Annotated in this window: 49 protein-coding genes and 1 pseudogene (1 of these 50 running past the window's edge); 31 read left to right on the forward strand and 19 right to left on the reverse strand. The window is 68.9% G+C overall.

All coding sequences use genetic code 11. The features are described 5' to 3' along the window. The 7 genes and pseudogenes from KV106_RS25650 to KV106_RS25680 all read left to right on the forward strand — a co-directional run. Window positions 1–643, forward strand: a pseudogene (locus KV106_RS25650) (hypothetical protein); the annotation flags it as partial. A gap of 93 nt (window positions 644–736) precedes the next feature. Then, on the forward strand, window positions 737–1243 hold the full coding sequence (gene pal / locus KV106_RS25655; protein WP_057594320.1) for a peptidoglycan-associated lipoprotein Pal: 507 nt from the start codon (window positions 737–739) through the stop codon (window positions 1241–1243). 102 nt (window positions 1244–1345) lie between these two features. Further along, window positions 1346–4459 carry a glutamate ligase domain-containing protein gene (locus KV106_RS25660; RefSeq protein WP_409976560.1) on the forward strand — a complete coding sequence of 1038 codons (3114 nt, stop codon included), beginning with the start codon at window positions 1346–1348 and terminating at the stop codon, window positions 4457–4459. Next, window positions 4456–4749, forward strand: a complete 294-nt coding sequence (locus tag KV106_RS25665) for a hypothetical protein (protein WP_057594322.1) — start codon at window positions 4456–4458, stop codon at window positions 4747–4749. The genes KV106_RS25660 and KV106_RS25665 overlap by 4 nt, the downstream gene beginning before the upstream one ends. A gap of 83 nt (window positions 4750–4832) precedes the next feature. Then, entirely contained in the window at window positions 4833–6647 is a 1815-nt protein-coding gene (locus KV106_RS25670) for a peptidase domain-containing ABC transporter (protein ID WP_057594323.1), read from the forward strand. An 80-nt stretch (window positions 6648–6727) separates the two neighbouring features. Then, window positions 6728–8044, forward strand: a complete 1317-nt coding sequence (locus KV106_RS25675; RefSeq protein WP_057594324.1) for an HlyD family type I secretion periplasmic adaptor subunit — start codon at window positions 6728–6730, stop codon at window positions 8042–8044. Beyond that, complete coding sequence (locus KV106_RS25680; RefSeq protein WP_261213331.1) at window positions 8041–9600, forward strand: TolC family protein; 1560 nt, start codon at window positions 8041–8043, stop codon at window positions 9598–9600. The genes KV106_RS25675 and KV106_RS25680 overlap by 4 nt, the downstream gene beginning before the upstream one ends. Window positions 9601–9645: 45 nt before the next feature. Here KV106_RS25680 and KV106_RS25685 read toward each other — a convergent pair whose 3' ends face one another. From KV106_RS25685 to KV106_RS25765, 17 genes are all read right to left on the reverse strand, one after another. Beyond that, window positions 9646–11082, reverse strand: coding sequence for a sigma 54-interacting transcriptional regulator (locus KV106_RS25685; RefSeq protein WP_261213334.1), 1437 nt, complete (start codon window positions 11080–11082; stop codon window positions 9646–9648). A gap of 35 nt (window positions 11083–11117) precedes the next feature. Beyond that, window positions 11118–13226: a TadG family pilus assembly protein gene (locus tag KV106_RS25690; protein ID WP_261213336.1), complete on the reverse strand. Its 2109-nt coding sequence runs from the start codon at window positions 13224–13226 to the stop codon at window positions 11118–11120. An 11-nt stretch (window positions 13227–13237) separates the two neighbouring features. Then, window positions 13238–13741 carry a TadE/TadG family type IV pilus assembly protein gene (locus KV106_RS25695; protein WP_261213338.1) on the reverse strand — a complete coding sequence of 168 codons (504 nt, stop codon included), beginning with the start codon at window positions 13739–13741 and terminating at the stop codon, window positions 13238–13240. Beyond that, window positions 13738–14220, reverse strand: a complete 483-nt coding sequence (locus KV106_RS25700) for a TadE/TadG family type IV pilus assembly protein (RefSeq protein ID WP_261213340.1) — start codon at window positions 14218–14220, stop codon at window positions 13738–13740. Before KV106_RS25700 ends, KV106_RS25695 begins: the two co-directional genes overlap by 4 nt. 31 nt (window positions 14221–14251) lie before the next feature. Further along, window positions 14252–14740: a DUF3613 domain-containing protein gene (locus KV106_RS25705; RefSeq protein WP_261213343.1), complete on the reverse strand. Its 489-nt coding sequence runs from the start codon at window positions 14738–14740 to the stop codon at window positions 14252–14254. Further along, window positions 14737–15639: a tetratricopeptide repeat protein gene (locus tag KV106_RS25710; RefSeq protein ID WP_261213345.1), complete on the reverse strand. Its 903-nt coding sequence runs from the start codon at window positions 15637–15639 to the stop codon at window positions 14737–14739. The genes KV106_RS25705 and KV106_RS25710 overlap by 4 nt, the downstream gene beginning before the upstream one ends. Next, window positions 15636–16592 (reverse strand): type II secretion system F family protein, encoded by a 957-nt coding sequence (locus KV106_RS25715; RefSeq protein WP_261213347.1) that lies wholly within the window; start codon window positions 16590–16592, stop codon window positions 15636–15638. The genes KV106_RS25710 and KV106_RS25715 overlap by 4 nt, the downstream gene beginning before the upstream one ends. Then, window positions 16589–17587: a type II secretion system F family protein gene (locus tag KV106_RS25720; protein WP_261213350.1), complete on the reverse strand. Its 999-nt coding sequence runs from the start codon at window positions 17585–17587 to the stop codon at window positions 16589–16591. Before KV106_RS25720 ends, KV106_RS25715 begins: the two co-directional genes overlap by 4 nt. Then, window positions 17580–18896, reverse strand: coding sequence for a CpaF family protein (locus tag KV106_RS25725; RefSeq protein WP_261213352.1), 1317 nt, complete (start codon window positions 18894–18896; stop codon window positions 17580–17582). Before KV106_RS25725 ends, KV106_RS25720 begins: the two co-directional genes overlap by 8 nt. Before the next feature lie 7 nt (window positions 18897–18903). After that, entirely contained in the window at window positions 18904–20205 is a 1302-nt protein-coding gene (locus tag KV106_RS25730) for a histidine kinase (protein ID WP_261213354.1), read from the reverse strand. Between the two features lie 17 nt (window positions 20206–20222). After that, window positions 20223–21593, reverse strand: a complete 1371-nt coding sequence (locus KV106_RS25735) for a type II and III secretion system protein family protein (RefSeq protein ID WP_261213356.1) — start codon at window positions 21591–21593, stop codon at window positions 20223–20225. Window positions 21594–21632: 39 nt separating this feature from the next. Beyond that, window positions 21633–22658 (reverse strand): Flp pilus assembly protein CpaB, encoded by a 1026-nt coding sequence (gene cpaB / locus KV106_RS25740; protein WP_261213359.1) that lies wholly within the window; start codon window positions 22656–22658, stop codon window positions 21633–21635. Between the two features lie 77 nt (window positions 22659–22735). Then, window positions 22736–23230, reverse strand: a complete 495-nt coding sequence (locus KV106_RS25745) for an A24 family peptidase (protein ID WP_261213362.1) — start codon at window positions 23228–23230, stop codon at window positions 22736–22738. A gap of 15 nt (window positions 23231–23245) precedes the next feature. Then, entirely contained in the window at window positions 23246–23431 is a 186-nt protein-coding gene (locus tag KV106_RS25750) for a Flp family type IVb pilin (protein ID WP_261213364.1), read from the reverse strand. 412 nt (window positions 23432–23843) lie between these two features. Continuing rightward, entirely contained in the window at window positions 23844–25382 is a 1539-nt protein-coding gene (locus KV106_RS25755; protein WP_261213365.1) for a L,D-transpeptidase family protein, read from the reverse strand. Further along, window positions 25382–26533 (reverse strand): tetratricopeptide repeat protein, encoded by a 1152-nt coding sequence (locus tag KV106_RS25760; protein WP_261213367.1) that lies wholly within the window; start codon window positions 26531–26533, stop codon window positions 25382–25384. Before KV106_RS25760 ends, KV106_RS25755 begins: the two co-directional genes overlap by 1 nt. Window positions 26534–26693: 160 nt before the next feature. Then, window positions 26694–28241 (reverse strand): amino acid permease, encoded by a 1548-nt coding sequence (locus KV106_RS25765; protein WP_261213369.1) that lies wholly within the window; start codon window positions 28239–28241, stop codon window positions 26694–26696. A 95-nt stretch (window positions 28242–28336) separates the two neighbouring features. On the opposite strand from KV106_RS25765, the gene KV106_RS25770 reads away from it, so the two are divergent. The 16 genes from KV106_RS25770 to KV106_RS25845 all read left to right on the forward strand — a co-directional run bounded on the left by KV106_RS25770 (window position 28337) and on the right by KV106_RS25845 (window position 45098). Beyond that, window positions 28337–29281 (forward strand): LysR family transcriptional regulator, encoded by a 945-nt coding sequence (locus tag KV106_RS25770; RefSeq protein ID WP_057594343.1) that lies wholly within the window; start codon window positions 28337–28339, stop codon window positions 29279–29281. Window positions 29282–29411: 130 nt separating this feature from the next. Then, a complete protein-coding gene (locus KV106_RS25775) occupies window positions 29412–29942 on the forward strand; it encodes a cupin domain-containing protein (RefSeq protein WP_057594344.1) in 531 nt (176 codons plus the stop codon). A gap of 26 nt (window positions 29943–29968) precedes the next feature. Then, entirely contained in the window at window positions 29969–30976 is a 1008-nt protein-coding gene (locus KV106_RS25780; RefSeq protein WP_261213371.1) for a hydroxyquinol 1,2-dioxygenase, read from the forward strand. A gap of 133 nt (window positions 30977–31109) precedes the next feature. Beyond that, entirely contained in the window at window positions 31110–32573 is a 1464-nt protein-coding gene (locus KV106_RS25785; RefSeq protein WP_261213540.1) for an aldehyde dehydrogenase family protein, read from the forward strand. A 45-nt stretch (window positions 32574–32618) separates the two neighbouring features. Beyond that, window positions 32619–33872: an ABC transporter substrate-binding protein gene (locus KV106_RS25790; protein WP_261213373.1), complete on the forward strand. Its 1254-nt coding sequence runs from the start codon at window positions 32619–32621 to the stop codon at window positions 33870–33872. Between the two features lie 5 nt (window positions 33873–33877). Further along, window positions 33878–34597, forward strand: coding sequence for an ABC transporter ATP-binding protein (locus tag KV106_RS25795; protein WP_261213374.1), 720 nt, complete (start codon window positions 33878–33880; stop codon window positions 34595–34597). After that, window positions 34594–35313 (forward strand): ABC transporter ATP-binding protein, encoded by a 720-nt coding sequence (locus KV106_RS25800; protein WP_261213376.1) that lies wholly within the window; start codon window positions 34594–34596, stop codon window positions 35311–35313. The genes KV106_RS25795 and KV106_RS25800 overlap by 4 nt, the downstream gene beginning before the upstream one ends. Next, complete coding sequence (locus KV106_RS25805) at window positions 35306–36166, forward strand: branched-chain amino acid ABC transporter permease (protein ID WP_057594349.1); 861 nt, start codon at window positions 35306–35308, stop codon at window positions 36164–36166. Before KV106_RS25800 ends, KV106_RS25805 begins: the two co-directional genes overlap by 8 nt. A 7-nt stretch (window positions 36167–36173) precedes the next feature. Continuing rightward, window positions 36174–37766 (forward strand): sulfatase-like hydrolase/transferase, encoded by a 1593-nt coding sequence (locus tag KV106_RS25810; protein WP_057594350.1) that lies wholly within the window; start codon window positions 36174–36176, stop codon window positions 37764–37766. Between the two features lie 42 nt (window positions 37767–37808). Then, window positions 37809–38807 carry a Bug family tripartite tricarboxylate transporter substrate binding protein gene (locus tag KV106_RS25815; protein WP_261213380.1) on the forward strand — a complete coding sequence of 333 codons (999 nt, stop codon included), beginning with the start codon at window positions 37809–37811 and terminating at the stop codon, window positions 38805–38807. 12 nt (window positions 38808–38819) lie between these two features. After that, window positions 38820–39836, forward strand: a complete 1017-nt coding sequence (locus KV106_RS25820) for a branched-chain amino acid ABC transporter permease (protein ID WP_261213383.1) — start codon at window positions 38820–38822, stop codon at window positions 39834–39836. Between the two features lie 47 nt (window positions 39837–39883). Next, complete coding sequence (locus tag KV106_RS25825) at window positions 39884–40345, forward strand: hypothetical protein (RefSeq protein ID WP_261213385.1); 462 nt, start codon at window positions 39884–39886, stop codon at window positions 40343–40345. Between the two features lie 2 nt (window positions 40346–40347). Beyond that, on the forward strand, window positions 40348–42054 hold the full coding sequence (locus KV106_RS25830; protein WP_261213387.1) for a M48 family metalloprotease: 1707 nt from the start codon (window positions 40348–40350) through the stop codon (window positions 42052–42054). 131 nt (window positions 42055–42185) lie between these two features. Then, window positions 42186–43193, forward strand: coding sequence for a Bug family tripartite tricarboxylate transporter substrate binding protein (locus tag KV106_RS25835; RefSeq protein ID WP_261213389.1), 1008 nt, complete (start codon window positions 42186–42188; stop codon window positions 43191–43193). Window positions 43194–43240: 47 nt separating this feature from the next. Then, window positions 43241–44128, forward strand: coding sequence for a helix-turn-helix domain-containing protein (locus KV106_RS25840; protein ID WP_261213391.1), 888 nt, complete (start codon window positions 43241–43243; stop codon window positions 44126–44128). Between the two features lie 46 nt (window positions 44129–44174). Next, a complete protein-coding gene (locus tag KV106_RS25845; protein ID WP_261213394.1) occupies window positions 44175–45098 on the forward strand; it encodes an SDR family oxidoreductase in 924 nt (307 codons plus the stop codon). Window positions 45099–45112: 14 nt separating this feature from the next. Here the strand turns inward: KV106_RS25845 and KV106_RS25850 are convergent, their stop codons facing one another. Continuing rightward, window positions 45113–45901: an IclR family transcriptional regulator domain-containing protein gene (locus tag KV106_RS25850; RefSeq protein WP_261213396.1), complete on the reverse strand. Its 789-nt coding sequence runs from the start codon at window positions 45899–45901 to the stop codon at window positions 45113–45115. A gap of 129 nt (window positions 45902–46030) precedes the next feature. Between KV106_RS25850 and KV106_RS25855 the strand changes: the two genes are divergently transcribed. The 8 genes from KV106_RS25855 to KV106_RS25890 all read left to right on the forward strand — a co-directional run bounded on the left by KV106_RS25855 (window position 46031) and on the right by KV106_RS25890 (window position 55878). Then, window positions 46031–46732 (forward strand): 3-oxoacid CoA-transferase subunit A, encoded by a 702-nt coding sequence (locus tag KV106_RS25855; RefSeq protein ID WP_261213398.1) that lies wholly within the window; start codon window positions 46031–46033, stop codon window positions 46730–46732. Continuing rightward, on the forward strand, window positions 46729–47376 hold the full coding sequence (locus KV106_RS25860; protein WP_314733653.1) for a 3-oxoacid CoA-transferase subunit B: 648 nt from the start codon (window positions 46729–46731) through the stop codon (window positions 47374–47376). The genes KV106_RS25855 and KV106_RS25860 overlap by 4 nt, the downstream gene beginning before the upstream one ends. Window positions 47377–47533: 157 nt before the next feature. Continuing rightward, the gene (gene pcaF / locus KV106_RS25865; protein WP_261213402.1) at window positions 47534–48739 is read left to right on the forward strand and encodes a 3-oxoadipyl-CoA thiolase; all 1206 of its coding nucleotides are present in this window, start codon (window positions 47534–47536) and stop codon (window positions 48737–48739) included. A gap of 527 nt (window positions 48740–49266) precedes the next feature. Further along, window positions 49267–51585 carry a poly-beta-1,6 N-acetyl-D-glucosamine export porin PgaA gene (gene pgaA, locus KV106_RS25870; protein ID WP_261213404.1) on the forward strand — a complete coding sequence of 773 codons (2319 nt, stop codon included), beginning with the start codon at window positions 49267–49269 and terminating at the stop codon, window positions 51583–51585. Beyond that, window positions 51582–53705, forward strand: a complete 2124-nt coding sequence (pgaB, locus tag KV106_RS25875) for a poly-beta-1,6-N-acetyl-D-glucosamine N-deacetylase PgaB (RefSeq protein WP_261213406.1) — start codon at window positions 51582–51584, stop codon at window positions 53703–53705. The genes pgaA and pgaB overlap by 4 nt, the downstream gene beginning before the upstream one ends. After that, window positions 53702–55009: a poly-beta-1,6-N-acetyl-D-glucosamine synthase gene (gene pgaC / locus KV106_RS25880; protein ID WP_057596897.1), complete on the forward strand. Its 1308-nt coding sequence runs from the start codon at window positions 53702–53704 to the stop codon at window positions 55007–55009. The genes pgaB and pgaC overlap by 4 nt, the downstream gene beginning before the upstream one ends. After that, window positions 54966–55580, forward strand: a complete 615-nt coding sequence (gene pgaD / locus KV106_RS25885) for a poly-beta-1,6-N-acetyl-D-glucosamine biosynthesis protein PgaD (protein ID WP_261213410.1) — start codon at window positions 54966–54968, stop codon at window positions 55578–55580. Before pgaC ends, pgaD begins: the two co-directional genes overlap by 44 nt. Window positions 55581–55650: 70 nt before the next feature. Beyond that, window positions 55651–55878 carry a hypothetical protein gene (locus KV106_RS25890; protein ID WP_261213411.1) on the forward strand — a complete coding sequence of 76 codons (228 nt, stop codon included), beginning with the start codon at window positions 55651–55653 and terminating at the stop codon, window positions 55876–55878. On the opposite strand, the gene KV106_RS25895 is transcribed toward KV106_RS25890, so the two are convergent. Then, window positions 55875–56804: the 3' portion of an AraC family transcriptional regulator gene (locus tag KV106_RS25895; RefSeq protein WP_261213413.1), read on the reverse strand. It continues 102 nt past the right edge of the window; only the last 930 of its 1032 coding nucleotides appear in the window; its start codon lies beyond the right edge, outside the window; it ends in the stop codon at window positions 55875–55877. The two genes, KV106_RS25890 and KV106_RS25895, sit on opposite strands and share 4 nt — an antisense overlap.

Below are 56804 nucleotides of genomic sequence, written 5' to 3' on the forward strand. Positions count from 1 at the left end.
TCTGCTCGGCGGTGTCCTCGGCGGCAGCGACGGTGGCCTGCTGGGTGGCGTCCTTGGCAACGACGGCCTGCTCGGCGGCGTTCTCGGTGGCGACGGCGGTCTGCTCGGCGGTGTCCTCGGCGGCAGCGACGGTGGCCTGCTGGGTGGCGTGCTGGGCAACGACGGCCTGCTGGGCGGCGTGCTCGGTGGCGACGGTGGCCTGCTCGGCGGTGTCCTTGGCGGCAGCGATGGTGGCCTGCTGGGTGGCGTGCTGGGCAACGACGGTCTCGTCGGCGGCCTCCTGGGCAACGACGGCCTGGTCGGCAGCCTGCTCGGCTCGCTCGGCGGCGACGGCCCCGTGGCCAACATCCTGCAGCCGGTGACCGATGTCGCCAGCGGCCTGAGCACCACGCTCGCCCCGGTGGTCGACACGCTGACCGGCGCAGGCTCCGGTGCCCTGGCTCCGGTGACCGACATCCTGGCGGGCGCCTCGGGTGCCGCGGCCCCGGTGGTCGAGCCGGTGGCCAACGTGCTGGACAGCGTGGACCATGCCCTGGGTACCAACCTGGCCCAGACCGTGACCCCGATCACCAGCCAGGTCGAGCACACGGTGGGCAACGTGGTGACCCCGGTCACCAACATCCTGCACGGCCTGCTGGGCTGATCCGGTCACGCGAACAGTGGACGGAAAAAAGAGAAGAACGAGCAGCAGAAGAAAGGACGGACCGGCGACGGTCCGTCCTCTGAAAGGAACGGTATGAAGACGAGTTTCCGGATACTGGCCATCGCAGCGCTCGGCGCCAGCCTGGTGGCCTGTGGCACCGCGCCCAAGCCGGGTCGCGACGACGCGACCTACTACTACTCCAACAAGGGCGCGAGCGCGGTCGCCAAGGTCGAGCCGCCGCCCCCGCCGCCGGTGCAGAACGGCCCGGCTGGCGTGTCGAAGATCGTCTACTTCGACTTCGACAAATACGACATCAAGCCCGAATATCGCGGCATCGTCGAGGCGCACGCCAGCTTCCTGCGCAACCGCCCGACGAGCCGTGTCGTGCTCGAAGGCCACACCGACTCGCGCGGTGGCCGCGAATACAACCTCGCGCTGGGCCAGCGCCGTGCCGAAGCCGTCCAGCGCGCCCTGACGCAGCTGGGCGTGCCCGCCGAACGGCTCGAAGCCATCAGCTGGGGCATGGAAAAACCCGCGTCGCTTGCCAACACCGAGGAGGGCTACCAGCTCAATCGCCGCGCCGAATTCAGCTACCGCTGAACCAGGGAACTGCGATGCCTTCGATGGCAGCTCCCGGTCTTCCGAGTCATCGCGGCAACGCATGACAAAGACGACCGGTTGCCCGTTTTCGACCGGGGCCGAATGATGTCCTTTTCCGATCAGCTCCACGCCTGCCACGAGCGACTCGTCTCGGTGTGCGCGGCGCTGCCGGCGCCCTACCCGGCCTTCACGCTGTTCTTCTCGGTGAGCGACGGCACGCAGCGGGCGCACGTGGTGCACACCCGCGCGGCCGTGCTCGAGACCGCCTGGCGCGAAGGCGCCGAACAGGTCGAACGCTGGGTGCGCGAGCACGGCATCGCCACGCCCTGGTTGCGCATCGACTGGGTCGAGGGCGCGAGCCCGATCGACTGGACCCAGTTCAAGGGACAGCTCGCGTCGGTCAAGCGCAACTACTTCCGCCTCGGCCTGGCCTTCGACAAGGACTTCGAGCTCGCCTTCACCGAGCAGGAGCTCAACGCGAACGCGATGCTCAGCGGCGACTCGACCATCGCGCACGCGGTGGTGAACCCGCGCAACTTCGAGCTCTATGCCGACGAGCGCTTCGGCCGCCGGCTCTCGCTCGACCTGCCGGGCGACCAGCCGGTGTTCCTGCTGGCGACCGTGGGCCTGTTCTGCCAGCCCGACGGCGTGGTGCACAAGCTCGTGGGCACGGGGCTCGATGCCGGGCGGCGCCAGCTGCCCGCGCTCAATCCGCAGTCCACGCTCGACCTGGTGCGCAGCGGCGCCTCGTACCTGGCGCGCCAGGTGCAGGCCGACGGCCTGTTCGTCTACGGCTACTTCCCCTGCTTCGACCGGCGCATCCCGACCTACGACGCGATGCGCCATGCGAGCGCGCTCTACGCCATGATCGAGGCGTGGGAGATCACGCGCGACGAGACGCTGCGCGCGGCCATCGAGCGCGCGCTCGATCGCCTGGTGCACCACCTGATCCGCGGCTACAAGCTCGCCGACGGCCGCGACATCTCGTTCCTGGTCGACACCGGCGGCGAGATCCGCCTCGGCGGCAACGCGGCCTGCGTGCTGGCGCTCGTGAAGTACTGCGAGGCCATGGACACGCGGCGCTGGCTGCCGCTGCTCGACAAGCTCGCGCTGGGCATCTCCTCGCTGCAGGACCCGGCGACCGGCCGCTTCAACCACGTCATCCATGCGAACGACCTGACGCTCAAGCAGGCCTCGCGGATCATCTACTACGACGGCCAGGCCTCGTACGGCCTGCTGCGCCTCTATGGCCTCACGCGCGATCCCCAGTGGCTCGCGGTGGTGGAGAAGGCCTTCGACCATTTCATCGCCAGCCAGCACTGGCAGGCGCACGACCACTGGTTGAGCTGCTGCGTCAACGAGCTCGCGCGCTGGAGCCCGCAGGAGCGCTACTTCCGCTTCGGGCTGCAGAACGTCGCGGGCTACCTCGACTTCGTGCTCGACCGCAAGACCACCTTCCCGACGCTGCTCGAGCTGATGCTCGCCGCGCAGCAGATGCTGCAGCGGCTCGAGGGCATGCCCGCGATGCGGCACCTGCTCGACGAGCTCGACGTCGAGAAGTTCTACCGCGCGCTCGACTACCGCGCGCACTACCTGCTCAACGGCTACTTCTGGCCCGAGATGGCGATGTACTTCCGCCGTCCCTCGACCATCGTCGGCTCGTTCTTCATCCGCCACCACGCCTTCCGCGTGCGCATCGACGATGTCGAGCAGTACGTCTCGGGCTTCGTGGCCTTCCACCGCTACCTGGTGGAGCGCCGCACGCTGCACGGCACCGGTGCCGGCGCGGTGGCCGGCGGCGGCATCTCGGTCGGCCAGGGCGGACCGCGCGACGATGGCGGCACCTGGACCGCGAGCGAGATGGCGCGCGTGACCGGCGGCGAGTGGGTGGTGAAGCCCGAGGACGGCTGGCGCGCCAGCGGCGTCGCGCAGCGCTCCTTCCTGCGCAAGGGCCGCGTGGTGTTCGAGAACCAGACCCGCAATGCCAAGGCCCCGCTCGCGGCCGTCGCGCTCAAGGGCGTGCTGCAGCCCGCGGCCGCCGTGCTGTGCGTCGATCCCAAGCCGCACCTCGACAAGCGCGTGCCCGTGCTCAAGGTGGCCGACCTGCCGCAGGCCGTGCTGCAGCTCGGCACCCATGCGCGCGCCGAGTTCGACGGCGGCGTCTGCGCGGTGGTGGGGCAGGGCGTCACGGGCTCGACCGTGGCGGCCATGATGGCCAGTGCGCTCACCGTGTGGGGCGAGGTCGGCCAGCCCGAGGGCAGCATCAGCCTGCCGTCCGGCATCGCCTGGAACCTTACCTGCCTGCCGCGCCACGCCGCCTACTGGGTGCTCGACATGAGCCAGTCGCAGCTGCCCGCGTCGACGCAGCTGGTGCGCCCGACGCTCGCGGTGATCGCCGGTCCCTCGGCCGCGGCGCAGAAGCACCGCGGCCCGGCCGAGGCCGCCGCGCGGCAGGACGCGCGCATCTTCCTCGGCATGACCGCCGGCGACAGCGTGGTGCTGAACCGCGACATGCTCGAGTACCCGGTCTTCGCCGAGGTCGCGGCCGAACGCCAGCTGCAGGTGGTGAGCTACGGCGAGCATCGCGCGGCCGACGTGCGGCTGGTCTCCTTCGACCATGGCGAGGTGAAGGCGGTGGTGGCCGGCGAGCCGCTGCAGCTGCGGCTGAACGCGCCGGGCCGCCACATGGGCATGAGCGCCGTCGCCGGCCTGGCCGCGCTGACCGCGCTGCGCCTGCCGCTGGCCGCGGCGGTCGAACCCTTCGCGCAGTTCGAGCCGCCGGGCGGCCGCGGCGCGCTGCACACCATCCACATCGGCGGCGGCAGCTTCAAGCTGATCGACGAGACCTACGACGCCAATCCGAGCTCGATGCGCGCCGCGCTCGAGCTGCTGGCGCAGGCCCCGTGCGAGCCCGCGCGCCGCGTGGCGATCCTCGGCGACATGCAGGAGCTGGGCCCCGCGGCCCAGCGCCATCACCTCGACCTCGAACCCGAGCTGCTGGCCACGCAGGCCGACCGCGTGCTGCTGTGCGGACCGCTGATGCGGGCCCTGCATGCGCGCATCAGCTCGAAGGTGCGTTCGCACTGGTTCGTCGACGTCTCCGATTTGTCGACCGCGCTGGGCAGCCTGCTGCAGCCGGGCGACTGGGTGCTCGCGAAAAGCTCCGCGGGCGTGGGTCTGTCCCGGCTGGCCCGGGTTCTGAAAGCACTGCCATGACCAGACTGGATGCACTCCTTCATCTGCCCGCGCAGCAGGAAGCCGCCCCGGCACGCCGGTGGTGGACGGGCTGGGCCCAGCTGCTGTGCGCGTGGGTCGTCTGCATGCTGCTGTGCGTCAACGTCGCGATCCTGCTGGATCGGGGTTTCTTCGGAGACGACGAACCCGCGCAGGCACGCAGGACGGTGGCTTGCGCCGGCATCGTGCTGCCTACCGAAACCGTCTCGCACCGAGCGGCGACAGGGACTGACCGACCCCTGACCAAAGCCTCGAATTGCACTGCTTTCTAGAGTGAAATATTGCCTTGTAACAGTCGGGTAACAGTTGATAATGAAGCCGTTGCGTCATCGCCTGACGGGATCGGCTTTCGCCCATGATCAAGTTTCTCCTGCCCACTCAACTGGTCGCCGAACGGCCCGTGGAGCCCGGTGCCAGTCCCTACGCGGGCGCCCTCCACGCCGCGTTCCGTGATGCCTACCCGCTGATCAAGAGCGCGGCCTGGCGCTCCATTCCGATCAGCCTGTTCGGGCTGCTGCCCTCGATCTTCCTGCTGCAGGTCTACGACCGCGTGCTCTCGCGCAGCGGCGTCTCGACGCTGGCGGCGCTGGTCAGCGGCATCCTGTTCTTCCTGTGCATCGAGTTCTGGCTGCGCACGCGCCGCTCGCGCCTGCTGCGCAACGCGGGCGCGATCATCGACCACGGCGTCTCGGGCGCCTTGATGGGCTCCATGCTCGGTCGTCCGCTGCGCGCGCTCGAGGCGCGGCCGGCCTCGGTGTGGCACCTGTACTTCCGCGACGTCGGCTCGGTGCGCGGCACCGTCACCGGCGGCCTCGCGCAATCGATCTTCGACCTGCCGATGGCGGTGTTCGGGCTGGTGGTGATCGGCATCGTCGCGCTGCCGGTGCTGCCGGTGGTGGTGGCCTTCCTCGCCATCCTCTCGTTCCTCGCCTGGTGGTGGGCCGACGAAGTACGCGCCGGCCGCGTCGAGGAAGTGCAGCGCGGCCGCGGCCTCGACCGCATGACGGCCGAGATCTGCCATGCGCGCGAGACGCTCAAGTCGCAGGCCAACGACGGTCCCATCATCGAGATGTGGCAGAAGACCTACAACGACTGGCTCACCGAGAGCTTCACCAAGAACGGCCAGATCGAGACCGCGCGCGACGGCACCACGGTGCTGCTGACGGTGTTCTCGGTGATCGTGGTCACGGTGGGCGCGATCTCGGTGATGGAGCAGTGGATGACGGTCGGCGGCCTCGTGGCCTCCAACATGCTCGCGCTGCGCGCGCTGCAGCCGATCGCCGGCCTGGTGTCGAACTGGCGTTCGCTGGCCACCGCCAAGGAAGCCGCCAAGCGCCTGGAGACCGTGCTCGGCGAGCCGGTGGAGAAGCCGCCGGTGGGCATGGCGCTGCCGCAGCCGCTGGGCCGCATCACGCTCAAGGACGTGAGCTTCAGCTTCACCGAGAACGCGCAGAAGGCGGTCATCGAGAACCTCGATCTCGACATCGGCCCCGGCGGCCTGCACGTCATCGTCGGGCGCAACGGCGCCGGCAAGTCCACGCTGGTCAAGCTGCTGTCGGGCCTGTACACGCCCACGCACGGCGTCGTCAGCATCGGCGAGTACGACCTCTCGCAGTTCGGCCGCGAGGAGCTGTCGCGCTGGATCAGCTACCTCTCGCAGGAGGTCTACTGGTTCGGCGGTTCGCTGATCGACGTCATGCGCCGCACCGCGCCGGGCCAGAGCGACGAGCAGATCGTCGCGGCCTGCAAGCTCTCGGGCGCGCACGAGTTCATCTCGCGGCTGCCCGACGGCTACCGCTCGATGGTGGGCGAGGGCGGCACCGGCCTGTCGGTGGGCGAGCGCCGCAAGCTCGCGCTGGCCATGAGCTTCCTGCGCAAGCCCTCGGTGCTGGTGCTCGACGAGCCCAGCAACGACCTCGACTTCCAGAGCGAGCGCGCGCTGCTGGCCACGCTGCTGGCGGTGGCCAAGGTGCGCACCGTGGTGGTGGTCACGCATTCGCTGCGCATCGTCTCGGCCGCCAGCCATGTCTACCACGTGACCGGCGAGGGCACGGTGGAGCAGGGCACGGCCGCGGCGATGGTGCCCAAGCTGTTCGGCGTGAAGAAGGCGCTGGTGGCGCTGCCCGAAGGCGGCGAGGACGGCGAGTCCTCCGCGCGCTCGATCGCCTGAGCTTCGACTTTGTTTATGGATTGGACCGATCGACCGATGACCGAGTGCGACGACCGAGTGACCGCAAGGGAGGCGAGATCTTGAAAGCCGATCTGCCGCAGGTCCTGCAGACCGAAGAACAGAGGCGCGCCGCCCAGGTCACGCCCCAGGGCCGCCGGCGCCAATGGCTGCTCGGCGGCCTGATCGGCGTCTTCGCGTTGGTCGGCCTGGGCTTCCCGATGGAGACCGTCGTGGTCGCGCCCGGGCGCGTGATCCCCTCCGACCGCGTGAAGTCGATCCAGCATCTGGAAGGCGGCATCGTCAGCGCCGTGCTCGTGAAGGAAGGCGACCACGTCAAGCAGGGCCAGTCGCTGGTCGAGATCGACCTCGGCGGCAGCGGCCTCAACCTCGAGGAACTGACCGCGCGCTATGCCGCCACCCAGGCCACGCGCGTGCGCCTGCTGGCCGAGAGCCGCGGCCAGCCGCTCAAGCGCGACAGCTTCGCCAAGGACATCGACGAGGGCGTGTACGCCGGCGAGACCGGCGCCTACGACGCGCGCGCGCTCGAGCAGCGCGGCGTGATGGCCGGGGCCATCTCCGGCCTCGAGGCCGCGCGCAGCCGGCAGCTCGAGCAGCAGGCCAAGGTCAAGGGCCTGAGCGACCGGCTCGACCTGATGCAGAAGGAACTCGAGGTGTCCGAGCAGCTGCTGAAGGAAAAGCTGGTCGGCCAGGTCGAGGTGCTCGAGAAGCGCCGCCAGGCCGAGGCCGCGCGCAGCGAACTCGCGGTGGCGCGTCAGGGCGTGATCTCGGCCAACGCCGCCATCACCGAGGCGCAGGCCAAGATGGCCGAAGCCGAAGGGCGCTTCCGGCGCCGCGCGTCCGACGAACTCGCCACCGTCGAGCGCCAGTTCGCGAGCCTGAGCGAGGACCTCGCGCGCGCACGCACGCAGCGCTCGCGCACCGAGGTCAAGGCGCCCTCGGACGGCATCGTCAAGGGCCTGCGCAGCGGCAGTCCCGGCTGGGTCGTGAAGCCCGGCGAGGCCATCCTCGAGGTGGTGCCCGACAAGGACGAGATCATGGTCGAGGCGCGGCTCAACCCGAACGACCGCGGCTTCGTCGAGATCGGCCAGGCGGCCACCGTCAAGATCACCGCCTACGACTACCTGCGCTATGGCGCCGTCGAGGGCAAGGTCACGCTGGTGGCGGCCGACGCGGACCGCGACCCCGCGATCTCGAACGGCGCGCCGTACTACCGGCTCCTGATCAGCACCGACAAGTCCTTCGTCGGCCACAAGGAAAACCGCATCACCGTCGGCATGGAGTCCGAGGTCGACCTCAAGGTCGGCACCGACCCCTTCATCTGGTACATCCTGCGTCCCGTGCTCAAGCTTCGGCGCGAAGCCTTCCGCGAACCATGAAGCGCCGCATGACCAACGGCCGGCGCCCCGCGGGCACCGGCGTGCTGTGCGCGGCGCTCGCCGCCAGCTTCGCGCTGCCGCCCGCCGCGATGGCGCAGGAGCAGCAGGATCCGCCGCCCTCGCTGGTGCTCGCGCGGCGCCTGTCGCAGCCCTCGATCGGCACCGCCGGCTACGTGCAGCGCGTGAAGCAGGCGCTGGTCGCGCTGTCGCAGGAATACCCCGAGGTGCAGACCGCGCAGGCCGCCGCCAACACCAGCGGCTTCCAGATCGACCAGGCGAAGAAGGCGCGCTATCCGCGCTTCAAGGTCGGCACCTCATCGGGCAACTACAACAGCGGCGCCGCCAACGCGCAGACCCAGAGCTACAACGTGATCACCGCCGAGGCGCGCATGAGCCTGCTCGACGGCGGCGCGATCAGCGCCTCGATCCGCGCCGCCGAGGCCGGCAACGAGGCCGACGGCCAGGCTGTCACCACCACCTCGCAGAAGGTGGTGCTCGATGCCCTGACCGCCTACCTGCAGGTGCAGCGCTTCGACCTCAAGAAGGAGATCGCGCACCGCTCCACCGAGATCGTGGCCGAGCTCTCGAAGGCCGAGGCGCGCCGCGTCGCGCTCGGCGCCACCGGCGAGAACGACCTCAACATGGCCAGCGCGCGCCGCGCCAGCGTGGCCGCGCGCGAGGCCGACTTCGAGGCCCAGCGCGACGAGGCCATCGCCAAGTTCCGCAGCTACTTCAAGTTCACGCCCATCACGCGCAACCTGCCGGTGCTGGCCGCGCCGCCGCAGTGGCGCATCGACACGCAGGCCGAGGCGCTGCGCCGCGCCGAGGAGCGCAGCACCGAGATCGCCGAGGCGCAGGGCCGCATCAACAAGGCCAAGGCGCTGGTCGAGCAGCAGGAGGCCAGCATCTGGCCCACCGTCGAGGCCGTGATCGTGAAGAGCAAGGACCCGCGCGGCGTGTCGCCGCAGGATCCCACGCGCACCGCGCTCGAGCTGAGCTGGAACTTCGGCAGCGGCTTCGACCGCCAGCTGCGCGTGCGCACCGCCATGGCCGAGGTCGAGAACCAGGAGGCCAAGCTCGAGGGCGTGAAGCTCAACCTGTTCGAGCTCACCAGCGCCTCGTGGTCGCGCACCGTGTCGGGCCGCGAGCGCGAGCGCCAGCTGATGGAGGCCGTGAGCACCTCGGGCCAGGCCTTCCGTGGCCGCCGCCGCCTGCTGGAGTTCGGCCGCGACACCCTGCCGCAGGTGCTCGATGCCCAGCTCGAGTACTACAACCTGCTGTTCGATTACGTCGATGCCGTGTTCGACCTGCGCGTCAACGAGCTGCGCCTGGCGCGCACCACCGGCGAACTGCGCATCGACCCCGAGGGCGGCAACGAATGGGTCGACCGCGTCTTCGGCGCGCCGAGCCGTACCGTGCTGACCGAGGACGGCCTGTTGAGCGGCCCGTGCCTCGCGAGCAATTCGACCTGCGCGAGCGAGGCGCGCGTGGATCGCTCGGAGAACGCGCAGACCGTGACCCTGCGGCGCGCCGAGCGCCTGCCGGCCGGCAACTGACGAACAGAGAAGAAGGGGTGCGCGGCGCGCCGGGCGCGCCGCGGCTCAGGCGTCTTCCGGAATGCCCGGTTCGCCGTCGAGGATCTGGTACTTGCGCATCTTCTCCCACAGCACCTTGCGGCTGATGCCCAGGTGCTGCGCCGTGTCCTGGCGTTTCCAGTCGTTGATCTCGAGCGCCGCGATGATGCGGTTGCGCTCGCTGCCGTTCCAGCCCTTGCGCTGATCGCCGCCGGCGGCATCGAAGGCGCTGCTCGTGCCCACCGCGTTCGCGCCCAGGCCCATGCCGCCGCCCGCGCCGGTGGAGGGCGTGCCGCGGGTCAGTGCGATCGCGCGCTGGATCAGGTGCTGGTCCCAGCTGTGCAGCTGCCGCGCGATCACGCCCACGCGTTCCGCGAGGTTGCGCAGCTGGCGCACGTTGCCGGGGAAGTAGGTCTCGGCCACCGCGTCGCTGAGCCAGTGCGGCGTTTCGCCGAGCGCCTCGAGCTGGTCGCCCAGCACGTTGGCCAGCAGTGCCTTGAAGATCGCGATCTTGTCGATCTCGCCGCGCTCCTCGAGGCTGGGCACATACAGCTCGATCACCGCGAGGCGGTAGAACAGGTCGGCGCGGAATTCGCCGCTGGCCACCATCTCGCGCAGGTTGCGGTTGGTCGCCGCCACCAGCCGGAAGTCGACCCGGATCGGCGAGGTCGCGCCGAGCCGCGTGACCGCGCCGTCCTCGAGCACGCGCAGCAGCTTCACCTGCTGGTACTTCGGCAGGTCGCCGATCTCGTCGAGGAACAGCGTGCCGCCCGTGGCCTGCTCGAAGTAGCCGCGGTGCGCATGCACCGCGCCCGTGAACGAGCCCTTGGCGTGGCCGAAGAACAGCGACTCGAACAGCCCGTCGGGAATCGCGCCGCAGTTCACCGCCACGAACGCGCCCTTGCTGTAGTTCTGGTGCCCCAGGTGCAGCTGCTGCGCGATGCGTTCCTTGCCCACGCCGGTCTCACCGCGCACCAGCACGCTGTGGTCGCAATCGGCGAAGGCATTGACCTCGGCCAGCAGCGACTTCATCGCTTCGGAGTGCGCCACCAGCTCGTCGAGCGGCTGCGGCGCCACGTCGCGCGCGCGCAGTTGCCGCACCAGCTTCGCGACCATCGTGCGCAGTTCGGCGCAGGTGAAGTCGTAGGGCAGCACGTGCAGGTACTCGGGCGGATAGGTGCGCGAGTCGCGCTCGCGCGAAGCGGCCGCGACCCAGATCACCGGCATGCCCTGCAGCAGTTCGGTGGCCTGCGGCAACCCGCCGCCATCGATGACCGTGACGCTGATGATCGCCACCGACGGCCGCATCGCCGCCGTGCGGTCCTGCGAGGGCGGCGGCATGCCGTCGGCCCGGATCACCTCGACATCGAAGCTCGCCATGCAGCGGGCGATGCGGTCGAGGATGTCGGCCTTTCCTTCCCAGACAAAGAGGTCGAGTTCGTCGAAATTGGGGGAGGCGCTCATCTGTGGTTTGAAAGGCTCTTACGCATCTGCAGACGTCAGTAGACCAGCCGGGAGTTCTGGCAGCTCACGGACTGGAGATGCACATCGGTGCGGCCCAGTTCCAGCCCTAGGGTGTCGCCCAACAAGTTGGAAAGGAGTCCGCCGATGGAGTTCAGCAGCGGCTGGAGCAACTGGATGAGGGGGCCAAGAACGGCCGAAAGAAGAGGGGTACCGCCGCTGTTGGGGTTGAGGCCGAGCAGGCCAGAAACGAGATCGACCAAGCCCTTCAGAAGACCCGTGATCAAGCCGTCCTGGTTGCGTGTCTGAAGTGACTGAATCAATGCATTGCGAGCACAGGTGCTGCTGAGGCTTCCGCCACATCCTCCCAAGAGCGAGGGCGTGTTGACTTTGTCTTCCCACTCCTGAGGCATGTTTGTCGATAGCAGGCCTAGCAAAGCAGGACGACTCCAGGTCATATTGTCTTGCTCCATCAACGAACGGAGTCTGGAAACACTCCCACCCGCCTTGCCGAGGTAGTAGTCCGCCAACTTGGCCGCGATATCGGGCGTCGCAGCGCGCGCGGCGGGGTCGACGTTGTCGGTTCCACTTCCGAAGAGCAGCTTCAGCAACTTGTCGACGAGATCCTGCACCGTATCACCGAGGGGAAGCTGATTTCTATCCGTTGTCTTGGTGCTTCCCACGGGGAGAGTGACGGAGTCGACCGAATTCAATGCCGGTACGGAAACGCTTCCCTTCAAGAGATCGATGCCTAGTAGCTTCACGAAGGTCATCGATCCCAGGTTCGATGTCGAGCAGACGTCGGCCTTCGACCAAAGTATCGAGGATGGAATTTGGCCCATGCACGCGCGAAGAACTGGCGCCTCCACCTTGATGGTCGCTTCGTAGGGCGTAACGTCGCAGTTGATGGCCGTCAGCGTGCCGAAGGCATTCACGACATCGATCGAGATAGGAAGGTTGATCTGCGTTCCCAAGGCGCCAAGCAGTGCGCCAAGGAGTTCGCCGGGCTTTGTCTGGATCTGGATGAAGGCGCGAACCTGCGAGTTATAAGCGACGGTTTCCACACCGCCGATGCCGATGGATGGCGGTTCGATCACGCGTGCCTCGACCGAAACGGCAAGACCCAGGATGTTGAGGCCGGTTCCGAGTTGCGCAGCGTGGTCCTTGGTGCCGACGCCGAGCGAAGTCTTGATCAGGTCGAACGCGTCGAGCTGAACGTTGAGCGCCGAACTGCCGGTGGGGGCGTTGATGGCAGCGAACAGGCCTCCCGCCGTGGCATTGCTGCCCAATTGAACCTGCAGGCTGTCGAGGTTGAGGCCTGCGTTCACCAACGAGCCGATGAGTTGCGCATTCACGCCGAGCAAACTGTCCTGACCGGCCAGTTGCACGACCGCGTTGAGCAGGTCGCCCAGCTTGACCTTGCTGGCGGCAAGCAACGTGTTGAGGTCCGCGACACTGATGTCCGCCGCCACGGGAATGCCGAGCTTTTCCAGCAGCCCGCCGGGGGTAATCTTCACGCCCGCTAGGCCGGTATAGCAAGCGACGCAAGTACCGCTGGGATCGACGCCCACGAACTTCAGTATCGAGATGAGCGGTGCAGCGGGATTGATGTCCACGAGCTTGGAGCCGACGCTGAAGACGGCCAGCGGCGTGTCCTTGACGGCGTAGGCTTCGACCTTGAGCGTCCGGACGCTGTTGCCGCCGATGTTGGGGAACAGGAGTGCCGTGCTGCCGGTGATTTCCACGTGGAGCGCGTTGATCGCGCCGGCACTGGCCGCGCTGCTGAAGTACTGGGGTCCCGGCAGCGTGGCCGGATTCCAGGTGCCGCAGGTCGCCTTGAACTGGAATTGGCTGGGGGTCAGAAACGAGAGGTTTTTCGTCGCATTGGCGGATGCGACGTCGCTCGCCGTTGCGCAGTTGGTGGGCTTGAGGATCTGCGTGCCGGCCAATGCCGAGAGGTCTGCGGCTTTCTGCAGCTCGCGCTTCATGTAGAAGAGGTAGCCGAGCTCGGTGCCGATCAGGACCACGAGCACGAGCAGCATGGCGACCACCGCATTGACGATCACGCTACCGCGGACGCACTGGCGTGCCGGTACGGAGCCTCCGCGGCGTGGGCGGCGAGGCATCGTGATGGGGTGCGCGTTCAAGTGAAGCTCCTTCACGAAGGAATGGCTGCGGTCGCGCGACTGCTGAGGTTGTCGGGCATCCAGCGGCTCGTGTCGAGCACGGGAAGGGAAGGCAGCAAGCGGTTGGCGGAGTACGGATAAGTTACCGAAACGACCGCGCTGGGACCCGATGCGCCAGCCGCCGCGGTGATCGTCACGTTCACGGTGGCATTCGCCGCGATCCAGGTTCGGCGGCTTTGCGGCGTGGCGCTCGATCCGGCCGGAGCGACGAGCGCGGCGGCGAGCGAGTCGTAGACGGTGTCGCGCACTCGGGTGTCATTGGCTGTGAGCGGTGGGGACAGCAGCATCGGAACGGCGCGGGCGCCGTCTTCCGCGGCGCGCGAGATCACCTGCTGGATGTAGAGCACGGCCCCGAAAGTCGCGATGCCGTAGATGATGAAGAACAGCATCATGAAGACGAACGCGAACTCGATGGCGGCGACCCCGCGCTGGCGCTTGCGCATGCCGCGTCCGGTAGGGCGGGCGGCCCGGTTCATGGCGTTCTCCCGTCCAGCAGCATGCTGGCCTGGCCGACGATGGCGTCCGGCACCGCGAACGGCGGCAGCGGCGGAAGCAGCGAGCGAAGCTGCGTGGCCGTGATGGTCACGACCACCTGGCAACGGGCTTCCCAGGCGGTGCCGCAGGTGGGCGTGTCGCAGTTGCTCTGTCCGCTGGCCTGGACCTGGCAGCGCTTGGCCACCACACCGTCGGTGGCGATCGTGAGCCAGGAGGGCACGCGCGCGCGGGTGAGGGTTTCCGCCGCGCTCTTGCGGTTCGGCCATGTCGTCTGATAGGCGAGCGCCGCCCGCGCGCCATCCTCCGCCGCGTTCTGGAGGCTGAAGCGCACGGTGAAGAAGATGGCATAGCACACGATGGCATAGAGCATCGTGAAGAGGATGACGAAGACGATCGCGAACTCGATCGCGTAGTTGCCGGCCTGCGATCTGGCCGGGGGACGATGGTCGTGCTTCCTCATGGCGGACTCCTGGGGCGGACGAGCCGGCGGCTTATCTCGCCTGGCCCGAGGACGCTGCGCCGTTCGAGCTGTTCAAGGACGAACCCATGTATTCGGGGATCGGGTGCTCGAAGCTCTTCAGGTAGCGCTCGTAGTTGCGGCGAGCGATGTCGCCGGGGATCCGCCGCGGCGTCTGCGAGGCGATGGCGCCGGAACTCTGCCAGGCGAGAAGATTCATCGTCGCGTCGCCGACCTGCAGCGGTGGGGCGTCGAATGCGTCGTCGTAGGACTCGGTGGGCGTGGTCTCCGCGGTCTCGGTCGCCGGCGGCGGCGGTTCCATGGCCGGCTTGACGGCTGCAGCCGGCACGGAGGATGCCGCTTCGGCGACAGGCTTGACCTGGGCAGAGGGTTCGGGGGCCGATGCGCTCGCTGCGGTGGCCTTCGGCTCGGTGACTTGTGCAGAGGCCGGGAGCACAGTCATGGCGGCGCCGACCAGGCCGAGCGCGAGCCATGACGGGTAACGGAGAAGAAAGGTGTTCATGGTGTTCCTCTGGGGGTCGATCGTGTCGATGACAGCGATGTGGAGCGGGAGGCCTTCAGCGAAAGGGGTTCGGCTGCGTCGGCGGTCGATATCTCGGCGGCGGCCGGGGTGCCGTTTCCAGGCGGGGGCTCCTGGGCCTGCGCACGGCTGGTCGGCGCGGTCGCCATCAATTGCCGCGCGGTGTCCTGAACCGCGCTGCGCGTCGCGGGCGAGAGCTTGCTGGCATCCATGAAGGCCCGGGCCTGATCGGGCTGCTGGGTCACTTCGAAGTAGAGGGCCAGGTTCGCCTGCGCCTGCGCGTTGTCCGGTCGCAGCTGAAGGGCCTGCATCAGGGGCAGCCGCGCATCGGAAAACTGGCCGGCACGCAGATTCGCGTAGCCGAGATCGCTGAGCAGCAGGGCGTCGGTGGGCGTGCGCCGCTGCGCCTCCTTCAGCAAGCGCACCGCATCGGGGAAGTCGCCGCGTTCGCCCGCAAGCAGCCCCAGGCCGCGATAGCCCGCCGCCTCGAGCCGCGTGCCCATGAGGCGCTTGTAGGCGGTTTCGCTGGCTTGCGGCTGGCCCGAATGGCGCAGGGCCTCGGCGCGCGTGCGTGTGGTTTCCGGCGTCACGCCCCAGCGTTGCTCGAGCGCGTCGATGTGCGCCAGCGATGCGAACCACAGGCCTTCCTGCTGCATCTGGTCGACCAGACCGAGGTAGGTGGCTTGCGTGTCGATGTTGGCGCTCTCCTTGGAGAGGGCGGCCGCCTCGGCCGCCTGGCGCTGCTGCCCCTCGGCAATGCCGGCGTAGCTGTCCTTGGTCGACGCGCAACCGACGGTTGCAAGCGCAAGGATCAGCACTGCGGCACCGACGGCGATACGTGGCCGGCGGCGGGGTAGGGAGATAGGGGCATCGGTTGTCATTTCGCAAGTGCTCCGAGCGAACGAAAGACGGCCAGGAAGCCCGGTCCTGCCGTGATGATCACCAGTGCGGGCAGCAGGGTCACGACCATCACGCCGGTCATCTTGACGGTGATCTTGCCGATGCGCTCCTTGAGTTCCGACCGTCGATGCTCGCGCAGCCGATCGCTGTATTGGCGCAAGGGCTCCTGAACGGCGCCTCCGTGTTTGTCCACCTGCACGAGCAACGCGACCAGGCCGGTCAGGTTCTCGCTGTCGTGCAAAGTGGCGAGCCGCAGCAGCGAGTGCTCGCGCGTTCGTCCCTGTGCATACTGCCGGTTCGCGATCGCGAGCTCGTAGCTGAGCACCCGCAGCACGTGGGAAAAATCGGTGGCCATGATCTGCAGACTCTGGTCGAGGCTCAGGCCCACGCCCTGCAGCAGACGCAGCAGGTCCACGAAGAGCGGGAGTTCCTGCGAGACGCGCTCGCGGCGTGAGGCAGCCATCCGTGACAGAACCCATTTGGGAGCCATGAACCCGAACACGAACGCCGCCATGCCGATGGCCAGGTCTTCTCCGACGGTGAAGTTCTTACTCCAGCCGATGAAGAACAACAGCGGCAGCAGGGCGGCCAAGGTCGTGCGGATCACCAGGAAGATCAGTTGAGCCCGCAGCGAGGAGAAGCCGCATTGGTCGATTAGCTTGCGGTCTTCGTCGGCCACCAAGGCGCGACCGAGTCGGCTGTCGAGCCAATGAAAGGGCAGTTCCGTTTCGTTGCGTGTCGCGCCGAATGGATCCCCATCCGTCGTGGCGACGGCCGGTGCCGCGATGTCTTCGGTGCCGTGCCGGATCGCGCGTCCTAGCACCTCGCCGCGTCGCGCGCGCTGCACTTCGCGTCCAATCAGCAAGCCCGCGATCAGCAGCATGCCGAGGGCGAGCAGTCCCAGACTCAGGGTGGCGATCTGCGTCGAAGTCATGCGAGCCTCGCGAGCCGATAGAGCAGGAGTGCTCCCAACACCTGCAGCGTCACTGCGCCGACGACGAGGTACTGGCCGGTGGTGTCGTCCCACATGCGCAGAAAGTAGGTCGGATTCAGCGTGATGATGGCCGCGCCCACGCATACCGGCAGCAGACCGAGAATCCAGGCGGAGAGTCGTGTTTCCGCGGAAAGCGCCACGAGTTCGTGCTGGGCTTGCTCGCGGTCGCGCATGAAATTCGCGACCCGTTCGAGCAGCAGGTCGGCGCGACCGCCATAGCGCACTCCTAGGCCCAAGATCGAAGCGAGCAGGTACATCTCCTCGATGCGCACACGCGCAGCCGCCTGGTGAAGCGCGTGATCCAGATCGACGCCGGCGCGCACCAGCGTCGCCGCGCGGTCGAGGTGTCGGCGCAGCGGTGCGCGGGTCGATGCGATCGCGAGCTGGAAGGCCGCCTGGGTCGAATTGCCGATGGTGATGAGACGGACCATGCCGTCGATGAAGGCCGGCAGCTGGCTCACGATCTGCCGCCGGTGCTTTTGCAGGCGGAACCACAGTCCGAATGTCGCGAGAACGAGCAGGAACACGAGCGCGCCCAATGCCGCCGGCCAGCCGCCGAGCGTGCCGGACAGGATCACGAGCGCAGCGATGACGAAGGCGATGAGCGCAAGCTTCGAACCACTCACCACGCCCTCCAGCCAGCCAGGAACGAGCCGTTCGAAGTGCTTCTTGGGCGTCGTATCCTGTGCTTCGGCCGTGGCGGCGTCCATCCAGGGATCGGACAACGGTGTGCCGGCCAGGTTCGATGCGTGGCTGTCGCGCAGCGGTCCGAGCAACGGGTTCGCAGGCGCGGCTAGGCTCGAGGCGATCTGTTGTTTGAGATGCTCGCCCGTCACCTTGCGGACCTGCCGGTTCGCAGCCCACATCCAGAGCAGCAGGCCGGCCGCGGCCAGCAGCAGCGCGATGACGAAGACGACGAGCAAGCCTTCACGCACGGCGTTCTCCCTGTGCGGCACGAGCAAGCCCTTGACGGAAGCGGGTGATCTTCGGCGAATGCGGCGCGATGCCCAGCGACACCCAGCGGTCCTTCTCCTCGCCGTCGGGCGTGACGATGGGTTCGTAGCGGTACAGCTCCTGCATCGCGACCACGTTGTCGTTGACGCCCGTCACCTCGCTCAGCGAAACGATGCGGCGTTGCCCATTCGACATCCGCCCGATCTGCACGATGAAGTCGATCGCGCTCGCGATCTGCCGACGCAGGCTCACCTCGCTGCCCTGGTAGCCCGCGAAGCCCGCGAGCATCTCGAGCCGGTAGAGGCATTCGCGCGGCGAGCTCGCGTGGATCGTGCCCATCGAGCCTTCGTGGCCGGTGTTCATCGCCTGCAGCATCTCGATCACTTCGGCGCCGCGCACTTCGCCCACGATGATGCGGTCGGGCCGCATGCGCAGGCTGTTGCGCAGCAGGTCGCGGATCGACACCACGCCCTGGCCGTCGAAGCCACCGGGGCGGCTCTCGAGCCGCACCACGTGACTCGTGCTCAGCGAGAGTTCGGCCGTGTCCTCGATGGTGATCACGCGCTCGCGCGCCGGAATGAAGCTGGCCAGCGCATTGAGCAGCGAGGTCTTGCCCGAGCTGGTGCCGCCGCTCACGAGCACGTTGCAGCGTGCGCGCACCGCGATTTCGAGCAGTTGCGCCATGCCGGCGTCGAAGGTGCCGAGCTTCACGAGGTCGGCCGGCGTGAGCGGCTCCTTGCGGAACTTGCGGATCGAGACCGACAGGCCGTCGATCGCGAGCGGCTCGATGATCACGTTGATGCGTCCGCCATCGGGCAGGCGCGCGTCGACCATCGGATTGGCTTCGTCGAGCCGGCGGCCCAGCGGCGCGAGGATGCGGCGCACGATGCGCATCACGTGCTCGGAGTCGGCGAAGCGCAGGGTCTCGCGTTCCAGCATGCCGTGACGCGAGACGTAGACGTTCTGGTAGCCGTTGATCAGGATGTCTTCGACCGCCGGGTCGTTGAGCAGGTCTTCCAGCGGACCGAAGCCCGCGAGTTCCTTCGTGAGCGCGTCCGAGATGAGCTGCATCTCGCGGTCGTTGATCGGCACGCGGCGCAGGCGCACGAAGCTGTCGACTTCCAGCTCGACGAACTGTTGAATCGACGCGCGCGACCAGCGGCCGAACTCCGCGCCCAGCTCCTCGATGCGGCTGAGCAGGTGATCGTGCGTCCAGCTCTTGATGTCCTGGAACTGCTGGGATGTGATGAACGCCTGGTCGTCGTCGGCGAATTCGATATCGGTGGACATGGGCTGTTCAACCTTGGGTGGGGCTCTTGCGGAAGCCGGTGACTTTCGACATCAGCGCCGTCCAGCGTGGGTCCTTGGTCGGCTGGGGGCTGGAGCCAGAGGTGTATTCCTGGTGGAGGCCGCGCGCGAGGCCCGCGATGGCTTGCGAGTAGGGATCGTTGCGCGCGGTGCGCACCAGCATCTCGCCACGGCTCGAGGCGGCCAGCAGCTGCGTGCCGCGCGCGGGCAGCACGTGGCGCAGCGGCAGTTCGAGCCGCTCCGCGATGTCCTTGGCCGCGAGGCCCACGTGGCTGTCGAACTTGTTGACCACCAGCGACATCTGGTCGGTCTCGAGGCCGCGCGTGCGCAATTCCTTGAGCATGTTCGCGGTGGAGACGATGGCGCCGATGCTCTGGTCGCAGACGACCCAGGTGTTGTTCGCTTCCTTGACCGTTTGCGCGACGAAGTCGATGGTGGAGAAACCGCCGAGATCGGCGATCTGGAAATCGAAGAAGTCGCCGAGCCGCTTGATCAGCGCGACCGAGTCGGCGTGGGAGATCTCGCGCATCTGCGCGAGGCTCACGGGCAGCGGCAACACGGCGGTGCCGCTGCCATGGTGCGCGAGCGCGGTGTGCAGCAGCGTCTGGTCGAGCCGGCGCAGGTTGCGTACGGCATCCACGAAGCTGAAGCCGCTCTGGGTGCCGAGATAGAGGAGGCCATCGCGCGCTGGCAGACCGAGGTCGAGGAGCGCGACGCCATGGCGCGCGCTTCGCGGCCCGGGCTGGGCGGCGGGTTGGGTCAGTTGCTCGTTGAGCAAGAGCGACAGGTTGGTCGCGAGCGTGGTCACGCCGACACCGGGACGCGCACCGAGCAGGGCGAGCGTGCAGCCGCGCGTGCCGTTGTTCTGCCGGGTGCTGCGACGATCGAGCAGCTTGCGCAGAGTGTTGATCGCTTCGGCGGGAGGTGCCGCCATGTCGATGAAGTCGTCGACACCGGCGCGCAATGCCGCGAGCATCGAAGCCGGCTCGGCCGAGACACCCGTCGCCAGCACCGGAAGCGCGGGCCAGTCGCGGCGCAGATGCTGGTGCAGCTCTGTCGCCGCCGCCGTGTTGTCGCCGGAGAAGTCGAGGAAGACGGCGACCGGTCCGAGCAGGGTGATGCGTTCGTCGATCGATTTGACGTCGGGCGATAGCATCACCACGGTACCCTGCCTCCCGAGCGCGTCCGTCAGCCAGGTGATATGGCTGTTGCTCGGAGAAGCGAAGAGGTAGGTCTCTGCGCCGATCTCGGGGAGGCTATCGCGGGGAGCATTCATGGCGTCTGGCGGCACGCTCGTGGTCGTCCTTGTCAGCGCGAGAAACCGGGGACGACATTGCCTCCGGCGGGACCCAGTAGGTAGGAGCGCCACACGGCGCCATCGCGCTGTTCCGCGGTACCCGGCAGGTAAGGTGTGAGGTCGGTGTCGCGCGCGATCGGCTTCACGAGCTGTGGCGTCACGACGATGACGAGTTCCTTCTCGTTCATCTGGTACTTGGTCTGCTTGAAGAAGCTGCCGAGCACCGGCAGGTCGCCGAGCAGCGGAACCTTGTCCGCGTTCGACGTGGTCGAACGGCTGACGAGGCCGCCGATGATGAAGCTCTCGCCATCGCCGAGTTCGACCGTGGTGTCGGCGCGCCGCGTGGTGATCGCGGGAACCGCGACGCCGTTGATGCTCGAGGCGTTCGTGTAGTCCAGGTCGCTGGCTTCGGGGGCGACCTTGAGTGCGATGCGATCGTTCGACAGCACGGTGGGCGTCAGCTTGAGGCCGATGCCGAAAGGCTTGTACTCGATGGCCGTGGAGCCCAGACCCTGGGGAACCGGGACCGGCAGCTCGCCGCCCGAGAGGAAGCTCGCGCTCTGGCCCGACATGGCGACCAGCGTGGGCTCGGCCAGGACGCGGGCCATGCCGTTGCCTTCGAGGAAGCCCACGTTGAGGCCGATCCCCGCCTTGCCGAAGTTCAGCAGCAGGCCGAAAGCCTGCGCGAGGGGCAGGTTGTATTCGCTGGTGATCGAACCGTCGCCGCCGAAAGTGGCCTTGGTCAAGGAGCTGGGCGTGAACACGCCGAAGCTGAAGCCGTGCGAATTCGTGCGCGTGCTGAAGAGGTTCAGGCCCGCTTGCTTGAGCACGCTGCGATTGAACTCCACCACCTTCACGGCCACCTGAACCGTGTGGCTGCGCACGTTGACGCTCGAACGGTCGATGACGGTGGGCTTTTCCTCCTGCGTGGACAGCAGCGCGGTTTCCCGCGCGCGCTGGTAGTCCGACAGGCTTTCCATCGAGCCGGCCAGCGCGGTGCTTCGGCGCTGCACGTCCACGGTGTAGGTGGTCGCCGCGGCTTGGCCTTTTTCCCAGACCATCAAGGTGGTGCGGCCCGCTGTCTTGCCGGTCACGAGCAGGCGCGCGGCGGGAGATCCGGACGACTTGCGCGTGATGATGACGCCGGCGACCGCCTCGTCGGCGATGGCCAGCCGGTCGATGCCGCGTTCGATCAGGAGCTCTCGCTGCGTGCCTGCTGCGACCACGAAAGGCGTCGTGGGCGCGGCCGTCGTTTCCGGTGCCGACGAGGCCAGCGGCCAGGCTGCGGGTGCCGCCAGGCACAAAGCCAGCACCGAGGGCCGCAGCAAGGGTGGAAGGCGGCGGGCGCTGGAGATGGTCGTGGAGCGATGGGTGTCCGGCATGGATCTGCTTTCAGGGCAAGGTCGTTGGATGCAGTTCGATCAGTAGCGAACGGTCTCGCTGCGGTCGCCGCGGATCATTTCCACCTCGAGGCCCGCTCTCGTGCCCGCGCCGGTCGAGCGTGGAGCGGTCCTGGTGACGGCGCGGGTTTCGGTGGCCGCGGCACGGCGCGCGCCGGCGCTGCCTCCCGACACGAGGTCGGACGTGATCAGGCCAGCCTGTGCCAGGTTCAGGCCTTCGAGTGGCGGGCGCGGCGGTTCGCCGCGCTTCGGTGCCTGCGGCTGGAGCGCTGTCGGCAGCTCCGCGAAAAGAGCCGGATCGGGCATGGCGGTGTCGAGCGGATTGCGAAGCGCCAGCAGCAGCTTCCCGGTGGATTCCGCCGCGGTGAGGCGGTTGATGTCCTGCACGGGTACGGCGAGCACGGCGGTGCGCGGCGGCTCGTTGTTGCGCTGCTGCACGGCGGGGTTGCCGCCGCCGCGGTTGTCCGCCGGCGCTTTCGAAGGCAGTCCGTCCACCGAGGCGTTGCCGAAGGCCAGCACGCGCTTGCGCGCCATCAGCAGCCGGGCCTGGCTGCGATCCACGTCCTTGCCGTCGGACTTGAGCATCACGAAGACGTCCACGAAGTCGCCGGGCTGAACTTTGTTTCCTACACCCATCACTTCGTCGGCCCGAACCGCCACGGCGCGCTCGCCTTCCTCGACGCGCAGCGCCAGGCCCGAGACGAGCTGTCCTTCGAGAAGGGGGGAGCCTTCGCCGAGGTCGATCACCGGCACCCGGCCCGCCAGCGCGCTTGTCTCCTTGAAAGCGCCGGCGGGATTGATCGTGAGTTGTTCGACGCGCAGCGCGTCGGCGGGGATTTCCTGCCCGGCCGCGAGTGGTTTGGCGGCAACGACGACGGCGAAGGTCGGTGCCTGCGGCTTGTCCGACTGCTTGGCGGCCGCTGGCGCGGGCGAAGCGCCTGCCGGTGCCTGCGGTGCGGGCTGGCGGCTCAGCATCCAGGCATAGCCCCCGAGAAGGATCGCCAAGAGCACCAGAAGGGCGGCAATGATTTTGGTGAAGTTGATCATGAGGCGGCGTCGGATTGGAAAGTGGCCAGGCGATCGGTGTTGGGGAGAAAGCCTGTGGCAGCGAGCAGGCGGAACGCCTAGCTCTGTCGTCCCCAGGCCATCCAGATCGCTGCGGTCATGGCGAGGTAAGCGGCGTAAGGAATGGGGCGAATCCGCTTGCCGGCTCCCTGGTTCTCGGCTCGTGGGGCACCTGAGAGGATCAGGGCCAGGCGGGGAAATACGGGCCAGCGATGCAGTACCCACCAGAGCAGGGCATGCAAACCGGCGATGAGGCTTGCGCCGACCCAGATCGGCAGCAGTGCGAAAGTGCCCACCCACAGTCCGAGCGCACCCGCAAACTTCACATCGCCAGCTCCCATGAGGCTGGCGACGTAGAAGAGCAGGAGAAAGCCGAATCCGGTGGCTGCGCCTGTCAGGGCGTCGGGCCATCCGATGCCGAAGGGTTGCAAATTCATCGCGATCGCCCCCGCGGCAACGCCCGCACCGGCCAGGACCAGCCAGTTTGGAACGCGCCGCTGACGAATGTCATAGACCACGACAAATAGCAACCACAGCAGCCACAGATGGTGCATGCGTAAATTGCGAAATTAGGCGGGCGTGACGTTGGTTTTGATCTTGTCGAAGATTCCCTTCAAGATCGCCCCGACACCGCTGGTAGTGCCATTGCCAAAAACGGCGAGAAGAATCGTGGCCATCAGGCCCGCAATGATTCCGTATTCGATGGCGGTAGCGCCTTCTTCATCACGAATAAAACGAGCAATAGCGTTGAGCATGATTAACCTTTCAGAAAAAGTCGTTAACAAGGGCTGGCGGTGCGAATGTTATCCGGCGTAACTCTGTGTATCAACAAGGCAAACCCGATGGAAGGGAGTTCCGCTGTGCTAGTCCAGAACTACTAGCACGATGGCTGCCAACTCCCACGGACATCGGTTGACCGGCTGGTCAGAGACGCTGAGTAACAGTTCGGAAACGATTTTTCCCTCTGTAGGCGTGCACCGACATCCCATGAAGACGGGAGGGAGTGTTACGGAACAGGGGTGCGCGCGAGGGGCGCGTTACGGGTACAGACGTGTTACGTGTTACGTGACACGACCCGGAACGGCAAAGATGTAACAGTCCAGAAAGGGTTGGACCGTGCGCAAAAAATCACAAGTTCAGGGGTCTGACCCTGCTCGCGAAGGGGGATCAGCCCAGGATTTCCTCGTGGAAGAGCTTCCACTCGCCGCCCTGGCGCAGCCAGTACTGACGGCGCATGCGACCGCTGCGTTCCCCCTCGAACACCTCGCCGAAGGTGGCGACCATGGTGTCCTCGCTGTCGCGCCAATGGAGGTAGGAAACATCCTTTAACTGAATACGCCTGCCCTGGGCGTATTCGACTTCATCGCGAACAATTGAAATTCCGTCGGCCGATTTTTTCGCCTGGCGCTGAAAATCGGGCAAATAGAATTTTTTCAATTGCGCTTCATTTCCCTGGGTCCGGGCGTCTTTCCAGGCATTGATCGCGCTGGTGAAGGATTGGGCGTCCTTTTCGGCCTGGGGCTGGGAAATCCATTGCAGGCTGCGCGCGGTGACGACCGGCGTGGCGCCGATCTGCACCTTGCGCAGCAGCTGGCGCAGGTCGGGGTTGGCCATGACCACGCAGCCGTCGCTGGCCAGCGGCGCGCGTGCGTACTGCTGCGAGGGCGTGCCGTGCAGCCAGATGCCGCTGCCGGTCTTGCCGCGGCGCTGGTCGTAGGCGTTGGGATAGTTGATCGGCAGCGCGCCGGCGCCGTAGAAGTCCTTGAGCGACTTCGGGTCGAGGCTGCTGGTGATGAAGTACACGCCCAGCGGCGTACGCGCATCGCCTTCGGACGCCTTGTCGATGCCCGACTTGCCGACCGAGATGTAGTAGTCGGCCACGAGCTTCAGGCCCTTGTCGCCGTTCTCGAGCAGGTACAGGCGCGAGCGCGAGGCGTCGATGGCGATCGCGTAGCGGCTGCGCGTGGACAGCTCGAGGAACTGGGAGGGCACGGTGTTCGGCGGCGGCCGTTCGCGCAGCGCCTGCAGGCGGCGGCGCGATTCTTCCTGCAGCTCGGCCATGGCCGGATTGCCCTTCAGGCGCGCCACGCTGGCGGCGTCCGACAGGCTGTGGGCAGCGGGCACCTGCGAGGCGAGCAGGTCGCCGTACACGAGCTGCGCGAGCTGGAAATTCGGGTAGTCGCGCACCAGCTCGCGCGCCTTGGCCAATGCGGGCCGCGCCTGGCTGCGGCCGAAGAGTTCGTAGATCGCGATCAGCCGCGCCTCGGCATTGCCGGCTTCCTGGATCGCGCCCGCGCTCGGCGCCTTGCGCGCGCCGCGGGCTTCGGAAGAAGCGGCGGCGGTGCCGGCCGCCGCGGCGGCCGCGGTCGCCACGGCCCCCTTCTTCAGGCGGACCTGGGCCTTGCCGCCCCTGGCGTCACGGGCTTCGCGTGCCTCCCGGGCTTCGCGCGCGCTGCGCGATTCGCGGGTGCCGCGCGCTTCCTTGGCGCCGGCTTTTTCCTTCTGCGCCGAACGGCTGCCAGCGGCGGCAGCCTTGCCGGACTTGGCGCCGGCCGTCTTGGCATGCGAGGTCTTGCTCGTGCTGCCGGCGGCGCCGGCGGGCATGGCGAGCACGAGGGCCGAGGCGGCCATCAGCGCGGCCAGCAGGCTCCCGCCGCGCCGCAGTTCTGGGATCTGGGGCCGGCCCCGCCGGACGATGTCTGCCACTAGCCGCCGACGCTTTCCTTGCGAATGTGCCACTGGCCGCCGGAGCGCTGCAGTTCCAGCGTCTTGCGGCTGGAGATGTTGAGGTTGTCGGCGCGGTAGACCTGGCGGAACTTGGCGGTGGCCGACTGTCCGTTGACCTGGATCACGAGGTTCTCGAGGTTCACGCTGATGCTGGACTTGCCGACGATGCGCGCGCGGCGCTCCTCTTCCCAGTTCTTGCGGCTCTGGCCGCCGCCGGGCGTGAAGTCGCTGCCGTAGGCGGCGAGGTAGCGGTCCATGTCCTGGCCGGCCCAGGCGGCGGCCCAGCCACGCACGGCCGATTCGACTTCCGCGTTGGCGCTGGACGAGGCGGCGGGCGCGGCCGGTGCGGCGGCCGGCGGCGAAGCCTCGGGTGCCTTGGCGACCACGGCCGGGGCCGGTGCCGGGGCGGGCGCGGGGGCCTTGGCCACCGGAGCGGGCGCGGGCGCCGGCAAGGGGGCAGCGGCGGGTGCCGGTGCGGGAGCGGGCGCCTTCGCGACCGGTGCGGGTGCCGGAGCTGGAGCCGCCGGTGCCGGGCGCGGTGCCTCGGGCGCCGCCGCCGCCAGCATGGTCGGCTTGGCGCCGGGCACGGCCGGCACGAACAGCGTGCGGATCACCGCCAGCTTGGGCGCGACCGCGGTGTTGTTCTGGTCGAGCTGCAGCGCCTTGCTGTAGGCCTGGCTCGCGAGCCGCGCATAGAGGTCGCCGAGGTTTTCCTGGGCGGTGGCATAGCTCGGATTGGTGCGGATCGCGCTCTCGAGGGCGTTGCGCGCCTTGTCGAACTGGTTCTGGCTCGCGTAGATGACCGCGAGATTGTTGTAGGGCTCGGGCAGCTCGGGGGCGTCCTGCGTGAGCTGGGTGAAGGCGGCGATCGCCTCGGCGCGCTTGCCGGTGTCGAGCTGGATCACGCCCTTGAGGAAGCGCATCTGCGGGTCGCGCGGCTTGTCCTTGAGGAAGGCGTCGGCCTTGGCCGAGGCTTCGTCGAGCTTGCCGGCCTGCATCAGGCGGTCGACTTCCTCGTGCTCGGGGGCCGCCAGCGCGGGCAGGGCCGTGGCGCCGACCGCGGCGGCCAGGAACAGGGCGCGCACGACGGGCGTCAGGCTGAGGGGAGTGCGCAGGGGGCTCTTGGGCATGGCGACGAGGCCTCGTGAGAGAGGAGAGGAAAGGGGATGCGCCCGGGATTGTAAGTGGGGCGGTTAACCTCCAGACACACTGCGGCGTGGCTGCAACGCCGTTCCATTCCTCGAGGCAACTGGCTGGCGCTCTCCCCACCGAAATCGGTGGGCGAGCCGTTCAGGCGGCGCTGCGGTCGCTTTTGCCGGCCGCATCCGCCAGCCCGTGCCCCGGCGCCGGCCGCAGCATGGCCGGGAAGTGCATGTCGCGGTAGGCCACGAAGCGGCTGCCGCGCGCCAGCCGGTAGCCCCACCAGACCGCCACGAACAGCACCAGCCCGATGTAGGTCGAGAACACGCCGATCCAGTCGATGCGCCCGCCCGTGAAGGCGGCGTAGTTCTGGCCCAGCGTGACCACCAGGCACAGGCCGAAGGCGAACAGCGGGCCGTAGGGGAAGAAGGGCGAGCGGTAGGGCAGCAGCGAGAGATCCAGCCCCTGCGCCATCATTCCCTTGCGGAAGCGGTAGTGGCTCACCGCGATGCCGAGCCAGGCCACGAAGCCGGTCATGCCCGAGAGGTTCAGCAGCCACAGGTACACGCCCTGGCTCTCCGACAGCGAGGTCAAAAAGCACAGCGCGCCGACCGCGGTGGTCGCGAGCAGCGCGTTGAGCGGCACGCCCGCGCGCGTGAGCCGCGCGAAGCAGCGCGGCGCGCGGCCGTCCTTCGCGAGGTTGAACAGCATCCGGGTCGAGGCGTACATGCCCGAGTTGCCGGCCGACAGCACGGCCGTGAGGATCACCGCGTTCATCACGCTGGCCGCGAAGGCCAGCCCGGCGTGGCGGAACACCAGAGTGAACGGGCTTACGCCGATGGCGTGGAGGTCGGTCTTGATCAGGTTCGGGTCGGTGTAGGGAATCAGCACGCCGATCACGCCGATCGCCAGCACATAGAACAGCAGGATGCGCCAGAACACCTGGCGCACCGCGCGCGGGATGTTCTTCGCGGGGTCGGCCGATTCGCCGGCCGCCACGCCGATGAGTTCGGTGCCCTGGAACGAGAAGCCCGCGATCATCGCCACGCCGATCATCGCGGGCAGGCCGCCCACGAAGGGCGCGTCGCCGACCGTGAGGTTGCCGAAGCCCGCGGGCCGGTCGCCGCGCAGGATGCCGAAGATCATCAAGAGGCCGATGGCGACGAAGGCGATCACCGTCACCACCTTGACCAGCGCGAACCAGAACTCGGCCTCGCCGAAGCCGCGCACCGAGATCGCGTTGAGCAGGAACATCAGCCCGAGGAACAGCGCGCTCCACAGCACGGCCGGCGTGCCCGGGAACCAGTACTGCATCACCAGCTGCGCGGCCGCGAGCTCGACCGCGATGGTCACGGCCCAGTTGTACCAATAGTTCCAGCCGAGCGCGAAGCCGAAGCCCTCGTCGACGTAGAGCGCGCCATAGGTCGCGAACGAGCCCGACACCGGCATGCAGGCCGCGAGCTCGCCGAGGCTGGTCATGAGGAAATAGACCATCGCGCCGATCAGCAGGTAGGCCGCGAGCGCGCCGCCCGGACCGGCCTGCGACACCGTGGCGCCCGAGGCCACGAACAGGCCGGTGCCGATCGAGCCACCGATGGCGATCATCGTCAGGTGGCGCGTGCCGAGCGCGCGGCGCAGCGTGGGTTCCTCGGCGGCGGTGCGCGAGGCGAGGGTGGGCGCGGTGGAGTCCGTTGCCATGTCGTTGTGTTCTCCCGTCTGAGGGCGGCGATCATAAGTGCGCCCCCGCGTCGCCCCGGGGTCCGGCCGCGGCGCCCGCACAGTACAGTCCCGCCATGGACCGCCTTCAGAGCATCGAAGCCTTCGTGCGCGTCGCGCAGACGCAGAGTTTCGCGGAGGCGGCGCGCCAGCTGCGGGTGGCGAACTCGGTGGTCACCACGCGCGTCAAGCAGCTCGAGGAGTTCCTCGGCGCGCCGCTGTTCCACCGCAGCACGCGCGTGGTGCGGCTCAGCGACGTGGGCCAGGCCTTCCTGCGCGACTGCGTGGAACTCGTGGGCCGCGCCAACGACATCGTCGACCAGATGCGCGATGCGCGCGGCACCCCCTCGGGCGTGCTGCGCGTGCATGCGCTCACGGGCATGGTGCTCGGGCGCTTCGCCTCGCTGCTGCACGAGTTCCACACCATCTACCCCGACATCCACCTCGAGCTGATTGTGAGCGACGCGGTGGTCGATCCGGTCAAGGCCGGCGTCGACTGCGCGCTGCAGATCTTCCCGGCCGCCTCCGAGGAACTGGTGTCGCGCCCGCTGTTCCCGGTGCGCCGGCTGCTGTGCGCCACGCCCGAGTACCTCGAGCGCCACGGCACGCCCGCGAGCCCGCGCGAGCTGCACCGCCACAAGCTGGGCCTGTACTCGGGCTATCCCACGCGCGACCGCTGGACCTTCCACCACCAGGGCGAGCAGACCACCATCTACCTCGCGGCCGCGCTGCTGACCAACAGCGTGCACCTGCTGCGCGAGTACGCGCTCGAGCACGCGGGCATCGTCTGCCTGCCCACGCTGGTGGCCGGCGACGCGATCGCGCGCGGCGAGCTGCGCGTGGTGCTGCCCGAGCACCAGCTCTCGTCGTTCTCGTTGAGCGCGGTCTATGCGGGCACCTCGCGCAACGCGCTCAAGTTGCGGCTGTTCATCGAGCACATCGCGACCCGCTTCACGCGCGTGCCGCCCTGGGACGCCACGCTGATCGAGCGCGGGATGATCCCGGCCGAACTGATCGAGTGAGGACGCGCGTTCCCGGGTAAACCCCAGCGATTATTCGGAGTCTGCGAATAATCCTCTTCCAATCTGGTCCCTACCGGCGGTCCCGGTTGTTTCCTAGAGTTCGGTCCAAGCCAGAACCAAGGAGACCGCCATGACCCAGACCGCCCAGACCCAGGACGCGCCCGCCTACCGCACCCGCTTCGGTTCGCTCGCCCACTACGAGAAAGGCCACGTCGAGCCGATCGCCGACGACGTGCGCCACTACGCCTTCTCCAATTGCTTCGAGATCGCGAACAACAGCCGGCCCTACGAGAAGGTGGTGTTCGGCCAGAACCAGATCTACGTGCTCGAGACCCTGCGCGCCGAGGGCCACTCGCCCTGGTTCACCTGCGCGCACGACGAGTTCGCGCTGGTGATGGATGGCGAGGTCGAGGTGCACCTGGTGCGGCTCGACGCGGCCCAGGCCGTGGCCGACCCCGAGAAGAACGGCGCCGTGCGGGTCGAGGGCGAGCCGCGCGGCAAGAAGATGGGCTGGATGAAGCTCTCGCGCGGCCACCAGGGCCTGCTGCCGAAGAACACCGCCTACCAGTTCCGCAGCGCGCGCCCCGGCGTGATCGTGCTGCAGACCTGCAAGGGCGATCTGTCGGTCGAGAAGTGGGCCGAGATCTGCCAATCGCACTGAACAGCACTGAACCAGGAGCACATGCCATGAACGCACCCGCCGAACTCGCCCGAGTCATCGCCTCGCAACCCGACGCCACGCTCGGCTACAAGGACTTCTCGCTCGGCAGCTTCCGCTTCCGCCGCGACGAGTATTTCGTCCACATCGGCTGGCAGACCCGCGACGGCCGGCCGATGAGCCACACCATGGATGCCGGCAACTACCTGCGCGCGCTGATGCGCGACGTGGCCTGGGGCTTCTTCTACGGCTGGGTCAACTTCGACAGCGTGTTCGGCACCGTCAACCACTACGACTCGGTCGACCTCTATGCCGGCAGCTTCAACGGCACCATGAAGGACGCGGGCATCGACCTGCTCGAGAACTTCCCGACCGCGCAGATCCGCGCCACCTTCGAGGCCATGCTCGACGACTGGACCAATGCGAGCTTCGATCCCTTCGCCGCGCCGCAGGAAACCGGCTCGCCCTACGGTCGCAAGAACGGCAACAACACGGCCAAGATCACGCGGGCGCGCGAGCTCGCCAAGCGCTGCGTGGGCCTGAAGGACGACCTCGACCTGCGCAGCGACGAGCGCGGCGCGCCGGTCAACCGCGCCTTCGCCGACGTGCCGCAGGACCAGCCCGAGCTGCATTCCGAGCCCGGCTTCGAGAACGAGGTGCATGCCTTCAACCTCTTCGGCTTCCTGAGCCGCTCGCAGGTGACCTGGAACCCGAGCTTCACCTCGGTGGTCAAGCACAGCTACATGTGCCCGACGACCGAGGAGCACATCCTGCCGATCATCCACGGCAACGACCGCGTCGAGTGGTTCTTCCAGATGACCGACGAGATCCACTGGGACTGCGGCGACAAGAACACCGGCAAGCCCATGGCGCGCGTGATCATGAAGGCCGGCGACATGGCCGCCATGCCCGCCTACTGCCGCCACCAGGGCTTCAGCCCCAAGCGCTCGATGCTGCTGGTGTGGGAGAACGGCTCGCCGAGCCTGGTGTACGAGATCCAGAAGGGCGAGTCGCCCGAGATTCCCGTGCAGTTCTGACCTGCCTGTCTCCCTCCCCCGCTGGGGGAGGGCCGGGGTGGGGGCTCCGCGAGCCCGCGCCTCTTCGAAGAAGCCCCCACCCCAACCCTCCCCCAAAGGGGGAGGGAGAGGAATGCTCATGCCCATTGCTTCCATCCGCCACCAGCTCTTCATCGACGGCCGCTTCGTCGACGCCGAATCGGGCGAGACCCTCGCCACCCTGAACCCGCACGACAACACGCCCATCGTGGATGTCGCGCTCGCGGGCAAGGCCGACGTCGACAAGGCCGTCGCCGCCGCCAAGCGCGCGTTCCCGGCGTGGAGCCGCATGGCCGCCGCCGACCGCGGCCGCATCCTGCTCAGGCTCGCCGACCTGATCGAGGCCAACACCGAGGAGCTCGCGCGCCTCGAATCGCTGGACACCGGCCATCCGATCCGCGATTCGCGCCGGCTCGACGTGCCGCGCACGGCCGCGTGCTTCCGCTACTTCGGCGGCATGGCCGACAAGTTCCAGGGCGAGACCATTCCCGTCGAGGAGGGCTTCCTCAACTACACGCTGCGCGAGCCCGTGGGCATCGTCGGCCAGGTGGTGCCGTGGAACTTCCCGCTGATGTTCACGAGCTGGAAGATGGCGCCCGCGCTCGCGGCCGGCAACTGCATCGTGATGAAGCCGGCCGAGATCACGCCGCTGAGTTCGCTGCGCATCGCCGAGCTGATGGCCGAGGCGGGCCTGCCGCCCGGCGTGGTCAACATGCTGCCGGGGCTGGGCAGCGTGGCGGGCCAGTACATCGCCGAGCATCCGGAGATCGCGAAGATCGCCTTCACCGGCAGCACCGCCACCGGCCGGCGCATCGTGCAGGCCAGCGCGGGCAACCTCAAGAAGGTGCAGCTCGAGCTCGGCGGCAAGGGGCCCAACATCGTGTTCGAGGACGCGAACCTGCAGGCCGCCGTCAACGGCAGTGCCTGGGCCATCTTCCACAACCAGGGCCAGGCCTGCATCGCGGGCTCGCGGCTGATGCTGCACGAGCGGATCGCCGACGAGTTCCTCGCGCAGTTCGTTCCGCTCGCCAAGTCGATCCGCCTCGGCAACCCGCTCGACGAGACCACCGAGATGGGCCCGCTGACCAGCGCCCAGCACCGCGAGCGCGTGCTGAGTTACGTGGAAGTGGCACGAGGCGAGGGCGGCGAGCTGCTCGCGGGCGGCCGGTCGCCGGGCGGCGATCTCGCCAGGGGCTGCTATGTCGAGCCCACCGTGATGCGCGCGAAGTCGTACCGCGACCGCGTCGCGCAGGAAGAGGTCTTCGGCCCCTTCGTCACCGTGCTGACCTTCAAGGACGACGAGGAGGCGATGCGCATCGCCAACGGCACCGACTACGGCCTGGGCTCGGGCCTGTGGACGAAGGACCTGCAGCGCGCCCACAAGGTGGCGCGCGAGCTGCACGCCGGCATGGTCTGGATCAACAGCTACAAGCGCGTGAACCCCGGCTCGCCCTTCGGCGGCGTGGGCCAGAGCGGCTACGGCCGCGAGATGGGCTTCGACGCGATGCGCGAGTACACGCAGGTCAAGAGCGTGTGGGTCAACGTCGACGCGCGGATACCGCCGCATTTCGCGCGCTGAGTTTCGGCAGAGCGGCATCCGCAGACACAAGAACAGGAGACAGCCATGACATTCAATCGCAGGCAATTCACCCAGGCCGGCGCGGCCCTCGTCGCCGCGGGCGCGACACCGCTGGCGTTCGCGGCCGATACGCTCAAGATCGGCTACGTGTCGCCGCAGACCGGTCCGCTCGCGCCCTTCGGCGAGGCCGACAAGTGGGTCATCGACCAGATGAAGGCCGCCTTCAAGGACGGCATCGCGGTCGGCGGCCGCAAGTACGCGGTGCAGATCGTGCTCAAGGACAGCCAGTCGAACCCGAACCGCGCGGGCGAGGTCGCGAACGACCTGATCCTCAAGGACAAGGTGGCGCTGGTGCTCACGGCCGGCACGCCCGAGACCGCGAACCCGGTCAGCGATGCCTGCGAGCTCAACGAGGTGCCCTGCATCTCGAGCGTGGTGCCGTGGCAGCCCTGGTTCTTCGGCCGCAAGGGCGATCCGGCCAAGGGCTTCGACTGGACCTATCACCTGTTCTGGGGCCTCGAGGACGTCATCGCCAACTTCACCAGCGGCTGGAAGACGCTGGCCACCAACAAGAAGGTGGGCGGCCTGTTCCCGAACGACGGCGACGGCAATGCCTGGGGCGACAAGGAACTGGGCTTTCCGAAGCCGCTCGCGCAGATGGGCTTCACGCTCACCGACCCGGGCCGTTTCCAGAACGGCACGCAGGACTTCAGCGCGCAGATCGCGGCCTTCAAGAAGGAGGGCGTGGAGATCGTGACCGGCGTGGTGATCCCGCCCGATGCCAAGACCTTCCTCACGCAGGCGCGGCAGCAGGGCTTCAAACCGAAGGCGATCACGCTCGGCAAGGCGCTGCTGTTCCCGGGCGCGATCGAGGCGCTGGGCGAACTCGGCGACGGCCTCTCGACCGAGGTCTGGTGGAGCCCTTCGCATCCCTTCGCGTCGAGCCTCACGAAGCAGAGCGCGAAGGCGCTGGCCGAGGCCTACGAGGCCGGCACGAAGAAGCAGTGGACGCAGCCGATCGGCTTCGCGCATGCGCTGTTCGAGGTGGCGGCCAATGCGCTGGGCCGCGCGAAGTCGCTCAAGGCCGCCGACGTGCGCGATGCGGTGGCCGCGACCTCGATCCAGTCGGTGGTCGGCCCGGTCAAGTGGGGCGGGCAGGGGCCGTTCAGGAACGTCAGCAAGACACCGCTGGTGCTCGGCCAGTGGGGCAAGGGCACCAAGTACAAGGTGGAACTCACCCTCGTGAACAACGAAGCCGCGCCGGCCATTCCCACCGGCGGCAAGCTGCGCGCGCTCTGACCGCCATGGCGCTGCTGGCATTGCATGGCGTGAGCAAGTCCTACGGCGCGCTCAAGGTCACCGACGGCATCACGCTCGCGGTGGCCGAAGGCGAGACGCTGAGCATCCTCGGCCCCAACGGGGCGGGCAAGACCACGCTGTTCAACCTGATCTCGGGCGACGTGCGCGCCGACGCGGGCCGGGTCGACTATGCGGGCCGCGACGTGACGCGGCTGCGTCCGCACCAGCGCTGCCGCGCCGGCATCGGCCGCAGCTACCAGGTGCCGCAGCCCTTCGGGCACATGAGCGTGTTCGAGAACCTCGTGACCGCGGCCTGCTTCGGCGGGCAGCAGACCGAGCGCGAGGCCTGGCGCACCGCGCACGAGGTGCTGGCGCAGACCGGGCTGATGGCGCAGGCCAACGCGCCGGCCGGCGGGCTGCGGCTGCTCGACCGCAAGCGGCTCGAGCTCGCGCGCGCCCTCGCGACGAAACCGCGGCTGCTGCTGCTCGACGAGATCGCGGGCGGGCTCACCGAGCCCGAGGCCGCGGTGCTGGTGGGCGAGTTGCGGCGCATCAAGGCGCGCGGCGTGACCATGATCTGGATCGAGCACGTGGTGCATGCGCTGCTGTCGCTGGCCGACCGGCTGTTCGTCATCAACTTCGGGCAGAAGCTGGCCGAGGGCGAGCCGCGCGCGGTGATGAACGATCCGGAGGTGCGGCGCGTGTACATGGGGATGGAAGCATGAGCGCGCCGCTGCTCACCACCCACGGCCTGCAGGCCTTCTACGGCGACGCCCAGGCCCTGTTCGGCATCGACTTCGCGCTCGCCGCCGGCGAACTCGTTGCCGTCATCGGCGCCAACGGCGCGGGCAAGTCGACCTTCCTCAAGAGCCTCGCGGGCCTGGTGCGCGCGCCGCGCGAGGCGATCCGTTTCAAGGGCGAGCCCATCGGCGGCCTGCCGCCCGGCGAGATCGTGCGGCGCGGCCTCGCGCTGGTACCCGAGGGCCGCCGGCTGTTTCCCAGCCTCAGCGTGGAAGAGAACCTGCTGATGGGCGCCACCGCCAGGCGCCCGGGCCCGTGGAACCTGCAGCGGCTCTACGGCCTCTTCCCCATCCTGGCCGAGAAGCGCCGCCAGCCCGGCACCTCGCTGTCGGGCGGCCAGCAGCAGATGGTGGCGCTGGGTCGCGCGCTCATGAGCAATCCCGAGCTGCTGCTGTGCGACGAGCTCTCGCTGGGCCTCGCGCCGGTCGTCATCCGCGAGATCTACGCGGCCATGCCCGGCATCACGGCCGAGGGCATGGCGGTGGTGATCGTCGAGCAGGACGTGACGATGGCGCGCCAGGTCTCGCGCCGCGTCTACTGCTTCCAGGAAGGCAGGGTGTCGCTCGAGGGCCTGTCGGCCGAGCTCACGCGCGAACGGATCGCGCAGGCCTACTTCGGCATCGAGGCGGCCCATGCTTGAGACCCTGCTCCAGGGCGTGCTGCTCGGCGGCCTCTACACGCTGTTCGCGCTCGGTCAGTCGCTGATGTTCGGCGTCATGCGGCTCACCAACACGGCGCAGGGCGACTTCATCGTGCTCGGCGCCTTCGCGGTGATCGCGGGCGTGTCGCTGGCCGGCGCTGCGGCGCCGTGGCTGGTCGCGCTCGCGGTGCTGCCCCTGGCCTTCGGCTTCGGCTACGCGCTGCAGCGCTGGGTGCTCAACGGCACGCTGGGCAAGGACCCGCTGCCCTCGCTGGTCGTCACCTTCGGCCTGTCGATCGTGATCCAGAACCTGCTGCTCGAGCTGTTCTCGGCCGACCCGCGCGCCATCGAGACCGGCGGCCTCGGCACGCGCGGCCTGGCATTCGGCGAGTCGCTCTCGCTCGGCGTGCTGCCGCTGATCGTGCTGGCCGTGGCGCTCGCGGCCACCGGCGCTTTGCAATGGCTGTTCGCGCACACGGCGCTGGGCCGGTCGTTCCGCGCCGTGTCGGACGACCGCGAGATCGCCGAGCTCATGGGGCTCGATGCGAAGAAGGTCTATGCCTTCGCGACCGCCATCGCCTTCGTGCTGATCGCCATCGCGGGCGCGCTGCAGGGCATGCGCACCACGGTGTCGCCCTCGGACGGCCCGCTGCTGCTGCTGTTCGCCTTCGAGGCCGTGATCATCGGCGGCATGGGCTCGTTCTGGGGCACGCTGGCCGGCGCCATGATCCTCGGCATCGCGCAGCAGGTCGGCTTCCGCCTCGATCCGGGCTGGGGCATCTGGTTCGGGCACATCGTGTTCCTCGCGGTGCTCGTGTTCCGGCCGCAGGGCCTTTTTCCACGCACCCGCTGAGGTCCGCATGAGCCGTTCTTCCGCCCGGCCGCTGCGCAACGTGCTGTTCGTCATGTGCGACCAGCTGCGCGCCGACTACCTGTCCTGCTATGGCCACCCGCGCCTGCACACGCCGCACATCGACGCGCTCGCCGCGCGCGGCCTGCGCTTCGACCGAGCCTTCGTGCAGGGCGCGGTCTGCGGCGCCTCGCGCATGTCGACCTACACCGGGCGCTACGTGAGCAGCCACGGCGCGATGTGGAACTTCGTGCCGCTGTCGGTGGGCCAGAAGACGCTCGGCGACCATCTGCGCGCGCACGGCGTGCGCTGCGCGCTGGTCGGCAAGACGCACGTGGAGCCCGACACCGAAGGCGCGGCGCGCCTGGGCCTGGACGTCTCGCAGGGCGCGGGCCTGCTCGCGATGCACGGCGGCTTCGAGCCCTATGCGCGCGACGACGGCATCTGGCCGCCGGGCTTCAAGGTCAGCGGCAACGCCTACTGCGACTGGCTGCGCGAGCGCGGCTATGCATCGGACAACCCCTGGCACGACTTCGCCAATTCGGGCCGCGGCCCGGGCGGCGAGATCCGCAGCGGCTGGGAGATGCGCTGGGCCGGGCTGCCCGCGGCCGTGGCCGAGCCGCACAGCGAGACGCCCTACACCACCGATCGCGCCATCGACTTCATGCGCGAGGCCGGCGACCGGCCCTGGGTGCTGCACCTGTCGTACATCAAGCCGCACTGGCCCTACGTCGCGCCCGCGCCCTATCACGCGATGTACGGACCGCGCGACGTGCTGCCCGCGGTGCGCGGCGAGGCCGAGCGGCGGGACGCGCACCCGGTGCTCGCGGGCTTCCGCGACGACACCGCCAGCCGCAGCTTCAGCCGCGACGAGGTGCGCGAGACCGTGATCCCGACCTACATGGGCCTGGTCAAGCAGCTCGACGACCAGCTCGGGCGCCTGTTCGGCTTCATGGCCGCGCAGGGGCTGGACCGCGACACGCTGGTCGTCTTCACCAGCGACCACGGCGACTACCTCGGCGACCATTGGCTCGGCGAGAAGGAGCTGTTCCACGAACCGATCGTGCGCGTGCCGCTGATCGTGGTCGATCCGCGCGAGCGCGCCGATGCCACGCGCGGCGGCGCCAGCGCGGCGCTGGTCGAGTGCATCGACATCGTACCCACCGTGCTCGACGCGCTCGGGCTGCCGCAGCCCGCGCAATGGCTCGAGGGCCGCTCGCTGCTGCCGCTGGTGCGCGCCGACCCGCGCGCCGCTGGCAAGGACTTCGTGGTGTGCGAGAACAGCTACGCCTTTCGCGACAGCGTGCGGCTGCCGCTGGGCCAGCCGGTGGAGCGCTGCCACATGACGATGCTGCGCGACGCGCGCTGGAAGTTCGTGCACGTCGAGGACCTGCCGCCGATGCTGTTCGACCTCGAGGCCGATCCGGGGGAACTGGTCGACCTCGGCCGCGACCCGGCCTTCGCCTGGGTGCGCGAGCGCATGCTGGCGCGCATGTTCGACTGGCTGCGCGAGCGCCGCCGCTTTCCCACCATCGCGCCCGCGGCCGTCGAGGCCTGGAACCGGCGCGAGCGCGAGGCGGGGATCCTGATCGGCGCCTGGTGACTTCGGCGCCCCCCAAAAAAGACTGACGAGCAAGGAGACTGCATGCGATTTTTCCTCCCCTTTCCCCGGCGCCTCGGCGCGGCATTGGCACTGAGCCTGGGCATGCTGGCGCCGCCGGCCATGGCCGCCACGGACACCGTCGACGCGGTGGCCTGGCCGGTCCGCCCGCTGCGGCTGGTCGTGGCCTTTCCGGCCGGCGCGCCCGGCGACATCGTCTCGCGCCTGATCCAGCCCGCGCTGCAGAAGGCGCTGGGCCAGCCCGTGGTGGTCGACAACCGGCCCGGCGCGGGCGGCAACATCGGCATGCAGGAGGTGCTGCGCGCCAACGACGGCCACTCGGTGCTGGTCGGGCCCGACACCATGTTCACCATCAACCCGCACCTCTACCGCAAGATGGCCTTCAGGCCGATGGAGGACTTCGTGCCCGTCACCCAGCTCGCGGCCTTCAGCCAGGAACTGGTGTGCCATCCCGCGGCCGGGGTGAAGACGCTGGCGCAGCTGCTGGCGGCGGCGAAGAAGACGCCGATGAGCTATGCCTCGGGCGGGCAGGGCGTGCCGGGCCACATGGCGATGGAGCTGCTGCTGTCGAGCACCGGTGTCTCGATGCAGCACGTGGCCTACCGCGGCCCCGGCCCGGCCATGCAGGACGTGCTCGGCAATGCCGTGCCCTGCGGCTTCCTGGCGTCGCCGGTGGTCGGCCCGCTGATCCGCGAGGGCCGGCTGTTGCCGATCGTGGTTTCGGGCCGCCACCGGCTCGCGAGCCAGCCCGCGGTGCCGACCGCGGCCGAGGCCGGCGTGCCCGGCTACGAGGCCGTCTTCGCCGAGATGATGGCGATGCCGCGCGGCACGCCCGCGTCCGTGGTCGACCGGCTGCGCAACGAGGTCGCGAAGGCCCTGGCCGCGCCCGAGGTGCGCGAGCGCCTCGCCACGCTCGATCTCGAGCCGCTGGCCAACACGCCCGCCGAGGCGGCGGCCCGCTTGCGCGCCGAGAACGCGCGCTGGGGCGCGGTGGCGCAGCGCATCCAGCTGCAGCTCGACTGAACGGTGCCTGCCATGGCCATGCACTCCCCCTTCGAGGTCGAGCGCGCCACCGCCGCCAGCCGCGGCGCGCTCGCCGCCGGCACCGCGCTGGTGCTCGTCGCCGCCAGCCTGCCCTTCTGGGGCGAGTCGAGCTGGATGCGCGAGTTCGTCGAGATCGCCTGCTACTTCATCTTCGCGATGATGTGGAACCTGCTCGCGGGCTATGGCGGCATGGTCAGCATCGGGCAGCAGGCCTTCTTCGGCTTCGGCGGCTACGCGATGCTGGTGCTCGGCAACTTCGCGGGGCTCGATCCCTTCGTCGCGATCCCCCTGGGCGCGCTGGCCGCGGGGCTGGTCGCGATTCCGGTGTCCTTCATCGCGTTCCGGCTCTCGGGCGGCTACTTCGCGATCGGCACCTGGGTCATCGCCGAGGTGTTCCGCCTGAGCTTCGCCAACGTGTCGGCGGTGGGGGGCGGCTCGGGCACCACGCTCACCGCGCTGCGCGGCATCGACAAGGCCACGCGCGAGAGCGTCACCTACTGGATGGCGCTGGGCTGCGTGGTGGCGGCGGTGGCGCTGGTCTACCTGTTCCTGCGCAGCAAGCGCGGCCTCGCGCTGCTGGCGATCCGCGACAACGAGGTGGCGGCCGAATCGCAGGGCGTGCCGGTGGCGCGCATGAAGCTCGCCGTGTATGGGGTCGCGGCCTTCGGCGCGGGGCTCGCGGGCGCGCTGTACTTCGTCGGCAACCTGCGCATCAGCCCCGACGCGGCCTTCAGCGTCAACTGGAGCGCGTTCGCGATCTTCATGGTGGTGATCGGCGGCATCGGCCGCATCGAGGGCCCGCTGGTCGGCGCGCTCGTCTTCTGGGCGCTCAACAAGTTCCTCAGCGACTACGGCACCTGGTACCTGCTGGGGCTCGGGCTGCTCGCGATCGTGGCCACGCTGTTCTTCAAGCAGGGGCTGTGGGGCTTCGCGCAGAAGCGCTGGGGCTGGTCGCTGTTTCCCACGCAGCGCCGGCTGGTGGCGGGGGGCGCGCGTTTGCGCGATTGACACCCGTCCTTCGAGACCTCCAGAATCGCCGCTGGAGGGTAGGACATATGCAGTTGACCGAAGGCCACCTGACTGCCTGGGCTGCCACTGCGCAGGTGCTCGAGCAGATCGATCCCGATGAGCTGGAACTGCTCCCTGACATCGCCGTATCGATGCATGCGCCGGTCGAGCGAATCAGTCGCGTGCCGGGTGCGTTCGAATTCGATGCGGCGCAACTGCAAAGCATGGCAGGCGTCGTCTTTTCCGTCGTTGCGCTGTGCATGGGGAAGGCGGTGCCCCAGTTGTTCGAGGCAGCCCTGGACGTGGGCAAGGATGCCATCAAGAAGGTCGTCGAGCATCGGCTGAAGACCAAGGCAGCCGTAGCGGCCCCGGCCCCGCCCGCGCTGGATCTTGCCAAGCTGCGTGAGCTTGTTCGCATCGCGGCACTCGAGAGGCGCCTGAGTCCGAGCACCGCCGACGCCATTGCCAACGCCATCATCACGCAGTTGTCCATTGCTCCCAAGCAGTGACGATGACCGCTCGGCTCGACCAACTGCGGTTTCCCGATGAAACAAAGCTGGGTCTTGCGCTCCTCGTCGGGTACATGCTGTTCGATGCGAGCCAAACCTATTCACTGGGCGGCTGGCATATCCTGAAATGGCTAACCGGTACCGCGCCGAGTGTGCAGCAAGCTGGTGGGTTGCAACTTTTCATGCTTGTCACGTTGTCGGCGATTCTGATGGGTTGGCGCATCCGCTTGTCGCTCAAGGGGCTGCAGTTGCGGCGCATCGAGGAGGTAGATGCGAAGGCATCGGGCGAGACGGCCTATCTGGGCACTCGCATCGCCAGAGATCGCGCGAAGTTCTTCGTGACGGCGAACATGGGGGATACCAACGCCTTTTGTATGTGGGCCGGGAGAACGCCCTGGATTGTCTTGGGCGGTGGATTGCGGCTTCTGTTTCGCAAGGATCCTGCACGTGCGCGAGCCATCGTGGGGCATGAATGCGCGCACGTTGATGTCGGCGACACGCAATACCTGCTTGTCGCTTGGCATGTGTTCAATTCCTACGCGCTGCTGACAATCGGCTATCTGGTGCTGGTGCAGGCTCAGTTCTGGCTGCGTGTACCCGACGTACTGCCTGCATTTCATCGCCAGGGGCTCGGATTGCCCGATCTGTTGAAACAGAATGCCGTCAATGTTTTTCGCAACGGATTTCCTGGGCTGATCGCGCTCGCTGGTCTGGCCTTCACATTGAGGCACTTCGCTCGGCTGCGGGAGTACCGAGCCGATGAGCGAGCGGCGCAGGTGGGTCTCCGGCAGCCTCTGATCGACACGTTGAATGTATTGACACTGCGAACGTTGCAACCTCGATGGCGGCAACTCGTCATGTTTCATCCCACGGCTGATGAGCGGGCAAAGCGTTTGTCGAACGAAGCGTTCTGGGCCAAGCCTGACTTGCTCTTCATCGGCACGTTGGCTTTTCTCGCGACGCGGATTGACGAGCACTTCGAGGGTATCGATGAAGCTTCCCTTCCGGACATGATCACCTTCGATGACATGCTGACATTCCTTCCGAGCGCGATGGCTGCCCATCCGCTGACGACCGTCAGCGTGATGTTGTGGATAGTGTTCCTTTTCATCGCGGTGGTGAACGTGTACCGCGCCTCGGCGACGCAGGCGAAGTTTGGGGTGACCTTGAGGAGTCGCCTGACCGTTGCTTTATCTGCATTTGCGGCGTTGTTTCTGGGCTCACTGCTTGGTGACCTCACCTCATTGGGGCAGCTCATGAGGCTCAGCGATGTTTCAACGTCGCAGATATGGATCAAGGTGGCGGACAGCGCTTTCAGTATTGCCGCGCTCACCGCTATGGCTGGTACCTTCTTGTTGTTGAGCGTTTCGCTGGTGTCGTCCCGAATGCTCAAGCATGCCCGCCCGCTTGGCTGGAGCCAGCTATGGACGCTGTCGTGGTGGACGTTGCTTGCGGTATTCGCCTTACAACTAGTCGTCAACATCGTGGCAGGACTTGTCGGGCTCGCGATCGGCGGCGGCATGAATGGATGGGAGGTTTCGTGGCTACCCAGGTCGTCTAGGCAAGACATATCGAACTTTCCCAGTCTGCTGCAGGCCTTCGCCTGCTTCTTGTTGGCAGTCGTGGCGCTTCAAGTATTCAGGTTGTGGCCGGGGCGGCCAGTCGATGCGAGGGCGAACATTGATGCGAGCTGGCTGATACAGGAATAGCGCCGTCCAGCGATTACTCAAGGTGGTGAGATGGGGAAGCTGATAGCGCAAACATTCGCGCTGCGCCGCAGCATTGATGTAACGATCTGTTTACAATTAGGGCTCCGCCGCTTCCATCCGGAGTTCCTCCCGTGACGATCACCAAACGCCGCCTGCTCGAGGGCGGCGCCGCCGCGCTGGCTGCCTCTCTCCTCCCTCCGCTTGCCCGCGCCCAGGACAAGTCGCGCGCCGGCGAAGCCGCCTGGCCCACCAAGCCCGTGAAACTGCTGGTCGGCTTTCCGACCGGCGCCTCGCCCGACCTGCTGGCGCGTGCCATCGCCGAGCCGCTCGCCAAGATCCTGCGCCAGCCGGTGCTGGTGGAGAACAAGCCCGGCGAGAGCGGCAACATCGTGGCCGACCAGGTCGCCAAGGCCACCGACGACCACACCATCGGCGCGCTGATCAACGGCAACCTGACGATCGCGAAGCTGCTCAATCCCAAGCTCTCCTTCGATCCCGAGAAGGACTTCGCGCCGGTCGGCATGGTCGGCACCGCGCCGCTGGTGCTGGCCGTGTCGGGCAATGCCACCGGCAAGACCGCGGCCGACCACCTGCTGTGGGTGCGCAACCTCGGCAGCGGCGGCAAGTACGGTACGCCGGGCGTGGGCACGGTGGGCCACCTGGGCATGGAACTGCTCAAGAGCCGCTCGGCCATCACCGCGCAGCACAAGCCCTACACCGGCAATCCGCAGGTGATCGCGGGCCTGCTCGCGGGCGAGATCCAGCTCGCGCTGCTGCCGCCCGCGCTCGCGATGCCGCACGTGCGTTCGGGCAAGCTCAAGGCCATCGGCGTGACCTCGCCCGAGCGCAGTCCGCTGGTGCCCGAGCTGCCGACCATCCGCGACGCCGACGTGCGCGGCGCCGACCTCGAGATCTGGACCGCGCTGGCCGCGCCCGCGGGCATGAACAAGACCGCGCTGGCCAGGCTCAATGCCGCGCTGGTCGAGGTCATCAGTACCGACGAAGTGCGCGAGGCGCTGCTCAAGACCGGCTGGCAGGCCCAGCCCGGCACGCCCGACGCGCTGGCGCGCCGCATGCGCGCCGACACCGCGCGGCTGGGCGGCGTGATCCTGATGAAGGGCATCCACGCCGAGGGTTGAGCGGTGCCTGTGGCATGCTGGCCGGTCCTTTCCCGGACCGACCCGGCATGAGCGAGCGCCTTTTCCTCCACCTCGACGACGGCCCGCTGCTCGGGCCGCCGATCGACGCGCCCGGCGGCACGGTGCGCTCCTTCGCCGCCAGCGCGCCGCTGCGGCCGTACGTCGCCAACATCCTCGTGTACCGCGAGCGCTTCGCCGAAGGCGAGGAGGTGCTCGAGCGCGTGCTGCCCGACGGTGCCGCGCGGCTGGTGTTCAACCTCGGCGACGCGCCCTCGGCCCATGGTGCCGAGGGGCTGGCCGTCGAGGCCATCGGTGCCTCGGCCGAGGCCGTGCTGGTGCGGCTGCGCAAGCGCATGGAAGGCCTGTCGATCACCCTGCGGCCCGGCGCCGCGGCCCTGTTGCTCGGCCTGCCCGCGGGCGAACTCGCGGGCCGCGTGCTGCACCTCGACGAACTCTGGCGCGGCGCCGGCGCGCAGCTGCTCGAGCGCATGGCCGAAGCTCCCGGTGACGCCGCGCGCGTCGCGCTGCTCGACGCCGCGTTGTGCCGTCGCCTCGCCGAGGCCGACGGCCGCGCGCGGGCGCGGCTCAGCCCGCATTCGGGCGCGCTGCGGGCCGCGCAGTTGATCGCCGCTTCGGCCGGTCGCCGTCCGCTGCGCGAGGTGGCCGAGGCGGTGGGCCTGGGCGAGCGTCGGCTGCAGCAGCTGTTCCATGCGCAGGTCGGCCTGTCGCCGCGCGCCTGGCGCCGGCTCGCGCGCATGCATGGCTGCCTGCGCGCGCTGCGCGCGAGACCGATGCCGGCCTGGGCCGAGCTCGCGGTCGACAGCGGCTTCTACGACCAGTCGCACATGGCCAACGAGTTCCGCGCGCTGTGCGGCGTCACGCCCACCGAGTTCCTGGGCCGCGCGATTGCGGGTTCTTCCAAGACGCCGGTGTGAGGCGGCGCTACCTTCGGCGTCTTCTTCCCTTGCAGCGAGCCGAACGATGACCGACCAGCCCACGGGTGCGAATGCACTGCCCTCCCTGAAAGGCCGCGTGGCCCTGGTCACGGGCGCGAGCCGCGGCGCGGGGCGCGGCATCGCGCTCGAACTCGGCGCGGCCGGCGCCACCGTCTACGTCACGGGCCGCAGCACGCGCGCCGAGCCCGCGGACAGCTATGGCCAGATCCTCGCGCTGTCGGGCCTGCAGCGCGTGCCCGGCAGCATCGAGGACACGGCCGAGGAGGTCACGCGCCTCGGCGGCCAGGGCGTGGCCGTGCGCTGCGACCATGCCGACGAAGCGCAGGTGCAGGCGCTGTTCGCGCGCGTCGAGCGCGAGGCCGGCCGGCTCGACCTGCTGGTCAACAACGCCTGGGGCGGCCACGAGAGCTTCAACGGCGTGTTCGAGGCGCCGTTCTGGGAGCATCCGCTGTCGAACTGGGAGGCCATGTTCGACCGCGGCGTGCGCAACCACCTCGTGGCCAGCCGCTGCGCCGCGCCGCTGCTGGTGCGCCAGGGCCGGGGCCTGATCGCCACCACCACCTTCTGGGACCGCGACCGCTACCTGCGCGGCAGCCTGTTCTACGACCTCGCCAAGGCCGCGATGACGCGGCTGGCCTTCGGCATGGCGCAGGACCTGCGCGCGCATGGCGTGGCCTCGGTCGCGGTGTCGCCGGGCTGGATGCGCACCGAGTTCGTGCTGGCCGGCCACCAGACCGACGAGGCGCACTGGCACCAGCGGCCCGCGCTCGCGCGCACCGAGTCGCCGCGCTACATCGGGCGTGCCATCGTGGCGCTGGCCGGCGATGCCGCGGTGATGGACAAGACCGGCCGCGCGCTGCGCGTGGGCGACCTGGCGCGCGAGTACGGCTTCACCGACATCGACGGGCGGCAGGTCGCGCCCTTCGAGATCGAGAACGGCGGCGCCTGAGGCCGCCGGGCCACTCACAGCAGGCTCGAGATCCGCCGCGCCGCCTCGCGCAGCGCGGGCAGCATGCTGTCCTGCATCACCTTCGCGCTGGTGCGGTTGGCCTGGCCGCTGATGTTGAGCGCGGCCACCATGCGGCCCGCGCGGTCGACGATCGGCGCGGCCACCGAGATCAGGCCTTCCTCCAGCTCCTGGTTCACCAGGCACCACTGCTGGCGCCGCGCCTGCGCCACCTTGGCCAGCAGCGCGTCGATGTCGGTCACGGTGTGCTTGGTCAGCGGCTCGATCGCCGAGGCCTCGAGCCGCGCGCGCACCTCCTCGTCGGGCAGGTCGGCCAGCAGCAGCCGGCCCAGCGAGGTGCAGTAGGCCGGCAGCCGCGAGCCCACGCCGAGGCTGATGCGCATGATCTTCTGCGTCGGCACGCGCAGCACGTAGACGATGTCGGTGGCGTCGAGCACCGCGGCCGAGCACGACTCCTGCACCTGCTGCACCAGCGCTTCCATCACGGGCTCGGCGCGGTTCCAGATCGGCATCGACGACAGGTAGGCGAAGCCCAGGTCGAGGATGCGCGGCGTGAGCGTGAACAGCTTGCCGTCGGTGACCACGTAGCCCAGCGTCTGCAGCGTGAGCAGGATGCGGCGCGCGCCCGCGCGCGTGAGGCCGCTGGCGGCCGCCACCTCGCTGAGCGTCTGGTGCGGCGCGCTCGCGCTGAACGAGCGGATCACCTGCAGGCCGCGCGCGAAGGACTGCACGTAGCTGTCGCCGGGGGCGGGCGTCCCGGGGGGCGCAAGGGGGCGGGTTGCCATGGGTGTGGATCCTCTCTAGAATTCATTATACGAACAGAAGTTCGATATGCGAACAAAATAGAGTTCACCAGGACGCACCGCGACAAGCGTCTTCCCGCCTCTCCACCATCCTTCTTCGGAGACAGATCCATGATCGACAAGATCGCGCCCTCCATCGCCGACGCCCTCGCGGGCGTGGCCGACGGCGCCACCGTTCTCATCGGCGGCTTCGGCACCGCCGGCATTCCCGGCGAGCTCATCGACGGGCTCATCGAGCAGGGCGCGCGCGACCTGACGGTGGTCAACAACAACGCCGGCAACGGCGACACCGGCCTCGCCGCGCTGCTCAAGGCCGGCCGCGTGCGCAAGATCATCTGCAGCTTTCCGCGCCAGGCCGACAGCCACGTCTTCGACGGGCTCTACCGCAGCGGCCAGCTCGAGCTCGAGCTGGTGCCGCAGGGCAACCTGGCCGAGCGCATTCGCGCGGCCGGTGCCGGCATCGGCGCCTTCTTCTGCCCCACGGGCTACGGCACCGAGCTCGCGGGCAACCGCGAAACCCGCGAGATCAATGGCAAGCAGTACGTGCTCGAGTACCCGATCCAAGGCGACCTCGCGCTGATCAAGGCCGAGCGCGGCGACCGCTGGGGCAACCTGGTCTACCGCAAGGCCGCGCGCAACTTCGGCCCGGTGATGGCCATGGCCGCGAAGAAGACCATCGCCACGGTGCACGACATCGCCGAGCTCGGCACCATGGACCCCGAGACCATCGTCACCCCCGGCATCTTCGTGCACAAGGTGGTGCGCATCGAGCGCGTCGCCACCCAGGCCGGCGGCTTCAAGAAGGAGGCATGACCATGAGCTACACCCGTCGCACCAAGGACCAGCTGGCCGCCCGCGTGGCGCAGGACATCTTCGACGGCGCCGTCGTCAACCTCGGCATCGGCCAGCCCACGCTGGTGGCCAACCACCTGCCGGCCGGCCGCGAGGTCATCCTGCACAGCGAGAACGGCATCCTCGGCATGGGCCCCGCGCCCGAGGCCGGCGAGGAGGACTACGACCTGATCAACGCCGGCAAGCAGCCGGTGACGCTGCTGCCCGGCGGCGCCTTCTTCCACCATGCCGACAGCTTCGCGATGATGCGCGGCGGCCACCTCGACATCTGCGTGCTCGGCGCCTTCCAGGTCTCGGCCACCGGCGACCTCGCGAACTGGAGCACCGGCGAGGCCGGCGCCATTCCCGCGGTGGGCGGCGCGATGGACCTCGCGATCGGCGCCAAGCAGACCTGGGTCATGATGGACCTGCTGACCAAGAAGGGCGAGAGCAAGATCGTCGAGACCTGCAGCTACCCGCTGACCGGCATCGGCTGCGTGAAGCGCGTGTACTCCGACCTCGCCACGCTCGAATGCACGCCGCAGGGCCTGAAGCTGGTCGACAAGGTCGACGGGCTCGAGCATGCGGAGCTCGAGAAGCTCGTGGGCCTGCCGATCGCCGTATAAGACGGGCAGCCGAACGCAGAAGGAAGACAAAAACTACGCAGAAGTCGCAGAAGAATCCAAAGACATTTTTGATTTTTCTTCTGCGACTTCTGCGCAACCTTCGCGACCTCTGCGTTCGGTTCCCGCTCCCGTATTCACTTCCCCCTAGAGACACACCATGACCAACCAAGCCTTCATCTGCGACGCCGTGCGCACCCCCTTCGGCCGCTACGGCGGCGCGCTGTCGAGCGTGCGCACCGACGACCTCGGCGCGGTGCCGCTCAAGGCGCTGATCGAGCGCAACAAGAACGTCGACTGGCAGGCCGTGACCGACGTGCTGTACGGCTGCGCCAACCAGGCCGGCGAGGACAACCGCAACGTCGCGCGCATGGCTTCGCTGCTGGCCGGCCTGCCGATCGAGGTGCCGGGCGCCACCATCAACCGCCTGTGCGGCTCGGGCCTCGATGCCGTGGGCAGCGCGGCGCGCGCCATCCGCGCCGGCGAGGCCGGCCTGATGATCGCGGGCGGCGTCGAGAGCATGAGCCGCGCGCCCTTCGTGATGCCCAAGGCCGAGAGCGCCTTCAGCCGCGCCAACGCGGTCTACGACACCACCATCGGCTGGCGCTTCGTCAACAAGCTCATGAAGGCGCAGTACGGCGTCGACTCGATGCCCGAGACGGCCGAAAACGTGGCCACCGACTACAAGATCGAGCGCGAGGCGCAGGACCTGATGGCGCTGAACTCGCAGCTGCGCGCCGTGGCCGCGCAGAAGGCCGGCTTCTTCGACGCCGAGATCGTGCCGGTGAGCGTGCCGCAGAAGAAGGGCGATGCGATCGTCGTCGCCAAGGACGAGCATCCGCGCGAGACCAGCCTCGAAGCACTGGCGAAGCTCAAGGGCGTGGTGCGTCCCGACGGTACCGTCACCGCCGGCAATGCCAGCGGCGTGAACGACGGCGCCTGCGCGTTGCTGCTGGCCGACGAGGCCAGCGCCGCCAAGCACGGCCTCACGCCGCGCGCGCGCATCGTGGGCATGGCCACCGCCGGCGTCGCGCCGCGCATCATGGGCATCGGCCCGGCGCCCGCCACGCAGAAGGTGCTGGCGCTCACCGGCCTGACGCTCGACCAGATCGACGTGATCGAGCTCAACGAGGCCTTCGCCGCGCAGGGCCTCGCGGTGCTGCGCCTGCTGGGCCTGAAGGACGACGACGCGCGCGTCAACGTCAACGGCGGCGCGATCGCGCTGGGCCATCCGCTGGGTGCCAGCGGCGCGCGCCTCGCGACCACCGCGGTCAATCAGCTGCACAAGAGCGGCGGCCGCTATGCGCTGTGCACCATGTGCATCGGCGTCGGCCAGGGCATCGCGCTGATCCTCGAACGGGTCTGAGTCCGCGAGCTGCTCCAGCGTCCGCATTAGATCGACCCGAAGCCATCGGCTGCCGCAACCCGCGGCCCGATGGTTTTTTTTCGTCCGGAGGACGAATGGGCGCGGCCGGAAGGGGCTGCTGCGCTTGTTAGACCAAAGACTTCGTCGCAGTCGACACCTCCCGTTTCATGGATGTCATTCGGAAAGCGAACGTATCTTTGGACCGAGGCCCCCTGACGCTGCGTACGCCCATGGCGTACGCAGCGTTGAGGACCCTGGATTCAGGGTTTGGGGCCTTTTACGCTCCCTTACGGATCGGCGAGGTCTTTTGACTATTTCCTACAGCGTGGCTTCGAGGCCGGGCGATATGGTTCAAGCAAATAACCAATCGCAACCCGATCTTGAGAAAGCAACGCCGCCACGCTGTCACACACCCCGCACTCGCTCAATCTCACCCGACCTTCCTTCGTTCCACCTTCCCCCTCTCCGCAGCGGCATTGCTTGTCGCGGCGGGATGGGCGGGTGCGAGTCCGCAGGTCAGGGCACAGGTGGAGCGGCCCGGTGTCTCGACATCCTCCTCCCGCACCCCGGTTGATGTCCGGGCCGGCGACGCCACCGGCGCCGCCACCGCGGGTTACGAAACCTCCGCCCACGACGCGCTCGTCGAACGGGTCCGCGCCGGCAGCGCGACACCAGCCGCCGCGCTCGATGCGCTGCGCGCCTGGTTCCCGCGTGCCGCCACCGCGGCCCAGCGCGAGCGCATCGCGTCCGACGGCGTGGTGTGGGCACTGCAGGCCGAAAACCCACAGGAATCCGTGGGCTGGGCGCGCGCCGTGCCGCTGGATCGGCTCGCGGGCTATGCCTTCGAGTCCGCGTTCGTCGCCGCGCGCCGTGTCGACGACCGCATCCTGCAGTTGCACCTGAGCGCGCTGAAGCCCACGCAGCGCATCGTGCGGCGCGAGAACGCCTTCGCGCTCGAGGACCAGGGCTCGCTGACCGAGGCTCTGGCGCAGGCCGAGGCCGCCGAGCGCGCCACGCCCGGCAGCTTCAGTGCCTTCGAGCTCGCGAGCCTGCGCCAGCAGGCGCTGGGCCAGCGGCTGCGCTGGGCCATCTCGGAGCGCGACCAGCGCGGCGGCGAGGGCCCCGAGCGCTTCGAGTCCATCGACGCACTGCTGCCGCTCTATCCGAATGAACTGCAGGGTGCTTCCGATGCCGTGCAGCGCGCCACGCAGGCCAACGAAGCCGACGACCTCGAGCGCTGGAAGGCGCTGTACCTGCGCCTCTATGCCGACCACCTGCTCGCCGTGTCCGCGCGCGGCCGCTTTCCCGAAGTGACCGCGGCCTATGAGCGCTGGCAGGCCGAGCATCCGCAAGAGCCCCTGCCCTACTACGCGCTGTCCGACGTGGCCGGCGCCTACCAGCAGCAGCGCCGCTCCGACCTCGCCGTGCCGATCTACGAGGAGGCGCTGCGCAGTGGCGGCGATGCCATCCCCGTGCCCAGCGACACCCACACCGGCCTGGTCTATGCCTACCTCGACACCGCGCGCTTCGAGGACGCCGAGGCCCTGCTGCAGAAGCTCGAGCAGGCCACGCCGCCGATGCTGCGGCTCACGCCCGAACAGGGCCGTCCCAATCCCGAGTACGCCGAGGTGCGCAACCTGCGCGCGCTCTACCAGCTCTACACCGAACGGCCCTGGCAGGCCGAGACCAGCTTCCGCGGCCTGACCTCGCTCGCGCCGCTCAACGCGGGCTTCCGCTCGGGACTGGCCGAGACCATGAAGCTGCGCGACAAGCCCGACGAGGCGCTGGGCCGCTACCGCGAGACGCTGGTCGACCATCCCTGGGACGTGGCCGCGCGCGCCGGCTACGCGGGCGCGCTGTTCGATGCCGGCGAGATGCGCGCGGGCCGCGAACTGACCGAGAGCCTGCAGGCCGAGGCGCCCGAATCGATCGCCGTGCGCAATGCCGTCGCGCAGCGCGACACGCTGTATGCGGCGCGGCTCGACGTCGAGGCCGACTACGGCCAGGGCCACGGCAGCAGCGTGCTGGCCGACCGCGACTGGCGCGTGGATTCGAAGCTCTCGTCGCCGCTGTGGGACGACCGCTGGCGCCTGTTCTTCCGCCAGGTGTTCGCGCGCGGCGACACCTCGCTGGGCAACATCGACCTGTCGCGCACCGGCGTCGGCGTCGAATACCTGCAGGGCCGCTGGCGCGCCAGCGCCGAGCTGCACCAGGCCGACAAGGGCCGCTACCGCACCGGCCTCGCGCTCGGCGTGGACTGGCGTGCCAGCGACAGCTGGCGCTTCTCGGCGCGCTTCGACTCGAACAGCCTCGACACGCCATGGAAGGCGCGGCTGGCGAACGTCGGCGCGCGCTCGGCCGAACTCGGCGCCACCTACGTGGTCAACGAATCGCGCGCCTTCGAGGCCCGCTACCAGCGCATGGACTTCAGCGACGGCAATGCGCGCGACGGCTTCGGCCTGCGCTGGCGCGAGCGCCTCGTGAGCGGCCCGCGCTTCCAGCTCGAAGGCACGCTCTCCGGCGAGACCGGGCGCTACGACCGGCAGGACGTCGACTACTTCGCGCCGCGCCGCGAGAGCGCGCTGCAGGTCGGCCTGACCGGCAAGTACCTGGGATGGAAGCGCGACGACCGCCGCTTCTCGCATGTCTTCGGCATCGAGGCCGGCAGCTACCGCCAGCAGGGCTTCGGCGGCGGCGCGCTCTGGTCGCTGCGCTACGGCCACGAATGGGTGTTCGGCCGCTCGGCCACCCTGGCCTACGGCCTGGGCATCGCGAGCCATCCCTACGACGGCGTGCGCGAGCGGCGCCGCTTCGTCTATCTCAATCTGTCGGTGCCGTTCCAATGAAGAACAAGACGTCCATCCCGATGGCGCTGCGCCTGGCCGCGCTGCTGTTCGCCGCGCTGCTGGCCGGCACCGCGCTCGCCCAGGGCCTGCCGCGCGCCACCGCGCTGCCGGCGCCCGATGCCGACGACGGCAAGACCTTCCGCGCCATCGCGCTGCACGACGTGCGCCACAACGTGCGCGAGAGCTTCGTCGACGAGCCCGAACCCACCGCGCTCGACGAGCGCACCGTGGCCGACTTCTTCGCCTGGCTGCGCAGCTCGGGCCACCATCCGGTGAGCCTGCAGCAGATCGTCGACGCGCGCGCCGGCGGCCGGCCGCTGCCCTCGAAGGCCGTGCTGCTGACCTTCGACGACGGCTACGAGAGCTTCTACACCAAGGTCTATCCGCTGCTGAAGCAGTTCGGCTATCCGGCCGTGATGGCGCTGGTCACCGGCTGGCTCGAGGTGCCGCCGGGCCAGGTGGTCGAGGGCTACGGCGTGCGCAATCCCTTGAAGCGCGAGGCCTTCATCACCTGGAGCCAGGCGCGCGAGATGGGCGCTTCGGGCCTGGTCGAGTTCGCGAGCCATGGCGACGCGATCCACACCGGCGTGCCCGGCAATCCGCAGGGCAACCTGCAGCCCGCGGCCGTCACGCACCGCTACGACAGCGCCACCGGCCGCTACGAGGACGACGCGGCCTGGATCGCGCGCGTCGAGGCCGACCTGCGCCGCAGCCGCGGCCTGATCGAGGCGCAGACCGGCACCCGCGTGCGCGCCATGGTCTGGCCCTACGGCGCCTACAACAAGCAGACCTTGCGCGCGGCCGACCGCGCCGGCATGCCGATCACCTTGACGCTCGAGGAGGGCGCCAACACGCCCGAGGTGCCGCTGCAGACCATCCGCCGCGGCCTCGCCACCTACGACATGTCCGTGCCCGACTTCAGCCTGCTGCGCGCGCCCGCGCGGCCCGATCCGCGCGCGCTGCACCGCGCCATGCACATCGACCTCGACCACGTCTACGACCCCGACCCGGCGCAGCAGGAGCTCAACCTCTCGCGCCTGCTCGACCGGGTGCAGGCGGTCGGCCCCTCGGCCGTCTACCTGCAGGCCTTCGCCGATCCCGACGGCGACGGCGCGGCCGATGCGCTGTACTTTCCGAACCGGCACCTGCCGATGCGCGCCGACCTGTTCAACCGCGTCGCCTGGCAACTGCGCACGCGCACCGGGGTCGAGGTCTATGCGTGGATGCCGGTGCTCGCGTTCCAGCTGCCCGCGAACAACCCGCTGGCCGCTGTGCGCGTGACGCACCTCGCGCCCGCGTCGGCCGCGGCGCGCGACCAGACGCGCTACCACCGGCTCTCGCCGGCCGATGCGCGCGTGCGCGCCCTGATCGGCGACATCTACGAGGATCTCGCGAAGAACGCGCCGGTCGCGGGCCTGCTGTTCCACGACGACGCCACCTACAGCGACGACGAGGATGCGAGCCCGGCCGCGCTGCGCGAACTGGCTGCCCAGGGCCTGCCGCCCGACCTGGCCGCGGTGCGCGCCGATCCCGCGCTGCGCGCGCGCTGGACCGCCTGGAAGACGCGCCAGCTCACCGACTTCACGCTCGAGCTCGCGCAGCGCGTGCGCGACTGGCAGCCGCGCATCCTCACCGCGCGCAACCTCTATGCGCGCCCGGTGCTCGAGCCCGCCGCGCAGGAGTGGTTCGCGCAGGACCTCGCGCAGTCGCTGCAGGCCTACGACTACACCGCCGTGATGGCCATGCCCTTCATGGAGCAGGCGGCCGATCCGCAGGCCTGGCTGGCGGCGCTGTTCCGCCAGGTGGCGGCGCAGCCGCAGGGCCTGGCGCGCACCGTGTTCGAGCTGCAGGCGCGCGACTGGCGCACGGGCCGCATGGTCGACAAGGACACCCTGGCCGCGCAGTGGACCCTGCTGCACCGACTGGGCGCGCGCCATGTCGCGCTCTACCCCGACGACTTCCTCGCGGGCGAGCCGCCGCTGGTGACCGTGCGCGACATCCTGTCGGTGCGCGCCAACCTCGCGGGCGGCAAGGTCGACGGCCTCGAGACGCCGCCGGCGCTCGCGCCCACCAAACCGGCCGCCGCCTCCGCGCCGACCGCACCGGGAGCCGCGCGATGAACCCCGATTTCTTCGGCGCCGACGTGGTGCGGGTGCTGCTCAACTACGTCTTCTACTACCCCTTCCTCGCGGCCTATGTCTGGATGGCCGGCGGCATCGCGCATGCGCTGGTGTTCGAGCGCGGCCGCCACCGGCGGATCGATCCGCTGCCGCTGTTGCCCGAGCAACCGCTGGTCAGCGTGATCGTGCCCTGCTTCAACGAAGGCGAGCGCGTGCAGGAGGTGATCGAGCAGCTGATGCGCAGCCGCTATCCGAACTACGAGATCATCGCCGTCAACGACGGCAGCAGCGACGACACCGGCCCCATCCTCGACGCGCTGGCCGCGCGCTACGGCCAGCTGCGCGTGGTGCACCACGCCACCAACCAGGGCAAGGCGGTCGCGCTCAACACGGCGGCGGTGCTGGCCAACGGCGAGTACATCCTCGGCGTGGACGGCGATGCGCTGGTCGACCCCGATGCCATCGCCTGGATGCTGACCCACATGCTGCATTCGGAGCGCGTGGGCGCCGTCACCGGCAATCCGCGCATCCGCGGGCGCACCACCCTGCTCGGGCGCATGCAGGTGGGCGAGTTCTCCTCGAACATCGGTCTCATCAAGCGCACCCAGCAGCTGGCCGGGCGGCTGTTCACCGTCTCGGGCGTGCTGTCGATGTTCCGCCGCAACGCGCTGCTCGACGTCGACTTCTGGAGTCCCGACGTCATGACCGAGGACATCGACATCAGCTGGAAGCTGCAGCTCAAGGACTGGCGCGTGCGCTACGAGCCGCGCGCGCTGTGCTGGATCCTGATGCCCGAGACCGTGCGCGGCCTCTACCGCCAGCGCCAGCGCTGGGCCACCGGCGGCATCCAGACCCTGCTGCGCTACACGGGCCAGGTGCTCAAGCCGCGCAACTTCATGATGTGGCCGGTGTTCCTCGAGTACCTGGCCAGCGTGGTCTGGGCCTACGCCATGTTCGCGGTGCTGGTGCTCGCGCTGGTGCGGCGCTTCCTGCCGCCCGAGTGGCAGTACGTCGGCTTCTGGCCCGAGTGGCACGGGATGCTGCTGGGCATCACCTGCATGCTGCAGATGGGCGTGAGCCTGTGGATCGACCGCCACTACGACCGCGACATCCTGCGCTACCTGGTCTGGACCATCTGGTACCCGCTTGCTTTCTGGATGATCAACATGTTCACCACGGTCGTGGCCTTGCCGGCCACGATCCTGCGGCGCAAGGGCAAGCGCGCCCGGTGGACCAGCCCCGACAGAGGAGTGATTGCGAATGAACGATCGACTGCATCCGTCCGTGCCATCGAGCATGAATGAAGACCTGGGCGCAGCCCCGCCCCGGCCCAACGGCGAGGCGCCGCCGCGCGAGCGCGAATGGGCCGAGCCGCAGGGCGAGGTGCCCGTGCTCGATGCCGCGCGCATGCCGCTGAGCGCCTTCATGCGCCACAAGACGCCGCAGGGCGCGCTGCTCATGTTCGTGTGGCTGCGCATCGCGCGGCCGCTGCTGCTGGCCGCGTTCTGGGTCGGGGTCGTGTTCTACGCCTGGCACCATTTCTTCCAGGTCTGGCGGCCCGCGGAAGGCGCGAACCTGCTGACGCTCTACGCCCTGTCGGTGCTCGCCATCTTCGCGCTGATGCTGCTGCTCGCGCCGGTGCGAAGGCGCGCCATCGCCGACGAGGAGACGCGCGGTCGCTCGCCCGACAGCACGGTGGCCCAGCTCGCCGAATACACTTCGCTCGCGCCGCAGCGCCTCACGCTGTGGCAGCGCGCGCGGCGCCTGCTGGTGCAGCACGACCGCGAAGGCCGGGTGACCGATGCGGCCGACCTCGACACCGAACCCGCGATGCTCACGCCCTCGGGCACGGCGGTGCGAAAGCGCCGCGCCTGATGCCGCATCGAGCCGCCCCGGGACACGGACTTTTCGAATCCGGCCACGCGGCCGTTGCGTACGCATGCCCATGAAAAAGACAGAAGTGATGGCGACGGCGATGGAGATGGCGAGAAAAGGGCTGGGCTTCCCGCCGGCGCTCGCCATCGAGCAGATCGCCGAATTGATCGCGCAGGAGGATCCCGCCGACGAGCTCTACGACAGCAAGGTCGAGCGGCTGCTCAAGCTGGCGGCCTGTGTCTGGAGCCTGCGGCGGGACCTGGTGACGCCGCCGGGCGAGGGCGGGCGCGTGTTCTAGCAGCCGCCTCGGGACGCACCCGCCTGCGCCGTGCGCCAGCGCGCGGGCGTGGTGCCCTCCCAGCCGCGGAACGCCCGCGTGAACGAGTTCAGCTCCTCGAAGCCCAGCACGAAGGCGATCTCGCCGGCTTCGAGTTGCGTGTCCTCGAGCAGTTGCCGCGCGGCCTGGTGCCGCACCTCGTCGAGCAGCCGCTGGTAGCTGGTGCCGGCCTCCTCGAGCCGGCGCTGCAGCGTGCGGGTGCTCACGCAGAGCTCGGCCGCCACCGCCTGGATGCTCGGGCGCTCGCCGCGCAGCGTGCGGCCCAGCACGGCGCGCGCCTGGTCGACCAGCGAGGTGGCAGGCGCCTGCGCGGCCAGCGCGGCTTCGAGGCCGGGCAGCAGCACCGCGAGCAGGTCCTGGTTGTGGGTGACGAAGGGTTGCGCGAGCAGCGCCTCGTCGAACACGATCACATCGGCCGCGGCGCCGAAGCGCGGCGCGCAGCCGAAATGCGCGCCCAGCATCGCGGCCTGCGTGCTCGTGTGTGCGCGCACCAGCTCCACCCGGCGCGGCACCACCCGGGTGCCGGTGCCGCGTCGCGCGAGCTCGAGCACCGACGCGAAGGTGCCGTCGGTCAGCAGCGGCGGCGAATGGCCCTCGGCCAGGAACCAGTGGAAGCGCACGCGCACCTCGCCGTCGCCGCGCTCGATGCGGATCACCTCGGGGCAGGTCAGCCGCTTGAAGCGCGACAGCCGCTGCAGCGCCTCGCCGAAGTTCGGCGAGTGCAGCGCCGCGATCGAGGCGATGTCGTAGTGCTCGGTCGCGCCCTCGGCGCCGATGCGCAGGCCCAGCGCGGGGTCGGGGTTCATCGCGGCCAGCGCGTCCCACACGGCGAACATCTGCCGCGTCGTGATGCGCGCCTTGCCGCTCGCGAACAGGTCGGCCGGCAG

Origin of the sequence: Variovorax endophyticus (assembly GCF_025376855.1) — a bacterium.
Classification (GTDB): Bacteria; Pseudomonadota; Gammaproteobacteria; order Burkholderiales; family Burkholderiaceae_C; genus Variovorax.

Excerpts from the sequence above, each read along its gene's own strand:
- KV106_RS25745 (WP_261213362.1), bottom strand. The coding sequence starts at position 23,230 with ATGCACCATCTGTGGCTGCTGTGGTTGCTATTTGTCGTGGTCTATGAC.
- KV106_RS25795 (WP_261213374.1), top strand. The coding sequence starts at position 33,878 with ATGGCGCTGCTGGCATTGCATGGCGTGAGCAAGTCCTACGGCGCGCTC.
- KV106_RS25685 (WP_261213334.1), bottom strand. The coding sequence starts at position 11,082 with ATGAGCGCCTCCCCCAATTTCGACGAACTCGACCTCTTTGTCTGGGAA.
- pal (WP_057594320.1), top strand. The coding sequence starts at position 737 with ATGAAGACGAGTTTCCGGATACTGGCCATCGCAGCGCTCGGCGCCAGC.
- KV106_RS25820 (WP_261213383.1), top strand. The coding sequence starts at position 38,820 with ATGGCCATGCACTCCCCCTTCGAGGTCGAGCGCGCCACCGCCGCCAGC.
- KV106_RS25695 (WP_261213338.1), bottom strand. The coding sequence starts at position 13,741 with ATGAACCGGGCCGCCCGCCCTACCGGACGCGGCATGCGCAAGCGCCAG.
- pgaD (WP_261213410.1), top strand. The coding sequence starts at position 54,966 with ATGAACGATCGACTGCATCCGTCCGTGCCATCGAGCATGAATGAAGAC.
- KV106_RS25660 (WP_409976560.1), top strand. The coding sequence starts at position 1,346 with ATGATGTCCTTTTCCGATCAGCTCCACGCCTGCCACGAGCGACTCGTC.
- KV106_RS25805 (WP_057594349.1), top strand. The coding sequence starts at position 35,306 with ATGCTTGAGACCCTGCTCCAGGGCGTGCTGCTCGGCGGCCTCTACACG.
- KV106_RS25680 (WP_261213331.1), top strand. The coding sequence starts at position 8,041 with ATGAAGCGCCGCATGACCAACGGCCGGCGCCCCGCGGGCACCGGCGTG.
- pcaF (WP_261213402.1), top strand. The coding sequence starts at position 47,534 with ATGACCAACCAAGCCTTCATCTGCGACGCCGTGCGCACCCCCTTCGGC.
- KV106_RS25810 (WP_057594350.1), top strand. The coding sequence starts at position 36,174 with ATGAGCCGTTCTTCCGCCCGGCCGCTGCGCAACGTGCTGTTCGTCATG.
- KV106_RS25710 (WP_261213345.1), bottom strand. The coding sequence starts at position 15,639 with ATGACAACCGATGCCCCTATCTCCCTACCCCGCCGCCGGCCACGTATC.
- KV106_RS25825 (WP_261213385.1), top strand. The coding sequence starts at position 39,884 with ATGCAGTTGACCGAAGGCCACCTGACTGCCTGGGCTGCCACTGCGCAG.
- KV106_RS25735 (WP_261213356.1), bottom strand. The coding sequence starts at position 21,593 with ATGCCGGACACCCATCGCTCCACGACCATCTCCAGCGCCCGCCGCCTT.
- KV106_RS25665 (WP_057594322.1), top strand. The coding sequence starts at position 4,456 with ATGACCAGACTGGATGCACTCCTTCATCTGCCCGCGCAGCAGGAAGCC.
- KV106_RS25845 (WP_261213394.1), top strand. The coding sequence starts at position 44,175 with ATGACCGACCAGCCCACGGGTGCGAATGCACTGCCCTCCCTGAAAGGC.
- cpaB (WP_261213359.1), bottom strand. The coding sequence starts at position 22,658 with ATGATCAACTTCACCAAAATCATTGCCGCCCTTCTGGTGCTCTTGGCG.
- KV106_RS25800 (WP_261213376.1), top strand. The coding sequence starts at position 34,594 with ATGAGCGCGCCGCTGCTCACCACCCACGGCCTGCAGGCCTTCTACGGC.
- KV106_RS25715 (WP_261213347.1), bottom strand. The coding sequence starts at position 16,592 with ATGACTTCGACGCAGATCGCCACCCTGAGTCTGGGACTGCTCGCCCTC.
- pgaC (WP_057596897.1), top strand. The coding sequence starts at position 53,702 with ATGAACCCCGATTTCTTCGGCGCCGACGTGGTGCGGGTGCTGCTCAAC.
- KV106_RS25750 (WP_261213364.1), bottom strand. The coding sequence starts at position 23,431 with ATGCTCAACGCTATTGCTCGTTTTATTCGTGATGAAGAAGGCGCTACC.
- KV106_RS25780 (WP_261213371.1), top strand. The coding sequence starts at position 29,969 with ATGAACGCACCCGCCGAACTCGCCCGAGTCATCGCCTCGCAACCCGAC.
- KV106_RS25850 (WP_261213396.1), bottom strand. The coding sequence starts at position 45,901 with ATGGCAACCCGCCCCCTTGCGCCCCCCGGGACGCCCGCCCCCGGCGAC.
- KV106_RS25815 (WP_261213380.1), top strand. The coding sequence starts at position 37,809 with ATGCGATTTTTCCTCCCCTTTCCCCGGCGCCTCGGCGCGGCATTGGCA.
- KV106_RS25725 (WP_261213352.1), bottom strand. The coding sequence starts at position 18,896 with ATGTCCACCGATATCGAATTCGCCGACGACGACCAGGCGTTCATCACA.
- KV106_RS25700 (WP_261213340.1), bottom strand. The coding sequence starts at position 14,220 with ATGAGGAAGCACGACCATCGTCCCCCGGCCAGATCGCAGGCCGGCAAC.
- KV106_RS25775 (WP_057594344.1), top strand. The coding sequence starts at position 29,412 with ATGACCCAGACCGCCCAGACCCAGGACGCGCCCGCCTACCGCACCCGC.
- KV106_RS25840 (WP_261213391.1), top strand. The coding sequence starts at position 43,241 with ATGAGCGAGCGCCTTTTCCTCCACCTCGACGACGGCCCGCTGCTCGGG.
- KV106_RS25670 (WP_057594323.1), top strand. The coding sequence starts at position 4,833 with ATGATCAAGTTTCTCCTGCCCACTCAACTGGTCGCCGAACGGCCCGTG.
- KV106_RS25790 (WP_261213373.1), top strand. The coding sequence starts at position 32,619 with ATGACATTCAATCGCAGGCAATTCACCCAGGCCGGCGCGGCCCTCGTC.
- KV106_RS25890 (WP_261213411.1), top strand. The coding sequence starts at position 55,651 with ATGAAAAAGACAGAAGTGATGGCGACGGCGATGGAGATGGCGAGAAAA.
- pgaB (WP_261213406.1), top strand. The coding sequence starts at position 51,582 with ATGAAGAACAAGACGTCCATCCCGATGGCGCTGCGCCTGGCCGCGCTG.
- KV106_RS25860 (WP_314733653.1), top strand. The coding sequence starts at position 46,729 with ATGACCATGAGCTACACCCGTCGCACCAAGGACCAGCTGGCCGCCCGC.
- KV106_RS25705 (WP_261213343.1), bottom strand. The coding sequence starts at position 14,740 with ATGAACACCTTTCTTCTCCGTTACCCGTCATGGCTCGCGCTCGGCCTG.
- KV106_RS25830 (WP_261213387.1), top strand. The coding sequence starts at position 40,348 with ATGACCGCTCGGCTCGACCAACTGCGGTTTCCCGATGAAACAAAGCTG.
- KV106_RS25855 (WP_261213398.1), top strand. The coding sequence starts at position 46,031 with ATGATCGACAAGATCGCGCCCTCCATCGCCGACGCCCTCGCGGGCGTG.
- KV106_RS25770 (WP_057594343.1), top strand. The coding sequence starts at position 28,337 with ATGGACCGCCTTCAGAGCATCGAAGCCTTCGTGCGCGTCGCGCAGACG.
- KV106_RS25765 (WP_261213369.1), bottom strand. The coding sequence starts at position 28,241 with ATGGCAACGGACTCCACCGCGCCCACCCTCGCCTCGCGCACCGCCGCC.
- KV106_RS25760 (WP_261213367.1), bottom strand. The coding sequence starts at position 26,533 with ATGCCCAAGAGCCCCCTGCGCACTCCCCTCAGCCTGACGCCCGTCGTG.